The sequence below is a fragment of the Aliiroseovarius zhejiangensis genome (assembly GCF_014656375.1).
Classification (GTDB): domain Bacteria; phylum Pseudomonadota; class Alphaproteobacteria; order Rhodobacterales; family Rhodobacteraceae; genus Aliiroseovarius; species Aliiroseovarius zhejiangensis.
The window spans coordinates 115343-173013 of sequence record NZ_BNCH01000006.1; the positions used below are offsets into that span (position 1 = coordinate 115343).

Below are 57671 nucleotides of genomic sequence, written 5' to 3' on the forward strand. Positions count from 1 at the left end.
ACGAAAGGCACGTTGTGCACCGCATGCGCCCAGACAATCGCGCCCATGCCGGGTTCGATCCCCAGATAGCGGGCATAGATCCGGAACGCGATGGCCGAGATGATGCCCGGCACCAGGGCCGGCAACACCGTCATTCCGAACATGACCGAGCGGCCAAGAAACTTCCGCCCTTCCAGCAGCACCGCGATCCAAGTGCCGACGATGACCGAGATCAAGGTCGACAGCACCGCGATGGCGATGGAATAGCCGAAGGTCGACAAGACCTCGGTGTTGTCAAAGACGCCCTTGTACCAGTCCAGGGTCCAGGATCGGATCGGGAAGCCGATGAATTTCGAATCCTTGAACCCCATCAGGATCATCAGGATCAGAGGCACGAAAACATAAAGGACGAACGCCCAATAAATGCAGCTCAGGAATATCCGGTTGCCGCGGAACAGTTCGGGGCGATCATTCATTTGCTCTCTCCCTTGCGCAGCGCGTTCATCAGTTTCTGGAAGGTGGCCGTGATGACCAGCGCCGCCATGAACATGATCGTGGCAAAGGCCGCCCCCGTGGGCCATTCATCCCCCGCCACATGGAAGAAGCCCGCAATGGTTTCGGCAAACACCGTGGTGGACGGTCCGCCCAACAGAACCGGCGTGGCGTAAAACCCGGTCGAGATCAGGAAAACCAGCGTGCAGCCTGACGAGATGCCTTCGATGGTCAAAGGCAGCGACACGCGCCAGAACCGTGTCCAGGCACCTGCGCCCAGATCGGCGGCGGCTTCGTTCATGCTTTGCGGCAGCTTTTCCAGCGCGGAATACAAGGGCAACAGCATATAAAGCGCGGTCAGATAGACGATGCCGACGCCCATCGAGAAACTCGTGTACATGAAGGGTATCGGCCGGTCGATCAGTCCCACCCATTTCAACACAAGGTTCACCGCGCCCGTGTTGCCCAGCAGGATCATGATCGCATAGGTGCGCACGATTTCACCCACCCAGAACGGGATCAAAAGCAGCAGCAGAAACAGCATCTGGTTCTTGCGGCTGACATGGCGGGCCAGGAAGTAGGCGACCGGATAGGTGATGATCAGGGTGCAGAAGGTGAACACTGCGGCGAACGCCAGCGTTCGGAAAAACGGCATCCAGAAAATGCTGTCGCCAAAGAAGCGGGCATAGTTGTCCAGCGTGAAGTGCTGCTCGACCCCCGGCGCGACCGGATAGGCGTCCAACAGCGATACCCGCAACATCTGCAGCATCGGCCCCAGATGCTGGGTCAGCACCCACAGAACCGGAAAGGCCGCAAGGATCAGGAACTGACGACGCGGCGACGCCGTCGCCAGCCGCATCAGCGTGTGATACGGCCCCCAGGCGGCCAGACGTCCCCAGAAGGTCCGGTCCGTTGCCACGGTCGCAACAGCCTTGCTGGACGGATGAGAATGGTCGGTCATGCAGCTTTCTTTCGCGTGGGTCTGCCCCCCTGCCCCACGCGCGGCGGGACAGGGCATTGGCGTTCAGGGAAAAGACGGATCAGGCGGCCTTGATCGCCTCGACCGCCGGGTCGACAAGCCCGTATTTCATCTCGTTCGCTTCGGCGCGGAAGAATTGCAGGTTCGCCAGCTGCTCTTCCGGGAACGAGGTCGACTTCTTCTCAAGGTCGCTCAGATATTGCGAGGCATCCTTGTAGGTCGAGATGAAGCCCGACGCCTTGGTCATTGCCGCCCCGATCTCGGGCGAGGCAAGGATCGCGTCAAGGAACGTATAGGCGTTATCTGCATTGGGCGCGTTGTTGGCGATGTTGTAGGTATAGACGAAGCCATAGGACCCTTCGCGCGGGATCGACATGGCCAGCGGGAAGCCGTCATTGATCAAGGCCGCCGCCGGGCCGTTCCACGAATGACCCAGCACGATGTCCTGGTTGACCATCATCTGCTGGAACTCGGCGCCGCCTTCGTAATACTTGCGCACCAGCGGCTTCTTCTCGATCAGGAATTGCTTGGCTTCCTCGACGATCTGGGCAGCCTTATCGGGGTCGTCCATATATTCGACCATATTGCCGTCATACCCCATCTTCAGCATGATGATCGACATCATGTCCTGAATGATATAGGCGGTCTGACCGCTGTATTTGTCGCTGAACAGGGTGTCCCAGGTCTGGGCCTCTTCTTCGCTGACCACCTCGGTGTTATAGGACAGAACCTCCATCCCCGACAGGATCGGCGCGCCCCACTTGTTGCCATTGATCGTTGACCAATCGCTTTCCGAAAAGGTCGGGTTGATGTTGCCCCAGTTGGTCAGCCGGTCGGTGTCCAGCGGTGCCAGCAGATCGCTGTCGATGAATTGCAGGAACCGGTGGCCCGCGACGGTCATGATGTCGACGGTCGGGATTGGCTGTTCCGCGGCCAGCAGGTTGAACTGCTTGCCCTGGTCATCGACCAGACGGATGTTGACCTTGATGCCGGTTTCGGCCTCGAACTGCTCTTTGAAGGCAGCGGGCACGAAATCGTTATAGGTCCATATGTTCACCTCTCCCCCCGACTGGGCTGCAGCGCGACGCAGATAGAAGGGGGATGCCAGCGCCGCGCCGGTGGCGGCGGCTGTGCCCAGAAAACGGCGGCGATTGTAAATCAGTTTCGACATGTCAGGTCTCCTTGTTGGGTTGGTGGTCTTTTTCTTGGTTGTTATCTTTTTGGTCATTCAGACTTTGGCGGGTTGATGAAGCACTCCGGTCTTTGCAGCCCGTTTCAGATCATCAAGGCTGAAGCGGTGAAGGTCCAGCGCCCTCAGAATTTCATTCTCGGCCTCGAAATCCCGGCCATACATGGCGGAAAAAATCCGGATGCCCGCCTCGTGCAGCTTTGCGGGCTGGCCAGTCAGCCGCCCAAGTGCTGCGGTCAGGACCAGCCCGTAAGGCACATCCTCGGTCACATAGCGGCTGTCTGCCGTGGCCGGACCGACACCGCCATTGCCCTGTTCATGCATCTTCTGGTTCATCTCGGAGATCGAGGCGACGGGCACGTGGAACGACAGGTGGAAATGCTCAAAGATCGTCTTGACCTCCAGACCCAAAGCCTTTGCGATGGCCAGCCGCTCAAGGTCCAGTTCTTCCAGCAAGCGCCCCACTTTGGGGGTGACGTTCTGGCCCTGGCTCCAGGTCTCGCCGCGTTCCATCCGGGTGATGTTGCCCAAGGCGATCCCCATATGGTTTTGCGGGTTCAGGTTCGACAGCGAAATGGCCAAAAGCCCGTCACGCGGCTGAAACCGGTCGCCGAACAGGGTCTGGCACAGGCTCAACCCCTCGGCAGAGCGATCATCCGGCACGGTGCACAGATCAACCCGGCTGCGCACCGTGTTCACCTTCACCTCGGTGCCTGATTGCCGCCGCCCGGTGCAAATCGTGGTGCCCCACGCGGTGATCGGCACGGTTACGCCGCGCGCTGCCAAAAGCTGCATCAGATACACCGCGCCAAGCGACGCATGGGACGAGATGATCACCTGATGGCGCGGCTCAATATGCGGGGCGAGCGCATCAAACACCGCTTTGTGACCATAACCGGGCAGCGCAATGATCAACACCTCATTGTCGCGCGCCAACTGTGCTGCATCCGTGGCAATCCGCGGGGCAAGCGTGGCGTCAACCGCGCCGTGCGCGTGCAATTCCGCCCCCTTGGCAAGCGCAGCCGTCCCATCGCCCGACGGGGACCACAGCATGGGATCATGTCCCGCCTCGTGCAGAACCGCCGCCGTGCCGAACGCGATCGACCCCGCGCCGGCCAGCCCGACCTTTATGCCCATCTGTTCACCCATCGCATTGCTTCCAAACCTGCTTGCATCCTATGCCACATCCTCGGACACCCGCACCGGGTCGCCCAGCACATGCATCAACCGATTGGCCCAGCCAAACAACGCCGCCGACAGGATCAGATCCAGCACCTCGGCCGCGTCCAGCCCGGCCGCTTTCAGCGCCGCCATATGCTCCGGCCCCGCCTGCGACGGCGCTTCGGACAGCGCCACGGCGAAATCGAAAATCGCCCGGTCGCGCGCGTCCAGCTCCGCCTTGGCCCCGTCACGAAACAGCCTGTCCGTCACCTCGGTCGATTTCTCAAGCTGTGCATGGCGCGCGGCGTGAACGGCGGCGCAATAGATGCAATGATTGACCATTGACGCCCCAAGCGCGCCCAGTTCCCGCTCGGCCCGTCTCATGCCCCCTTTGTCATACATGATCGCATTGAACAGGGGCGAGCGCACTTTCAGGCTTTCCACGTCATGCGCCAGTGTCAGAACGTAGTCCGACACCTTGGTGTTCGACGGCGTGACCTTCAGCGCGTCCAGCTGCTCCTCGGTCGCCTCCTGCAGGTTCACCGGGGTCACGCGGGGCTGCCAATGCGGCACGTTGCGGGTGAATTTGGTGATCACCCTGGTCATGCAAATGCCCCTTTCATCAGACGCAACCCGGCAATCACCCGGATCTGATAGGCCAGAAACGCGTTCAGTTCGGCCAACCGCACGATGTCGGCATCCGCCACACCGGCCGCTTGCAGGCCCGAAATATCCGCCGCCGCAACATTACGTGTGTCCGCCGCCACCTTGTCCATGAACGCCACGACCTCGGTCAAACCCTGCGCAGCCCCGTCATTGGCGGGGTCCGCCAGATCGGCAAACGCCCCTGCCCCTTCGGCATACTGCAGGGCCAGATCGGCTTCGGCGTTCAACCGCGCAATTCGCGCCGCCAGCGCCGCCCGCAACTCATGCGACCACGGGCCTTGGTCCTTGGGGCGCAGCACGGCGTCCTCTGCCGCCTGCGTCATCTCAAATATGCTTGCCCGCCCGGCGGTCGCCTCGGACAGCGCCCCATCCGCCGCAATCCCTACCTGTTTCAACGCGGTGCTGTCCAGCGCCATCAGGCCACCTCGCCTTTTGCGTCTTCGCAGATCAGCTCGGACGGCTCCCATTCGCTGCCATCCAGTTCGGGCTTGTCATAATCCAGCATGTCCTGCCAGTGGGTGCCCACATCCTCGACATACAGCTTCGCCGCAATCTCACGCGCCATCCAGTTCGCCCCCTCCGAGATCCCCGGAATGTCGCCCGACACCTTGCCCAGGCTGGCCGACGCGCCATAGTTGAAGCAATAGACGTTGGCCAGCCACGGCGCGGTGCCCGGCACCTTCTCGCGGAAGGTGAAATCGTCGTTCAGATACGGGAACCGCCCCAGATCGCGCGACGGCTCGTCCGCAGGTGGCGTGTAAACATCCTGCCACAACAGGATATTCGAGGCCGCGTCCCCGAACTCGGTCCGCGACAGGGGGTCAATGGTGAACCCGGTGCCCAGGATCACGAAATCCGCCTCGTAGCGCGTGCCGTCGGCAAACCCCACCTGAACCGCCCCGTTCTGTTCAACCGTCGTTTGCACCGCCTTGCCAAAGTGGAAATAGGCATTGGGATGGCGACTGACCCGGTTGGTCGAGCCATGCGGCGGCGGTGTCTGCGTGGCAAAGGAATACTGCATGAACCGCCAGCGCCATTCATCGGGCAGACGGGCATAGCCCGCAGTGAACCCGAACGAGCCGATTCCCATCATCTTGTTGATCGTCGGCATTTCCTTGCGGCGGATCAGGTGGCGCACTTCGGCCGCGCCATGTTCCAGCGCCTCGGCGGCGTTGTCCACGGCGGATGCGCCCACACCGACCACGGCGACCCGCTTGCCTTTCAGCGTGGCAAAGTCGATCTCGTCGGCACTATGCGCCCAGTATTTGCGGTCCAGACCCTGCACGAAACCGGGAATGTTGGGCTGCCCGGTGCCATCGCGGCCCGTCGCAAAGACCAGCTTGCGGCACAGGATTGATTTCTCGCCCGCCCCCGACAGATGCAGGCGCAGCAGGTCGCCCTCTGGCTCGACCAAATCGACGGACACGCCGTTTTCGGTCGGGATGTCAAAGACCCGGCGATACCATTTCAGATAGTCCATCCACATCGGACGCGGGATCTTGTCCAGCGCGTCCCATTCCTTGGTGCCGAACTGTGCGCGATACCACGCCTGAAAACTCAGCGCCCCATGCCCAAAGGCCGGACCCGTCAGTTCCTTGGGCGAGCGCAGCGTCTCCATCCGTGCATAGGTCAGCCACGGCCCTTCCAGCCCCTCGGGGCTGCGATCCAGCACCCGCATGTTGTGAATGCCGCCGGTCTTCAACGCCAGCCACGCCACCATGCCGCACATGCCACCACCGATGATCACCACATCGCTGACACCGTCACGGGCAGGGACCCAATCCTTGCCCGGCCAGCACAGAAATTTCAGATCCTCGCGTAAGCGCGCCTCCAATACTGGCAGCCCTTGGCCGTCGATCGGGGAAGCGGAATCTGTGGTCATGTCATCTGTCCTTTATGGTCATCTTCAGTCACCTTCGGTCCTGTCCGCACAGATGCGGATCAGCCGGTGATGTGTCACGAGGCAAGCGTATCCTTGGGCAAGGCCTGGGCTTTGAAACGGGCGGTACTCGTATCGACGCAATAGCGTCCTGCATGATCTTGAGCGATCCGCGCCAGATCGTCCACCGCCTGAATGACGAAATCTGCCTTTTCGTCCGTCATCAGGGCAGAAAGATTCAGGCGCACCCAGCCGGGCTTGGCGGTTTCCTCGCCCCGCTCCAGCGCCGCCATGGTGGCATCGGAATCAGCCTTGCCCAACCCCAGCAAGCGGTGCCCATACGGCCCCGCACAGGCACAGCCGCCGCGCGCCTGCACCCCGGTCAGATCGCTGAGCAGCCGGGTGAAAAACTGGTGATGTATCTGCGCGCCCTGCCCGTCCGGCACCCGAAAGGAAAAGATCGGCAATGCGTCGGCGTCGGGTTTGCCCAGCACCTGAATGCGGTCATTCGCGGCCCAGACCTTCAACGCCCGCGCCCTCAGCGCGGCTTGCCGCTTGTCCAACCAATCCTGCCCCAACGCCTCTTTCACCAGCATGGCCAAGGCTGCGCGAATATCGCCGGTCACGTTCGGCGTGCCGCCTTCTTCGCGTGCGGCAAGGCTGTCGGAATAGACATGCCCCCAGGGCGACACAAAACTGACCGTGCCCCCGCCGGGGAGAGTCGGCGTGGCACGGCGGGCGATCGCGTCACGGATCACGGCGACGCCGCTGGACCCCGGACCGCCGGGAAACTTGTGGACCGAGAACACGATGGCATCTTTCTGGGCATCGCTGCCCTGTTTCATGTCCATCGCGCAATAGGGACCGGCGCAGCCATAATCCCAGATGGCCAGAGCATCGTGCGACCGCAGCATCCGCGTCACCGCGTCCACATCGGTCAGAATGCCGGTCACGTTGGACGCCGCCGAGAACGTGCCAACAATCCGCGCCGCCCCCTTGGCCGCCCACAAAGCGCGGGCCAGATCGTTCATGTCGACGCCGCCACCCTGTGCCTCGGCAACTTCGATCACCTCGGCCCCGGTTTCACGCCACGGCAAGATGTTGGAATGATGCTCGTACGGACCAGTCAGAACCACCACGCGCTGACCCTCTGCCACCAACGCGGCCAAATCCAGCAGGCCAACGATCCGGTTGATCCCGGCGGTTGACCCGGCCCCGGTGAACACCACGCTCATCCCCTGCCCCGCGCCGGTCAGGCGGGCGATCTCGGCCCGCGCCGCTTCGCGCAGTTTGGTCATGTATTCGCCGCAAAACGATGCCTGCGTGTGGGTGTTGGCATAATAGGGCAACACACGGTCACGAATGAAATCCTCGACCTGCGCCAAAGCCCGCCCGGATGCCACATAGTCGGCATAGACCAGCGGCTTCGGCCCGAACGGCCCGTCAATCTGCGCATCCTCGCCAATCAGCCCTTTGCGGATCCGGTCGTGAACGTCGGCACCCGTCAGCGCGGCTTTGAAATCATCGAGAGCGGTCATGTTATCTCCACGGTTTACACCAACCATCATGACGCAATATTCGCAAAAATCTTCACAGTTTTTCGCCGTTGTAATTAGATTTTTGGGTCATATAATCGGTATATGCCTGATAAATTCGATCATTTTGATTATCGCATCCTTGAAGAGCTGCAACGCGACGCCGCACAATCGCAACGTGCGCTGGCGGAAAAGGTTGGCTTGTCGCAGAACGCCTGCTGGCGGCGTCTGAAAACGCTCGAGGCGAAGGGCGCGATCCGCAACCGCACCGTGGTGATCGACCGCGAAAAACTGGGCGGCGGTTTCGTCGTGTTTTCGCTGATCAAGACGCGGCACCATTCCGCCGAATGGCTGCGGCAGTTCCGCAACCACGTCTCGGCGATCCCCGAGGTGATCGACTTCTTCCGCATCGGTGGCGAATACGATTACCTGTTGAAAATCGTCGTCGGCAACATGGCCGATTATGATGATGTCTATAAGCGCCTGATCGGCAATATCGAGCTTGAGACCGTTACATCCTATTTCGCGATGGAGGCGATCGAGGAACAGCGGCCCATTCCGCTTAGGTAAGGCTCAACCGATCTTCTCGCAATATTGAACAACGCAAGGGTGGACCCTGACCGCGGGTGGGGGTGAAGCCCCCGCCCATGGGGGCGGTCGGGGGCTGCCCGGCATGGCCGGGCGGGGAACATCACAGACCCTATCGCCAGTTCAGAACCACCTTGCCCGACTGGCCGGATTTCATCGCGGCAAAGCCCTCTTTGAAGTCATCCACATGCATGCGATGGGTGATCACCCGGCTGACATCCAGCCCGTTTTGCAGCATCGCGATCATCTTGTACCAGGTCTCGAACATCTCGCGGCCGTAGACGCCTTTGATGGTGATTGCCTTGAACACGATGCGCGACCAGTCGACCGGGGACTTGCCGGGCGGAATGCCCAACAGCGCGATCTTGCCGCCCATGATCAGGCTTTCCACCATCTGATCCAGCGCCTGCTGATTGCCTGACATTTCCAGCCCCACATCGAAGCCCTGCTTCATGCCCAGCTCGTGGATCACGTCCCGCAGATCCTCCTTGGTCACATCCACCGTGCGGATGTTGGGGCAGACATGCTGCGCCAGCGTCAAACGATCCGGGTTGATGTCGGTGATCACCACATGCCGCGCACCGGCATGTCGCGCGACCGCCGCGGCCATGATGCCAATCGGCCCGGCCCCGGTGATCAACACATCCTCGCCCAGCAAATCAAAACTCAGCGCCGTGTGCACCGCATTGCCCAACGGATCGAGGATCGCGCCGATCTCGTCCGGTATATCATCGGGCAGCGGCACCACGTTGAACGCAGGCAGCCGCAGATATTCCGCAAACGCCCCCTGCACATTCACGCCGATGCCCCGCGTGCCGGGGTCCAGATGGAACTTGCCCGACCGGCTTTGGCGGCTTTCCGTGCCGACCACGTGCCCCTCGCCCGAACACCGTTGCCCGATTTCAAGCCCGGTGACATTGCGGCCAAGCTCGACGATCTCGCCCGCAAACTCGTGCCCGGTGATCATCGGCACCGGAACGGTGGCCTCGGCCCACTCATCCCAGTTCCAGATATGGATGTCGGTGCCGCAAATGCCGGTGGCGTTGATGCGGATCAACACCTCATCGGGGCCAATCTCGGGCACCGGCGCCTGCACCATCCACAGCCCTTCTTCGGGCTTGGACTTCTCCAGCGCCTTCATCGTGTTGGGCAAGCTCATTTGATCACTCCCAGTTCGCGACCCACTTTGCCGAACGCAGCCAACGCGCGGTCAAGCTGTTCGGTGGTCAGGGCAGCGCTCATCTGGGTGCGGATCCGCGCCTTGCCATGCGGCACCACCGGGAAAAAGAAGCCGGAGACATAGACGCCTTCGTCAAACAACCCGGCCGCCATTTTCTGCGCCAGCGGGGCCTCTCCCAGCATCACGGGGATGATCGGATGCTCACCCTCTAACAGGTCAAAGCCAAGCTTGCTCAGCCCCGCGCGCCAATAGCGCGCATTCTCAAACAGCCTGGCGCGCAGGTCGGTGCCCTCTTCCACCAGCCGGATCGCCTCCAACCCCGCTGCGACAATCGATGGCGGCAAGGCGTTAGAAAACAGGTAAGGCCGCGCCCGCTGGCGAAGCAGGTCAATCACCGGCTGTGGCCCGGCGATATAGCCGCCAAGTGCCCCGCCCAAAGCCTTGCCCAACGTGCCGGTCAGAATGTCCACATCGACCCCGAAATGATCCGGTGTCCCCGCCCCGCGCGGCCCCATGAAGCCGGTGGCATGGCAATCATCCACCATCACCACAGCATCATATTCCCGCGCCAACCGCGTGATTTCCGGCAGGTTGGCAAGATACCCATCCATCGAAAAGACGCCATCAGTGGCGATCATCACATGCCGCGCCCCGCCCGCGCGCGCCTCTTTCAGCTTCGCCTCAAGATCACCCATGTCGTTGTTCGCGTATCGGAAACGCCGCGCCTTGCACAGCCGTATCCCGTCGATGATCGAGGCATGATTCAGCGCGTCCGAGACAATCGCATCCTCTGGCCCCAGCAGCGGTTCAAACAACCCGCCATTCGCATCGAAACACGCCGCAAACAGGATCGAATCGTCCTTGCCCAGAAACGCCGCCAGCTTCTGTTCCAGCTCGCGGTGCAAATCCTGCGTGCCACAGATGAACCGGACCGAGGCCATGCCGAACCCCTTGTCCTTCATCACGTCACAGGCGGCGCGGATCAGGTCGGGATGGTCCGCCAGCCCCAGATAGTTGTTGGCGCAGAGGTTGATCACCTCGCGATCCCCCACCGAAATCTCGGCCCCTTGCGGCGAGGTGATCAGGCGTTCACGCTTCATCAACCCGTCGGCCTCGATCCCCGCCAGCGTGTCGTTCAGATCTGCAATGAAACGGTCGGACATTGGATGCTCCTGTCATGTGCCTGTCGGACAGGCGGTGTCGAGACTTCCGAAGGTAAGCCCGACGCGACCGGCCTGCCAGCGGAAAATTCCGGCCACTGGTCAGGTCAGGCGCAGCCCCTCACCGCCGATCCCCGCATCCGCCAATTGCTCGCGATCCGGCAGGTCGCGCAGGCTTTCCAGCCCGAAGGCCACCAGAAACTGATCCGTGGTGACGAAAGTATAGGGGGCACCGCGTCGGGGCGCGCGCGGGCCGGTGGCAATCAGGGTGCGGTCATGCAGACGCCCGATCAGGTCGCGGCTGATCTCTTTGCCGAAGATGTCCTTCAACCCGTCGCGGGTGACAGGTTGATGATAGGCGATGGCGGCCAGAACCGCGATGTCGAACGGGTTCAGGTCCAGAAGCTGATCGCCGACATCTGCTGCCGCCCGGATTGCCGGCGCATAGGCGGCGCGGGTGCGCAGCATCCAGCCATCGCCAAGTCTTGCGACCTCGAACGCCCGCCCGGCCAGATCGGCGGACAGATCCTCCACCAGCAGGTCGACCGACACGCCCTCGCCCACGATCCGGGCCAGATCCTCGCGCGCGACGGGGGTGCGGCTGGCGAACAACACCGCCTCGACCCGGCGGATCCATTCCCGCCACCGCAGGTCAGGCGGCAGGTCGGACAGTTCGCGGTCCAGGTCGGGTGTGGGGGGATGCTCGGCCTTGCCCATGGCTAAACCCCGTAAATCCGGAAGGTATCGCGCCCCGTCAGCTCGCGCACCCCGCCCAGATCGACCAGCCGGTCGCAAAGCCGCCGCGCCGCGCGGTCCGACATGAGCGGTTTCAGCGCCGCAGGGGCCAACGCGTCGCGGGTCAGGAACATTTCGACTGCAGCGCCCGCCCCCTTGGCGCGCAACTTCGGGGCAATCTCTGCCAGCCGGTCGGCGGCGCGGGTCAGGTCCGCCATCAACGGCAAGGTGGTAATGGTCGCCCGGATCAGGGCGGCGTGGCAGGCTTCGGTCAGCTCTTCCCCCCGTAGGCGCAGGGCGCGCGGTTTGATCCCTGTCGCCAGCAAAGGCACAGGATGGGTCCACCCCATGCCACGCGCCAACGCCGCATCGGCCAGGATCAGCGCCGTCGCCTCCTGCCCCGGATGATCGGCAAGCACCGCGTCCAGCACCGCCGCCGCCCGCCGCACAGGCCCCCCCTGCGCCGCCGCCAGCCAGACCGGCAAATGCGACGCAAGCGCCTCCGGCACGGCCCGGCGCAGCGCGGGAACCGAAACAGGCCGCGCCACGGCCCGTTGCCATTGCTGAAAGATCAGCCCCGCCGGCCCCGGATGATCGCCCGGACGCAGCAGAACCACCGCATCGCGCAGCTCGGCCCGTCGCTCCGGTCGTCCGGTCAGGACCACGCAGGCTTCGGCAGCGGTCAGGGCAAGGCGCGCGCGCACAAGCTGAAGCGGCACATCGTCCTGTGACATCGCAACATGAAGATGCGCCAACGCCGCACCGGAAGAAAACACCAGGTCTTCATCCGTCGCGTGACGCCCCGCCACCGCCCAGGACGGCAGCGCCGAAAAGGTGTCGACCGAAAGATCACGTGGGGGCCTTGCGTGTGTCATGCGCGGATACTACGCATGGGCGGCGGTTTTATCCAGCGGCTTCCATTGAAACCGCCGCCGGGCCGCAAAGTCAGTCGGCCTCAGAACAGCCGGTCCGGCAACCAGGTCGCCAGCACCGGCAACAGCCAGATCAAGGCGATCCCCACAATCTGAAGGCCGATGAACGGCAACACACCGGCATAGATCTGCCCGGTCGTCACCTCTTTCGGGGCCGCCCCGCGCAGATAGAACAGCGAAAACCCGAAGGGCGGCGTCAGGAACGAGGTCTGCAGGTTCACCGCAATCAACACGCCCAGCCAGATCGGGTCATGGCCCAACAGGATCAGCGTCGGCGTCACCAGAGGCAGCACGATCACCGAGATTTCGACGAAATCCAGAAAGAACCCCAGAATGAAGATCACGACCATGCAAAAGACCAGCGCGCCATTGGCCCCGCCCGGCATTTCCGACAGGATGCCCGCGACGCGCTCTTCCCCGCCCAAGCCGATGAACACAAGGCTGAAGAATCCAGCCGCGATGATCGTCGCAAAGATCATCGAGGTCATGGTCATGGTGGATTTCACCGCCTCCTGCACGACCCTTTTTTTCAGCGCGGCGCGCAAGGCCAGAAGCACCGACACCCCGCCCACGACCGCCAAAGCGGCATAAAAAATACCAAGCACATACGCGCCCGAGGTCAGATCGCTGCGCTGAAACCGCACCGGAAACGCGCCTGCCAGGATACCCAGTGCAATCAGGGCCACCGTGCCCAGCAGGATCATGCGCGGCGCGATGCCAATACGATAGCCGGTCATCAACAGCGCCCCGACGGCGCCCACCGATGCGGCTTCGGTCGGGGTGGCAATGCCGCCCAGAATGGCCCCCAGCACGGCCACGATCAGAAGGACGGGCGGTATCACCGCGCCTACAACCTCGCGCCAGTCAGGCTTGGCCAGATCCAGGGGGGCGGGCGGCATATCCTGCGGGCGCAACCAGCCGCGCGCCACGATATAGATCAGATACAGGCACACCAACACCAGACCGGGGATCACGGCGGCGGCGAAGAACTGGCCGACCGACAGCGCCTCGACCGAGAACTTGCCTTGCTCATATTGCGCCTGCTGGAACGAGGTGGACATCACGTCGGCCAGAATGATCAGCAGGGTCGAGGGCGGAATGATCTGCCCAAGCGTCCCTGCTGTGCAGACGATGCCCGACGCCACCCGCGCGTCATATCCGGCGCGCAGCATGGTGGGCAGGGCGATCATGCCCATCGCCACCACGGTTGCCCCGACAATCCCCGTCGAGGCCGCCAGAAGCGTGCCAACCAGCACAACGGAAATCCCCAAACCCCCGCGCAACTGCCCGAACAGGCGCCCCATCGTGTCCAGAAGCCCCTCGGCAATGCGGCTTTTCTCAAGCAGCGCGCCCATCAGCACGAACAGCGGAATGGCGATCAGCACCGGGTTGGTCAGAACGCCATACACCCGCTGGCCCAACGCGCCCAGCAAGCCGATATCCATCTGCCCCAGCATCCAGCCCAGATAGGCAAAGATCACGGCAACCCCCGCGATGCTGAACGACACCGGGAACCCCAGAAGGATCGCACCCATCAGGGCGGCAAACATGATCAGGTCGAGATATTCGATCATCAGGTCTCTTTCCCGGCCAGAAGGCGGATCAACAGGGCAAGCGATTGCAGCATCACGAGGACGCAAAAGGCGGGTATCAGCGATTTCAACAGAAACACCGCCTCGATCCCGCCGACGGAAATCGGGCCTTCAAGGATTGCCCATGAATTGCGCACCGATGGCCAGGACCAGTAGATCAGCGCGATCATCGACGGCATCAACAAGAACAGGTGGCCGAAAATGTCGATCCGGCGGCGCACCTCCGGGGTCGCCTTGGCATAGAACACATCGACCCGCACATGCTTGTCGACCAGCAGCGTATAGCCCGCCGCCAGCATGAACAGGGATGCGTGCATGTAAAGCACACTCTCCTGAACGGCGATCGAGTTCACCCCGAACGCATAGCGCCCGACGACGATGCCGAACTGCACCAGCATCATCGCCAGCGCCAGCCAGCGCACCACATGGGCCACGCCGATGTTCACCTTGTCCAAGGCGTTCGCCAGTTGCTCCATCGTCGGCCCCCGTCGCAAAACTCACGAAGGGCGCAGCCATCGCCGCGCCCTTGTGCGGAAGGTCTCAGTAGCCCATGACCAGGTTACGGGCGTTCATCTGACCGTTGTCAGCATAGACCATGTATTGGCCGACCGAGTCGCGATAGGCGACAAAGCTCTCGGTGATCCGTTTCACCAGCTCGTCATCGTCATTGCGCAGATCGTCGATGACTTCGCCCGCAGCCTTGCCCATGGCGGTGATCACATCCTCGGGGAACATTTTCACCTGCACGCCGTGCTCGGCGACCATCGCCTGCAAGGCCTGCGCGTGCTTGGTGGTGTATTCGGTCCAGACCTGATTATACAGGCTGTCACACGCCGCTTGCACAACCTGCTTCAGGTCGTCGGGCAGTTCGTTGAACACGTCCATGTTCACGCCACATTCCTCGGCCGAGGACGGCTCGCCCACGCCGGGCCAGTAATAGTTCTGCGCCACCTGGTAATAGCCAAGCGCGCTGTCGGTCCACGGGCCGATGAACTCGCCCGCGTCCAAGGCGCCGGTTTGCAACGCCTGGAACATGTCCGGGCCGCTCATCGCTTCCGCCGCCATGCCCATCTTTGCCGCCATTTCCGAGGCCAGCCCGGTGGTGCGGAACTTCATGCCCTTCAGGTCTTCGGCCGAGTTCACTTCGTTGCGGAACCAACCGCCCCATTGCGGGCCAGAGTTGCCACACAGGAAGGGTTTGATGCCGAACCGGCCATACATTTCGTCGTAAAGCGCCTGACCGCCGCCATGCACCATCCAGCCGACCTGTTCATCCGCGCGCAGCCCAAATGGTTGCGAGCCGAACAGAAGGATGCCCTTAGACTTCGACCCCCAATAGGCGGGGACGGCGTGATACAACTCGGCGGTGCCTTCGCTGACCGCGTCAAAGACGCCGCGACCGGGCACAAGCTCTCCGGCAGGGAACAGTTTCACCTCGATCCGGCCCCCTGACAGGGTGGTGATCCGGTCGGCCAGTTGTTGTGCGGCCACGCCCGGCCCGGGCAGGTTCTTGGGCCACGCGGTGACCATCTTCCACTGGCGCTTGTCCTGCGCGATGGCAGGGGTTGCGAGCGCCGTGGCAGCAGTGCCGATGGCCCCGGTTGTCAGAAATGTCCGTCTTTGCATATGCCTCTCCTCCACTCGGCAGTTGCGACCAAAGGGCAGGCAGCGCGCGCCCTTGGTCAAATCCGTGCATAAAGCTATTATGTAAATACATAATAGAGTCAATCTTTCCGGCGCAAAAAGCGGGTTATGCCAGCAGCCCTCGCGCAATGATTGTGCGCTGGATCTCGGACGACCCTTCATAGATGCGGAAAATCCGAAGATCGCGCAGATAGCGTTCCAGCGGGAAGTCGCGGGTGTAACCGTAACCTCCGTGAATTTGCAGTGCCCGATCGGCAATCCGCCACGCTGCCTCACTGGCGTAAAGCTTGGCAAAGGCGGATTCGCTGGAATAGCGCACGCCGGTCCCGCGCAGGGTCGCCGCCTGCATCGCCAGCGCGCGGGCGGCTGCCAATTCGGTGGCGCTGTCGGCCAGCATCCATTGCAGCCCCTGAAAATCGGCAATCGGATGACCGCTTACCTGACGTTCCTTGGCATAGGATATCGCGGCGTTCAGCGCAGCTTCGGCGATGCCCGTGGCCTGCGCCGCAACCTCGATCCGGCCGTTGTCCAGCACTTTCATCGCGGTGCGAAAGCCCGTGCCCTCGTCGCCCAGACAGTTTTCTTCCGGCACCCAGCAATCAAAGCTGATGCCAAACACATGCCCGCCTTTCAGGCCCATCGTCTTTTCATGCGGCGCGATCGCCACGCCGTCGATCTTCTTCGGCTCGACGATAAAGGCGCTGACACCACGCGCACCGGCATCGGGGTCGGTCTTGGCATAGACCACCATGAAATCCGCCGCCCCCGCGTTCGAGATAAAGCACTTGGACCCCTTGATCCGGTATCCATCACCTTCGCGCTTCGCCGTCGTGCGCATGTCGGCGGGGTTCGACCCGGCCTGCGGTTCGGTCAGGGCAAACGCACCCAGTGACGTGCCCGCCGCCGCACCCGGCAAAATGCGCGCCTGCAAGTCGGCATCTGCCCCCAGCAGCAGCGAATCCGTCGCCAGAAAATGCGCGGTCAGCATGGATGCGGTCGACCCACAGGCCCCCGCAATCGCCTCGACCGCCGCATACAGCGCGGGGCCGGACAGGCCGATACCGTCGTGCTCTTCCGGCAGGTTCAGGCCAAACAAGCCCAATTCCGCCATCGCGTCCCGATGGACGGTGGCAAACAGGGATTCCTCGTCGATCTGCGCCGCTTTCGGGGCCAAAACCTCGGTCGCGAACCGTTCGATCTGCGCGACCAGCGCGCGTTCGTCGTCGCTCATGGGATAGGTGGTCATGCGCCTTGCTCCTTGTTCAAAGTGTTCAGAATGTCGCCTGCATCTGCGTTCAGGGCCGGGGCCGGTTTGCGCCCGCCGCGTCCCACACCGCTGAAATGCACCGGCTGTTCGGGGACGTTCAAAACGCCCAAACCGGGGTGCGTGACCGTGGACGCCAACCCGCGCTCCACCGCTTGAGGCGAGGCCCAAGCCTCGGCCACCGATTGAATGGAGGATGCCGGAATGCCCGCCGCCGACAGGTGGTCCACCACCTGATCCACAGGCAACGTGCCTGCCCACTGGTCGATATACTCCGCCAAGGCAGGTTCGTTTTCGCGGCGCAAAGGATCGCTGGCAAACCGCGCATCCTGCACCAGTGCGGGCTGGCCGATCACCTCGCAGAAGGTCGCAAACAGCCGGTCATTCAGAACTGCCAGTGCGAAATGCCCGTCCGCCGCCGGATAGGTGCCAAAAGGCGCGGACAGCGGGTGGCGGTTGCCGGTGCGTATGGGTTCCTCGCCCCCCATCAATGTGCGGCAGGCCAGAATGGGCATCATCGACACCAACCCGTCAAACAGCGCCACATCCACATGACGTCCCAGCCCCGTGCGACTGCGATCAAACAGGGCAACCATCGTGCCCCATGCGGCAAACAGGCCACCGGCCACGTCACCCAACGCCTCGCCCACCATCGTCGGCGCGCCATCAGGTTCTCCGGTCGCGTCCATCAACCCGCTCATCGCCTGTACGATGATGTCATAGGCGGGTTTTTTGGTGTTCGGCCCGGTCTGCCCGAAACCGGAAACAGACACATAAACCAGATGGGGAAAGCCCTCGGCCAGCGCGTCATAGCTTAGCCCCAGTTTCTCCATCACGCCGGGGCGGAAGTTTTCGATCAGCACGTCGCAATCGGCCAGCAGCACCTTGACCGTCGCAATCGCGTCGGGCGATTTCAGGTCCAGCGCAATGGACCGCTTGCCCCGGTTGATCGCCTGAAACAACAGGCTTTCGCCATCCTTGAACGGGCCGATATGGCGGTAATCGTCGCCATGCGCGGCTTCGACCTTGATCACATCCGCACCCAGATCGGCCATCATTGCGGTGCAGTATGGACCCGCCAGAACGCGGGTGAAATCAAGCACGCGCACCCCGCTCAGGGGCTGGGACGTTTGGGAATTGGGGGGCTGCGTTGGCATATGATCCTCCGATTTTGATCGGTTGAGCATACAGGCCAACATGCTATAACTAGAAATACACATTGCTGATAGAGCGATTAATGCAAACTATACCCATCAGCCTGCGCCAGATCGACTATGTCATCGCCGCCGCGGACACCGGCAGCACCGCCGCCGCCGCGCGGGTGTTGAACGTGTCGCAACCGTCGGTGTCGCTGGCAATTACCAAGGTCGAGGATCATTTTGGCCGCCCGCTGTTCGCGCGCAGCGCGGGTCAGGGCATCGCGCCCACCGCGTTCGGGTTGCGTAAGTTGGGCGCCTTGCGCAGCCTGCGCGCACAGGCGCAATCGGTGCTTGATCACAAAGACAGCGGGGCGGAGGTCCTGAACCTTGGCGTCTTCTCGACCCTTGGCCCCCGTTACGCACCTGCGCTGGTCAACGGCTTTCAAAAGACCAATCCCAACCCGGCAATCAAGCTGCACGAAGGCGACCTTGACCGGCTGACCCGATGGCTGGAAAACGGCCGCATCGACCTTGCCCTGATCTATGATTTCGGTCTGCCCTCGACGCTGGAGATCACACCGCTGGCCGATATCCGCCCCTATGGTCTGGTCGCGGGCACGCATCCGCTGGCCGGACGGGGGACGGTTGCAATGGCGGAACTTCTGACCGATCCGCTGATCTTGATGAGCCTGCCACACAGTCGCGATTATTTCCTGACGCTGGCGCAGATGAACGGTATCCGGCCGCGCATCGCGCATGAAACCGGCTCGGTCGAGATGTTGCGCGCCATGGTCGCCAACAATATGGGCGTGGGGCTGGTCGCCACCGACATCGCGCAGGACACCGCCTGTGACGGCCAGCCCGTCACACGGCTGGAACTGTCAGACCCGCTTGTGCCCCACCGCATCGCGCTGGCCCGTGCATCACATCCGCATACCGCGCCGCTGGTCGCCGCCTTTCAGGATCATGTGGCCAGCGCCTTCAACGCCTGACACGCTATGTCTGGCCTTTTACGCCTTATGTCTATATCTTTTGAAAAAATCCGCCGGGATCATCCAAAACCGCAAGGTCGAAAGGCACATCATGTCCATAACCTATCGCGAGGTGAAAGCCGATATCCTGCGCCAGATCACCCAAGGCACGCTTGCCCCCGGCAGCGCCATGCCGAACGAGGTCGACCTGGCCGCAAGCTATGGCTGTGCGCGAGCCACTGTCAATCGGGCGATGCGCGAACTGGCCGATGATGGCATCATCGAACGCCGCCGCAAGGCCGGCACGCGGGTGCGGCAAAATCCAATCCGGCAGGTCCGCCTGAACATCCCCATCGTCGGGCAGGAGATCGAGGAGCTGGGCGCCACCTATCGCTATGCGCTGGTGCACGGTCAGGCCGAACCCGCCCCCAACTGGCTGCGTGCCCGCATGGCGTTGCAGCGTGACGACCGGGTGTTGCACCTGACCTGTATGCATTACGCCGATGGCGCGCCGTATCAGCACGAGGATCGTTGGATCAACCTCTCGGCCCTGCCGGAAGCCGAGCAGCATGATTTCTCGGAAGTAGGTCCCAACGAATGGCTGGTCTCGACCGTGCCGTTCACCGACGCGCAGATCAGCTTTCACGCGGTTCAGGCCGACGCGACCATCGCGGATTATCTGGATTGCACCGAAGGCGACGCCCTGTTCCAGACGGAACGCACCACGTGGCTTGAGGGGCGGACGATCACCTTTGTGCAACTGACCTATCGCCGCGGCCACCGCGTGACGATGCAATATTAGACGCCCATGAAAAACGACCCGCGCAGAGTGATCTGCACGGGCCTTTCCAAGGGTTTGGTCAGCTATACGCCGCATCCACGATGATCTCGACCTTCAATTCGGGTCGCGCCAGTTTGGCTTCGCCACAGGCGCGGGCAGGCGCATGGCCCTCGGGCACCCAGGCGTTCCAGACCTCGTTCAGCCCGTCGAAATCGCTCATGTCAGCCAGCCAGATGGTGGCGCGCAGCATGTGTTCGCGCGACGATCCCGCCTGCGTCAGCAACGCATCGACGCGGCGCAGGCACTCGGCGGTTTGGTCCTGAATGGTGTCGCCTTCCCCGACCTGTCCGGTCAGGTAAGCCACGCCATTGTGTTTCACGATCTTTGACGACCGGATGCCGGTGTCGATACGTTCGATCATATCTGGGTCTCCTGCATTGGAATGGGGGGCGATTGTCGCCCCCCTGATCTTTACAGAATACCCGGCAGGTTCAAGCCGTTCTCGCGCGCGCACTCCTTGGCGATCTCATAGCCTGCATCGGCGTGGCGCATGACGCCGGTGGCCGGGTCGTTCCACAAGACACGCTCGATCCGGCGGTCTGCGTCCTCGGTCCCGTCACAGCAGATCACCATGCCCGAGTGCTGGCTGAAGCCCATGCCAACCCCGCCACCGTGGTGCAGAGACACCCAGGTTGCGCCCGACGCGGTGTTCAGCAGCGCGTTCAGAAGCGGCCAGTCCGATACGGCATCCGAGCCGTCCATCATTGCCTCGGTTTCGCGGTTGGGCGAGGCAACGGACCCGCTGTCTAGATGGTCGCGGCCAATCACGATCGGCGCTTTCAATTCGCCATTGCGCACCATTTCGTTGAACGCCAGACCCAGCTTGTGACGCACGCCCAGACCAACCCAGCAGATCCGCGCGGGCAGACCCTGGAACGCGATCCGCTCGCGGGCCATGTCCAGCCAGTTGTGCAGGTGGCTGTCTTCGGCCAGAATTTCCTTCACCTTGGCGTCGGTCTTGTAGATGTCTTCCGGATCGCCCGACAGGGCTGCCCAACGGAACGGGCCGATGCCGCGGCAGAACAGCGGGCGGATATAGGCGGGCACGAAGCCGGGGAAATCAAAGGCGTTCTCAAGCCCTTCCTCCAGCGCCATCTGGCGGATGTTGTTGCCGTAATCGACGGTCGGGATGCCGGCGGCGTGGAAATCGACCATCGCCTTGACCTGCACCTTCATCGACGCGCGAGCAGCCTTCTCGACCGCTTTCGGGTCGCTTTCGCGCTTCTCGCGCCATTCCGCCATGGTCCAGCCCTGCGGCAGATAGCCGTTCACGGGGTCATGGGCGCTGGTCTGGTCGGTGACGATGTCGGGGCGGATGCCGCGTTTTACCAGTTCGGGGAACACATCGGCAGCATTGCCCAGAAGCGCGACCGACTTGGCTTCACCGGCAGCGGTCCAGCGTTCGATCATCTCAAGCGCCTCGTCCAGACTGTCGGTTTTTTCGTCCACGTAACGGGTGCGCAGGCGAAAGTCGATGCTGTCGGGGTTGCACTCAACCGCCAGACAGCAGGCCCCGGCCATCACGGCAGCCAACGGCTGAGCACCGCCCATGCCGCCCAGACCACCGGTCAGAATCCACTTGCCGGTCAGGTCGCCACCGTAATGCTGACGCCCGGCTTCGACAAAGGTTTCATAGGTGCCCTGCACGATGCCCTGCGAACCGATATAGATCCACGAGCCGGCGGTCATCTGGCCATACATCGCCAGACCCTTCTTATCCAACTCGTTGAAATGATCCCACGTCGCCCAATGCGGCACGAGGTTCGAGTTCGCAATGAGCACGCGCGGCGCGTCCTTGTGCGTCGGGAAAACGCCCACGGGCTTGCCCGATTGCACCAGCAACGTCTGATCGTCGTCCAGATCACGTAAAGTGGCGACGATTTTGTCGAAATCGTCCCAAGTGCGCGCGGCGCGGCCTATGCCGCCATAGACGACCAGCTCGTGCGGGTTTTCGGCCACATCCGGGTGAAGGTTGTTCATCAACATCCGCAGGGGCGCTTCGGTCGTCCAGTGCTTGGCCGTCATCTCGGTGCCGGTTGCGGGATAGATGTCGCGGGTGTTCTTGCGCGGATCGCTCATGATGTTCCTTTCAGGTCAGGTGCCATGTCGGCCAAGGTTGTCAGAATGGTTTTCAGATGCCCGCGCAGCCGCGCGGATTTTTCGGTGTCATAGGTCCAGGGCGCGGCCTCGTCCGTCAGATAGGTGCTTTGCGCCAGTTCCATCTGAATCGCGTGCAGCCCCTCGGCCGGGCGGCCATAATGGCGCGTGGTCCAGCCGCCCTTGAAGCGCCCGTTGGTGACGGTGGAATATCCATCCGCCATCTGGCACAGGCTTTGCACGGCGGCCTCAATCTGCGCCGCGCAGGTGGTGCCCAGATTTGTGCCGATGTTGAAATCGGGCAGGGTGCCGTCGAACAGAAACGGGATGTGGGACCGGATCGAGTGGCAATCATACAGGATCGCGATACCGTTTCGGTCGCGCACTCGCTCAAGCTCGGCCTGCAATGCGGCGTGATAGGGCGCGTGGAAGGCTTGGCGCCGCGCCTCGACCTCGGCGTCCGTGGGCGGAGTGTCCCAAATGTCCTGCCCGTCGAAATCGGTCAGCGGCACCAGCCCGGTGGTGTTCTGGCCGGGGTAAAGCGACACGCCCGACGGGTCGCGGTTGGCGTCGATCACATAGCGATGGAAGGTCGCGCGCACCGTAGTCGCGCCGGGCAGCAATCCGTCATAGAGCGTGTGGATATGCCAATCCGTGTCGTCCAGCCCCTGCCCGCGCGCATTCAGTCGCGCCTTGATATCTTCGGGAACATACGTCCCCGTATGGGGAAGCCCCAGCACGATGGGGCTGTCGCCCCGGTGAATTTCAACAGGGGTCATGGGTGAAGCTCCGGCATGTGGGTTTTCGTGGCAGCGACAACCGCGTTCGACGCAATCAGCGCCGCCGCTTTTTCCAAGTCAGGCGCAAGGTAACGATCATCCCCCAGCGTTTCGACCTGCCCGCGCACGGCGGCGATCACGGATACCAGCGGCGCACTTGTCGCCAGTGGCGCGCGGAACTCGACCCCTTGCGCGGCGCACAGAAGTTCGACCCCAAGGATGCGTTCCAGATTGGCGACCATGCGCGACAGACGCACCGCGCCATGGGCGGCCATGCTGACGTGGTCTTCCTGATTGGCCGAGGTCGGCGTTGAGTCGGTCACGCAAGGGTTCGCCAGATGCTTGTTCTCGCTCATCAACGCAGCCGTGGTCACTTCGGCAATCATATAGCCCGAGTTCAGCCCCGGATCGGGCGTCAGGAACGGCGGCAGATCATGGCTCAGCACCGGATCAACGATCAGGGCAATGCGGCGTTGCGCAATCGCGCCGATCTCGGCAATCGCCAATGCGATCATGTCAGCGGCAAAGCCCACGGGTTCGGCATGAAAGTTGCCGCCCGACACGATCAGCCCCGCCTCGCTCAGCACCAGCGGGTTGTCGGTGGCGGCGTTCGCCTCGATCTCCAACGTGCGGGCGGCCATGCGCAGCATGTCCATCGCGGCACCTGTCACCTGCGGCTGACACCGGATGCAATAGGGGTCTTGCACGCGGGTATCCCCTTCGCGGTGGCTTTCGCGAATGACCGATCCGTCCAGCAACGCACGCATGGTTGCGGCGGCCTCGATCTGGCCCGCATGACCGCGCAAGGAATGAATTTCGGGTTGCAAGGGCGCGGTCGATCCCATGATCGCGTCCGTGGACATCGCCGATGTGACCAAAGCCGAGCACATCGCCCGCCACGCGCCAAACAGGCCGATCAGTGCATAGGCGGTGGTGAATTGCGTGCCGTTGATCAGGGCCAGCCCCTCTTTCGCGCCCAGCACGATGGGGGTCAGGCCTGCGCGGCGCAACGCCTCGGCCCCCGGCAGAACTTTGCCTTCGAACGTCGCTTCGCCGTGGCCAATCATTGCCGCTGCCATATGCGCCAGCGGGGCCAGATCGCCGGACGCGCCGACCGATCCCTGCACCGGGATCACCGGCGTGACGCCGCGCGCCAGCATCCCTTCCAGCAGCTCGACCAGCTCCATCCGCACGCCGGACGCACCGCGCCCCAGCGACAGCAGTTTCAGCGCCATCATCAGGCGGGCGTGGGGTTCGGGGATCGCCTCGCCCACGCCGCAGCAATGGGACAGGATCAGGTTGCGTTGCAGGGTGGCAGTGTCGGACGGGTCGATTTTGACCGAGGCCAGTTTGCCAAAGCCGGTGTTCACGCCGTAAACCGCGTCCGTCCCATTGGCCGCGTCAGCAATCTGTGCCTGCGCCGCACGGATGCCGTCATGGCAGGCCGGATCAAGGCGCACGGCAAGCCCGTCGCGCCAGATCATTTCCAGATCGGCCAGAGTGGTGGCGCCGGGTGTCAGGGTCAGTGTGGTCATGCGATTTCTCCAGTGATACGAAACGCCAACGGATTGAAGCCGATGCGATAGGACAGTTCCGCAGGTTCCGCGATGTCCCAAACGGCCAGATCGGCCACCTGCCCCGGCGCAATCGTGCCCAAATCCGCCAGCCCCAGCGCGGCAGCGGCGTGTTGCGTGACGCCGCGCAGCGCTTCTTCGGGTGTCATGCGAAACAGGGTGCAGCCCATGTTCATCGTCAGCAGGATCGAGTTCAAAGGAGAGGTGCCGGGATTCAAATCCGTCGCGAGCGCAATCGGCACATTATGCTTGCGCAGAAGATCAAGCGGGGGCTGCTGGGTTTCACGCAGGGTGTAGAACGCACCGGGCAGGATCACGCCCACGGTGCCAGCGTCCGCCATCGCGCATACGCCGTCTTCGTCCAGATACTCGATATGATCGGCCGACAGTGCGCCATAGCTGGCCGCCAGCTTCGCGCCGCCCAGATTGGACAATTGTTCGGCGTGCAGTTTGACCGGCAAGCCCAGTTCCTGTGCCACGTCAAAGACGCGGGCGATCTGGGCGGGTTGGAACGCAATGCCCTCACAGAACCCGTCCACTGCATCCACCAACGCTTCGGCGTGGGCCGCACGCAGGGCTGGGATGCACACTTCGTCAATGTACGCGTCGTCGCGGCCCGTGTATTCCGGCGGGGTGGCATGGGCGCCGAGGAAGGTGGTTATCACGCGAAGGGGGCGCTGGTCCGCGATCTGGCGCGCCACGCGCAGCATCCGAAGTTCGGTGTCCAGGTCCAGACCATAGCCGGACTTGACCTCGATCGTGGTCACGCCTTCGGAGATCAGCACATCGACGCGGCGCAGTGCCTGCGCAAGCAGGTCTTCTTCACGGGCCGCGCGGGTGGCCTTCACGGTCGACACGATCCCCCCGCCGGCGCGGGCAACTTCCTCATAGCTGGCCCCGTTCAGGCGCATTTCAAATTCCACTGCGCGGTCGCCGCCATGCACGATATGCGTATGACAGTCGATCAGCCCCGGCGTCACCACGCGCCCACCCAGCGCACGCTGATCCAGCCCGGCAAATTCGGCTGGCACGTCCGCCCGCGGCCCGACCCAGGTGATTCTGCCATCCTGAATGGCAATCGCGGCGTCGCGGATCATCCCGTAAGGCGCGTCGCCATCCGCCATGGTTGCTACGTGCAGATCGGTCAAAAGCTGGGGCATAGCCGTCATAAGATCGGTCCTTTTCGCGAAGTTTCGTCTTTTCTGGTATAATTTTATGTGCAATATGTCTATACATAAAATGAAATACACAGGATAAAGACCATGATCCACGCCCGTCAGGCCCTGCTCGCGTCCGGTTGGGCGCAGGATGTTCGCATCACCCTTGAAGGTGGCCGCATTGATCAGATCGCGGCCAATATAGCCGCCCAACCGGGTGACGTGCGCGTCGATACCCTGCTGCCGGCCTTGGGCAACCTGCACTCGCACACATTCCAGCGCGCAATGGCTGGCATGACCGAGGTCCGCAAGGCCGGGCGCGACAGTTTCTGGACCTGGCGCGAGCTGATGTATCGCTTCATGGACCGCCTGACCCCGGATCAGATCGAGGCCATCGCGGCGCTGGTTTTCGTCGAAATGCAGGAGGCCGGATATTCCAGCGTAGGCGAGTTTCACTATGTCCACCACCAACGCGGCGGCGCGCCCTATGACACGCTGGCCGAATTGTCGCTGCGGGTGATGGCGGCGGCGGGCGAGACCGGCATTGGCCTGACCCATTTGCCGGTGCTCTATACCTATGGCGGGGCGGGCAAGGTGCCGCTGGCCGAAGGGCAGATGCGCTTTGGCAACGATGTTGACCGCTTTGCCGATCTTGTCGCGGACGCGCGCGCCGGGCTGTCAAACCTGCCCGATGACGCCCGCGTCGGCATTGCGCCCCATTCGCTGCGGGCCACGTCCCCCGACGATCTGGCCCGCGCGCTGGCGGACCATCAGGGCGGGCCAGTGCATATCCACATCTCGGAACAGCCGAAAGAAGTCGAGGATATTCACAATTGGCTGGGCGCGCGCCCGGTCGAGTGGCTGCTGGCCAATGCCCCGGTCGATAACGGCTGGTGCCTGATCCACGCCACCCACATGACCGAGGGTGAGACCCGCGCGATAGCGAAATCTGGTGCTGTTGCAGGCCTGTGCCCCATTACAGAAGCGAACCTTGGCGACGGCCCCTTCAACGGCCCCACCTTCCTTGAGGCCGGCGGCGCGTTCGGTGTCGGCTCGGACAGCAACGTCAATATTTCACTGACGGAAGAGTTGCGCACGCTGGAATACTCCCAACGCCTGCGCGACGTGGCGCGCAACGTGATGGTGGTCGGCGAAGGCTCGGTCGGGGCGACACTTTATACGGGCGCGGCAAGAGGTGGCGCGCAAGCCCTGGGCCGTGACGCGGGCGAGATTGCGCCGGGGCGTCTGGCGGATCTGGTCGCCATCGACAGCACCGATCCGACCCTGTGCGCCCTGACGCCGGACCAGATCCTTGACGGTCTGTGCTTCGCCGCGAAAGACAGCGTCATCACCGACCTGTGGTCAGCCGGGCGGCATAACGTAACTGGTGGACGGCATATCGCGCGGGATGCGGTGGTCGCGCGGTATCGCAACGCGGTCGCGGACCTGCTGGCTTCGCTTTGACCTTTCAGGGGTCGTTTACGGTAGGGGGCGAAATGACACTCTAAGCGTTTTCGCGATGCCGTTTGACGATGCTAAGCACGGTATTCTTGCTGATGCAGAGGTAGCGCGCGATCCAGCGATAGCTACGTCCTTCCTCAACGGCGGCAAGAACGTCCGGTGCAAGTTTGTCTGATTTTGGACGCTGCTCCGGCTGGCGCCCTAGTTTTTTCCCGCGCGCGCATGCTGCCGCCAGGCCAGATTTTACGCGCTCACTAATCAGGTCCCGTTCAAATTGCGCGATCCCTGTCAGCATCGTTGCCATCATGCGTCCATGCGGCGTGTCCAATTCAAAAGTCATACCTGACATTGCGACGATCGAAACTTTCCAGCCTGAGAGCTTGTTAAGGGTGTCGAGCAAGTCTTGAGTGGAGCGCCCCCAACGCGAAAGCTCGGTGACCAACACCGCGTCGACTTTGCGGGCTTGGGTCAGTTCCAAGACTTTTGATCGCTCTGCGCGGTTAGACTTGGTGCCTGATGCAGTTTCCTTGAAAATACTAGTGACTTCATAACCGCCGCGCTCTGCAAATTCGGCCAGTTCACGCAGTTGGCGTTCGCAAGACTGATCGGAAGTCGAAACCCGCGCATAGATCGCCGCTTTCTGTCCCATTTGACCCCTTCAGATTTTCGCCTTGCAAGCCATTGATTTTGCTGGCGTGACTATCGTCATAAACAGACACTTGTTCAATAGGTACATATTTCATGCCCCGCCGCAGCATTCTGACCGACCGACAGCGCGCAGCGTTATTTGATCTTCCCTCCGATGAACCCTCGCTACTGCGGCACTACACTTTGTCCGACGAAGATCTGGACCACATCAATCAACGCCGCCGTCCGGAAAACAGACTGGGTTTTGCGCTTCAGCATTGCGCACTGAGATATCCCGGCCGAGCGCTGACACCAGGCGAACTGATCCCGCACGATGTGCTTGCCTCCACAGGAGCTCAGTTGGGCCTCACCGATGAGGCCTTGCTTTCATATGCCGCACGACGGCAAACCCGACAGGAGCATATGGAAGCGCTACGACACCTATTATGGTTATCGGGCGTTTTCCGGTCGCGGTGCCCGCGATCTGAAAAACTGGCTGGAACAGGAGGCAGAACTTGCGACCTCGAATGAAGATATCGCGCGGCGGTTTATCGATGAAGGTCGGAGGGCGCAGACGATCCTTCCAGCGATGACGACAGTCGAGCTGTTATGCGCAGATGCTTTGGTGGCTGCAGAACGACGGATCGAAACTCGGATCGCACAACGTTTGTCCGATGAACTATGCGGCCAACTTGACACTTTATTATCTGAGCACATTGATGACCGGCTCACGCGGTTCGTGTGGTTACGCCAATTCGAAGTTGGCAACAATTCGGCAGGAGCAAACCGGCTGCTAGATCGGCTGGAATTTCTGAAGGGCATCAATCTACCGCCGAATTTGGTTCAAGGCGTACCAGAACACCGTGTCACTCGCCTCCGTCGTCACGCTCGGCGATTTTCTTGGAGGTCAAGTTTCGTTCCAGAATACCGAGTCCGCAGGCCATCACGCCAATGGCTCCCGGCAAGAACGCGCCGTGATACTTGACTGAACAGATGTCGACGCCGTCCGCTAACCCATTACAACGATGTACATTATCCTCCGAAAAATGACGCCCGACGCGCCCTGAAGTAGTACCGGAAAACTGGACAGTCAGCTAACGTGTATCCCAAACCTTTGAAGAGATACGAGAATGGCGAAGCGCCGGAAGTCTACAGACCAGTTTAAGGCCAAGGTGGCGTTGGAAGCGCTGCGAGGCGACAAGACGATCCAGGAGATTGCGGCAAGGCATCAGGTTCACCCGAACCAGGTGAGTACATGGAAACGTCAGGCTGTCGAAGGCATGGCCGATTTGTTTGCCCGTGGCGGCAAACCGGAAGGTCTGACAGAAGCAGAAGTTAAGGAACTTCATGCCAAGATCGGGAGGCTGGCTGTCGAGAATGATTTTTTTGTCCGAAGGGCTGAAGCGGTAAGCCCCGAGAAGAAACGCGCGATGATTAAGCGGGACCATCCCGAGTTGAGCATCAGCCAGCAATGCAAACTGGTGCGGCTGTCGCGGTCGGCGTTATACTACACGCCGGTCGGGATCGACGCGAACACGCTGGCGATGATGAAAGAGGTCGACCGGGTCTTCACCAGATACCCGTTCTTCGGCAGCCGCCAGATCGCCGCCTATCTGTGCCGGGACGGGATCGTTGTCGGGCGCCATCGCGTAAGAAGGCTGATGGCGAAGATGGGGCTGGAGGCGATCTCCAAACAGCCCCGCACCAGCCAGCCGCATCCCAAGCATCCGGTCTATCCCTACCTGCTTCGATGCATGCAGATCGAGAGGCCAAACCAGGTCTGGTGCGCCGAGATAACCTTCGTCCCGGTGCGAAACGGATTCCTCTATCTCGTGGCGATAATGGATTGGGCATCGCGCAAGGTCCTGAGCTGGCGGCTGTCGAATACGATGCATGCCGACTTCTGCCCCTCCCGGCAGATTTGCTTTGCAAATCGCCTGCCGGGCAATGGTCGATGCCCTGAACGAAGCCATCGCCAAACACGGCCCTCCCGAGGTCATGAACACGGATCAAGGGTCGCAGTTCACGGGATCGGCTTGGATCTCGACGCTGACCGAGGCAAGCGTGCGCATCTCAATGGATGGACGCGGGCGTTATCTGGACAACATCTTTAACGAACGGCTGTGGCGCAGCCTGATGCGATCTATCTCTAAGAGATCAATCACGGCTTCCAGGCCCGCTGCGTCGTCAAAAACTGGATCGCATTCTACAACGCCGAGCAACCCCATTCCGCGCTTGATCGGCGAACGCCCGACGAGGCATATTGGGCGGGCTTGGAAGAGCAGAAAGCAGCATGAAACCTAAACACGATTCACCTTAGAAAAGCTGCGAAACTGTCCGAAAATCTGGGACAACTTCAGTGGAATCCTTCATCGCGGGAATGAAACCCCGCTTGATCAATAGTGGAGGACTTGATTTCTCGACCGTCCGCAACGAAAAGACCTGATAATGAGCCAACACTCCTTCACGTCCCGATACTGTACGGGACTCGCAAATCCAAAAGACGAATAAACTGAGACCCGAAATTAAACTATATATTACTCATATATTATACACCTTGATCTGGGTTCTGTTGTTTCCATTTGCTCTTGGATATTTGTTCCTGCGCGGCAGCAAGGACCGGGAATATAGAGAGCATCTGGCCGAGCGTTTTGGTTCATATCAGGATCTCGGCATGTCCTCATCAGTTTGGATTCATGCCGTGTCTATGGGCGAGACCATTGCAGTAACACCCTTGGTACGGGCGCTGCTTGCACAGGGGGAAAGGGTGATCCTAACCCACTTCACTCCTGCAGGGCGGCGCACCTCCCAGTCAATGTTTGCAGAAGATATGGCAGCGGGACGGTTGAAAGCTGTTTATGTACCCTTCGAGTTTGATTGGGTGTACTCACGGTTTTTCAGAACTTTTGCCCCGAAATACGGGCTTATCGTCGAGGCCGACATCTGGCCACGCATGATTTCAGCAAGCCGCAGGCGGAGGGTGCCTCTTTTTCTATGCAATGGCCTGTTTTCAAGCCGGAGCGTTGAATTGGACCGAAAGCTTTTTGGCATACGTTCCGGCGTCATGCGTGAGCTTTCCGGCATGATGGTGAAATCGAGCCTTCACAAGGATCGCTTTCATGCAGTGGGCATCAAGAACATCGCCGTCACCGGCGAGCTTCGTTTTGACCAACCCGTGCCAAAACATCATCTGGCAGCAGCCAATGAGCTTAAGGCGTCGGCCGGATTTGCCAATCGCAAAGCCATTGCACTGTCCAGCGCGGTCGCGGAAGAAGAGGAACTTCACTTCAGCTATATGAAACATATGCTGGAGCGCGTTGAGGATACTGAAACCAGACCTCTTTTCATCTATGTCCCGCGCGAACCCGAGCGTTTTTCTGGACTGACCCAAAGCTTGAATAGCTACGGCCTGCGGGCCTGTGCGCGAAGCGATTGGCTGGATGCAGACCTTTCAGAGAAAGAAAGTCTGGCGCTTGACGATATCGATGTGATTGTCGGCAACTCACTTGGTGAAATGTTCTTCTATCTTGCCCTATCAGATATGGTTGTCGTTGGCAGAAGCTTCCATCCGCGCGGATCCCACAATGTGATTGAGCCACTGCTGCTGGGCAAACCAGTGGTCGTGGGCCCCTATACCTGGAACATCGAATATCCATCGGTGGAAGCGATCGAAGCTGGTATTCTGACGCAATGCGAAACAATTGAAGAGTTGGAGACCTTCACCCTCGATTTTCTTGCCGACCGTTGGGATGCGCGGAAGTTCTCGTACGCCACACGCGATTTCTTGCAGACGCATGCCGGAGCGACTGAAAAATGCATCGCGGCCCTACCAATCCTGTTGAATAATGTGGCGCCGGAGGGAACGTCATGATTTGCATCTGGGATTTTGACGGAGTCTTGTGCAACTCGCTGTATGAGTGTGCAACCGTCAGTCATTTTGCCATGCAATTGCTTGAAGGAACCCTTCCAGCGCTTTCTCGGCATGTTGTGGAAACAACGCTGGAAAGTGGCGAAGTCGAAGCGCTTACTGAAGCATTGCGACCGTACCGTCCCTATGTCGTGGACGGAAAGGATTACCTCTATCAGATTGAATATTTCGTGCGCTCAAATCGCCAGTTTTCTTCGTCCAAGGCGTATTGGAAAGCCTTTGATGCCTTGGTGGATGAAGCTAAATCCCGCAAGTTCGACACCATATTTTATGGCACACGCCGCGACCTGCAATACCTGCTCGAAAATCGCTATGATACGTTGTTTACCGCCTATAACGAAGCGGTCGAGGCGCTGCGGGATTCCACAGAATTGTTCGACACCTATATTTGCACAGCCCGGGACAAGGCCGCTGTGATCTCTTTCCTGAAAATGGCCAACCTTCCCTTTGACGAGCAGAAAATTTACTCTCGTGATTTCAACGGAATGTATGACAATGTCGGGCTTGGAAAGTCGCAACAGATTGGTCGCATCCTGAAAGCCAATGGTGGCTTGCAGCAGAAGTTCGTCTTGATCGAGGATCAAGCGAAAGCCCCGCTGGAGCTATGTGAAACTTGCACGGCAATGACCGTGTTGCGTGCAGCCTATGGGTATGGCGACGCAGAGCAATGGGCGAAACTGCCTGAGGACCGGCATCAAACAATACAGGAACCTAAGCATCTGGGCGAAAGCCTTCGCCAGTTCAAGTAAAATCAGCCGTACAACATGCCCCGGAAACAGGTCATGATGCGATTGAGAAAAGACAGGAGAAAACGATGATTGTTGGACTTTTGACTGGACGCGGGGGAAGTGTTTCCATTCCCGACAAAAATGTCATCGAAGTCTTGGGACGCCCCTTGATGAGTTACGCGGCCTTGATGGCAAATCAATCGAAATTGATTGACGAAGTCTACCTGTCCACCGATGGCGAGAAGCTGAAAGACGTTGGGCGTGAGATGGGGTTGAAGATCATCGACCGCCCCGAAGAACTTGCGCTGCCAACCTCTCAGCACAAAGATGCCCTCACGCATGCACTGTCGGTGCTGGAAGCGGAAGGGAAAAAGCCCGAGATTCTGGTCGTGTTTCTTTGCAACGTCGGCACACATCGCCCGGGTCTGGTGGATCATTGCATCCAGCAACTTATCGACAACCCCGAACTCGATTCCGTGGTCACGGTCGAAGAACGAAATGAGTATCACCCCCTGCGCACCAAGAAGGTTGGCCCGGATGGAAATCTGGTGCCGTTTTTGGAAACCGAAGGTCCAATCTCGACAAACCGGCAAGATCTCGAACCGGCGCTGTTTATCGACCACACGTTTTGGGTGCTCAGGGTTTCAACCTGTTTCGGTCCCGATGCACAAGGTCAGCAACCTTGGGACTTCATGGGGCAAAGGATCAAGGGCGTTCCAAATTCCGGCAGCATCGACATCCACACGCACGAAGATATTGCCTATACCGAGGCTTGGTTGCGCAAATATGGCTGGACGTCAGATGAAACCCCGTCCGGTGATGATATGTGACGCTTAGGTATTGGAGTGTATGCCCTGTTCATTCGGCAGCACTGGCACACATCCGCCGTTTGCATCGTTAGTGCCAGAAGAAGGCAATACTGCGAACTTTCACCAAAACTTTGCAGCATGCTGCCATTCATACATGGTGCAGCATCAGTAACTCTGGGCTCTTTCGTTGAATCCGCCGCACTATGCGCGAACGGCGGCTTTATCGAAAACTCTTAGAGTGTCATTTCGCCCCGTCCCGCAATGGACCCCTTTCAAGCGCAGGGTGATGGTCAACGCGACCGCATCCTGCGCCAGATCGAAGCGCAAAGGGGCGTCATTGCTGATCGCCGTGTCGCCCACGCCCAAATCCGCGCCCTCCACCGAGGCCACCCCGGCAATCACATGCACCACACAGGTCTGCCCCGCCTGCCCGACCGCGTGTGCACCCGCCGCTCGCACGATCTGCGCATCCCCCGCACAACGCGCGGTGTCGAACATCAGGTTGAAATCGCGGATCGGCCCTTGGGTCAGCGTGGCCCTGACCGGCGCCCCACCGTCGAACCGAACAGGCTGCGCGTAATCCGCCTGCATGTCGCCATCCGGCCCGTGCAGCACCATACCGTCGCCCTTGATCACCGTTAGAATACGCGTCAGACCCGGAAAGCTGGAAAACGCCCCGTCGCCATCCACATCCGCCATGCTCAGCCGCCACAAGGGGCCGCCTGCATCCCGCTCCTCGGCAATGTTACGCGTGATGCCACCGCCGTTCTTCCACGGTGTTTCCACCAAGTCGCATTGCCGGATAATCTGCATCGCTGCCCCCAATATTCACTCAACCTCTTATGACCCAACCCTGCACGGGATAGAACTGCGTTCTGATCAAGTTTATCAGCCTGCTGTTCGCTTTTGAAAACGAACCGGCCCATCCGCAGAAAGCCCTCGCAAAATACTGGAAAACGCCCAGCAGAATGCCCTTACGACAGCAGGATCGGGTTCATGCGACACGTTTTCGAGACTTGGGAAAGCCAGATCCGGCAGTTAAAGCGATTTGTTCCGCAGACGCCATCCCATCCTACGCGCAAACCAAGCGCGCCCTAAAGGCCAGCCAAATCCTGAACGACGACGACCGGTCAGGTGCGGCGGCGGAACCGGCGGGCGGCGACGTGGCGGCTGCGGCGGATCAGCATGGCCAGGTTGTTGCGGTTGAGCTGGGCCAGCGTCACCGGATCGCGGGTGGAACTGACAATGGCGACCAGAAGCTCGTCATCCAGACCCAACGCATTGGTCACCGGATGGGTCAGGTCGGCGGTAAACTCGACCGCGCGGGGCACGCGGGCCTCGACCGGTCCGGACAGGTTGCGCCGCGCAGCCCCCGGCTCGGCCAGCGCCCAGCCTGCGGGCGGCGTGGTTGACGACCCGTCCAGCAGCGCCAACACCGCCTGCCGCCACGGCGTATCAATGGCCACGGTGGTCAGATCGGTCGGCGCGTCGGCCAAGCGCAGCAGGACCACCGTTACCTGATTGCCCTCAAGGGCATCCGTGTCGCGGTGATGCACCATCACATAGGTGGGATAGGTGCCGGCAGGACGGCGCAGCCGCATCATCGCGGGACGCCGCATCAGCTCGGTCCGCTGGTAAAGCTGAGCCTCGTTCGGCAGGGCGCCCATGCCCCACGGGGGCGGCACGGGCGAGCCATGCACATAGACGTCCGGACTCATGTCCAGCGTGAACGTCTCGGGCGGGTCGGCGATGCTCAGCGGATCGACCGGGTCTGCGTCAATCTCAGCCTGCCGCGTGTCCAGGTTCGTGACCCGTAGATAGGTGTTGCCGACCGAGGTCGGCGTGTCCGAGATGTTCAGCTCCCACATGCCCCGGCTTTCAAGCGCGGCGCGCAGAAGCCTCAGATCGCCTTCGCGAAATATCGCAAGATCCTGCACCACCGCCTGCGGCAACCCGTTGATCTCGCCCGTCCAGGTCCAGCCTGGCGTGTCGCCCGAAAAGCTCAGCACCCCGCGCCAGACGCCCGCGCTGCCACCGACAAACACGATGTTGGGGTCATCGGGATGAACAACGACCGCGAACTGAGGCGCCTTGGTCCCTGAAGTGCCCGCCACCGGATCAAGCCCCTGATTGCGCAGCCCGGTCGGGTGCCAGGTCTCGTCCCCATCAAACCACCAAAGCGTGTCCATCCGGTCGGCTTCCCCCACCGCGCCTGTATCCGTCATTTTCGATTTGGACGTTGTGGTCACATAGAACGAGCCATGGCTGCCGCGCGTCCGGTCATGGGGAAACACATCGGTCCATTTGCCGATATAAGGCAGTTTCTCTGACGGTCCCGGTTCGATGTCCTCGTTCTTGCGGATCCGGTTCTTCATCTTCTTCTCGGTGAAGCGATGGCGGGACCATTCATCCTCGCCCGCGTCATAGCTGTATTGAAAGATGTTCCTGTTGGTCAGAACCAGCAGCCGCGCACCGTCAAAATCGTTCGTGACATCACCGCGTTGCGCCCAGCGAAGCGTCACCGCCACTTCTCCGTCACCAAACGTGTCCTGCCCGTCATGTTCCGACCCCGGCGTGCGGGCGTCTTCGCCTTTGGGCAGGGTCATCCAGGTGTTGTCGGCATTCGCCGGGTTCCAGTCGGGCGAAAACCACACCCGTGTGGTGCCGATGGCAATGCGGGTTTCATCCACCTCGCCCGCCACCGCCGCGATCCCGCTGTAAAACAGCGAGGCATCGTTTTCCTTGGTTTCGCTTTCGGGCGGCGAGGCCCCCGCCGCCACGGTGGTGCGAAAGACAGGCCGCGTGAACCGCCCGCCGTTCTCGCGCCACGAGGCTTCGGTGTATTGGCCAAGGTAGTAGGCCGGATTGGTGGTGTGATAGGCCACGCCGCCACCATCACCCTTGCGCCACAGCCGCCACAGCGACCCGCCCACCCGTTCGATCCGCCCGTTGTCCTGCGTGCCGGCAATCAACGCGCCCGGCACGCTGGGATGGCAGGCCACGAAACCGGGTTCCGAGATCGCAAGCCCATAGTTCAGCGCCACCATCCCCAGCCCGCGGTCGACGAAAACGCCGCCGTCGCAGCCGATCCAGACCTCGCCTGCAATTGGCCGGATCGCGTGCACATCGGCATGGGCCATGTCGCCGAAGAACGTGGGGTCGGTTTGGGCCGCAAGGTTGTTCGCGGTGTTGAAATCCGTGCTGTAGTCATTCGCCGCATGGGTGCCGCTGATCGTCAGCCGGTGCATGTTGGCGTTCGACACGTCACTGACCCGGATCGTCGACCCGGCCACATAGACGATGTTTTCATTCGCCGGGTCGACCGCGACCGAGTTGTTGTAATGCGATGAATTGCCGTCCACCTTCAGCGTGGAGCCATCCATCTTCGGCTTGCCAAACAGGCCCGGCGGCACGTCATCGACCACGCGGGCAGGCCCGGTGCCTTCGATCCGCCACAGCCGTGCCCGGTTATGGGCGCCCGTGCCCAGCACATAGACCACATCCGGGTTCGACGGTGCGACCGCCAGGCTCAGCCGTGCGGTGCGCCTGACGCCGTTCAGGTTGATCTTGCTGTAATTGCTGTCCGGCCCGCCTTCGGTCACGTAAACGGCGGTCTTGCCGGTGTCATTGTGGGTCAGCGCGGCATAGATGCGCTTCGGCGTCGCATTGGTCCACAGCACGTCCGAGACATGCGGCCAGGTGTCGGCGTCGAAATTGAACGGCGCACGCTCGATTCGGGTCCAGGCGGCATCCGCCACGAAGGGGCCATCGCGAAAATAAAGCCCGGACGAGGCCGCCGCGATCATCACATTCGCACCCTTAGGGTCAAAGGACAGCGGCACGCCGGGCTCGTGGGTCAGCCGGAAAATCCCCGCGCCCCGCATCGCGGTGCCTTCGCGCAGCCACGGGATCGACCCGACGCTTGCCAGCGCGCTGGACAGGGTGCCATCCAGCCGCAAGATCCCGATGCCCGCATGATCGTCGGCATGGGTGCGTCCGGCGATGGCCTTCAACTCGCCGGTCGCCGCATAGACGACATCGTCATCGGGCGTCGCGCCGAACTCGACATCCAGCGCGCCGATGGTCAGCGATTGCACCCGCCCGCCGGTGCCCGAGGCTGCACTGGGGTTCACCCCCCAACTGCCCAGCGGGGACCAGCTTTGCCCGGCATCCAGCGTCACCCAGACCCCGCCATTGGCCGCCCCCGCATAGGCGCGGCTGCCGTCGGGCGCGATCTTCAGGTCACGCACCCGCCCCGCCACCACCGGATTGCCGGTGGCCTGCCCGTTGATCATGCCGGTCGGCCCAAGGGGGATCCATCGGTTGGCGTCGGTAAAGGCCCCCAGGTCTTCCAGAACGCGCAGGTAATCCGCGCGATTGCCGAAAATCTCATCAAACAGCCCTTCGGGCGCGTGAATATCGGTGAACGCGTTGAAATCATGGCGCCGGGCGGCAAAGTCAATGCCCGCGCGTCCGTGACCTGGCCAGGTGTATCGCATCAGCCCCCCTCCCCTTCCGTGCCGGGGATGGGTGCGGTGGCAATGCGCACATATCCCTCTTCGATGGCGGCAGGTGCGTCCGGCAGAAGCGCGGCCTGGGTGGCGGCCAGGATGGGGTCGTCCTTCCACGAAAACGGCGTGTCGCGCCGGGTCCAGATCTGGTCTTCTCCGAAACTGGCGATCTTGGGCAGGCGCACCTTGTCGGGGTCGATCAACACCGGACCGATCCGGGCCGAGGGCGCCATCCGCCCAAGCCCCGCATCCACCCAGTCGCGCGCCAGCTGCAACGACTTGCGCGGCAGCAGGCCGGTGGTCAGATGCACCTTGCCCGCCGGGTGCATCAGGATCGTCAGGCGGATCACCTCGCCCAGATGAATGGGAAACTCGTCCTCGCCCACCAGATAGGGATGGTCGATCGGGTCCGGCTGCGGAATGCGCGCCCCCCCAAGGGCCGCGAAATGACCGCGCCGCCGCCCGCTTTCCAAGGCGCGGGTCTTGACGATCTTGTCGACCACGTGAAAGCGCCGATAGTCGTCGTTGATGAAATAGCCATAGACCCCGTCATCGTCGCGGGTGAACTCGCCCAGACGCGCACGGAACGCCCGGTCGGCCAGGTCGTCATAAACCGCCTTGCGCGCGTCACGCGCACCGGGCGCGGACAGGTCCAGAAGGTCAAGGTCATCATAGATCTGCAACCGGATCGTTGCCCGCACCATCGCCATCGGACGGCCCACCAGCCCCGCAATATGCGGTGTGCCGAGCGAGGCGAAGGTGTCAATCGACCAAAGCGTCGTGTCCACCGCGCGTAGAAAGGCCGACAACGCCGTTTCGCGCTTGGCGCTCAAGGCCGTGCCGCCCCGGGTGCGGGCGTCGGCTTCGATCATCGCGGCGGCGAACCGGCCCAAGGGCTGCGCCGATGCGGGAAGATCATAAAGCGGCCCGGCATCGGCTGGCCCCTCGCGCCCCGGCGCGATTTCCCACACGACGCCGCCGCCGATGGGTTCATGCTGCAATTGGCCCAACGGGTTGCCGGCAACGTCAAAGACCTCAAGCGCCTCGTCGATCAGGTCAGGCAGAAGGAATCCGGCCACAGGATTGACCATCAAATCGGGTCGTTCCTGGTTGATCGTCGCCTCGCGCGGCAGCGCCGCCCCGTCGGCGGGGTCGGCCAGCCGGAACGCGATGCGCGCGGGCCGCGCCAGCCGGGGCGGCAGTTCCAGCCCGTCGCCCGGTGCGACAAGGGCCGCAGGGTGCACCACCGCGTCGGGATCCAGATCCAGCACCCGGCCAAAGGCATCGACCAACCGCGCCGCCCGGATCCGCATCCGGCCCGAAAACAGAAGCTGCGGCAGGTCCACCGGCGCGATCTTTTCATCCGTTGCTTCAAGCTGCCCGTCGGGCGCGTCCGGCAGACCCAGCAACGCCTCATGCACCCCGCTCAGCGTCGCCGAGATCACATCTGCATTCGTCAGGTGCTTATAGACTGCCCGGACCTCTTTCTCGCCGTCTTCGTCAAGCTGCCCTTCGTCCTCGGCATCGCGCAAATCCTCGGCGGTCATCCAGTTCGTCACGGTCGCGGTCAGGCTTTCGGCTGCGCCATTGTTGACCGGACTGCGACCCGAGATAACCCGAACACCGCCACCCGGCGGCGGTGTCGCGTCATAGTCGACCTGCCCCAGCGCCCAGCCGGTCAGCCGGTCGGTCAGGTCAAGCTCGACCTCCCATTCCAGCCAGATCGGCGACCAGGGTTGCGCCCAGACCGTCACGCCCAATGGGGCCGCATCCACCCCGTCCAGCAGCGAATGGCGGCGCAACTGGTCGCCCAAGGCGGCCTCCATCGGGCCGGGCACCGATGCCGCGCCGCCCTCGCTGCGTAGGGCAAAGCCCGGCACGGTGCCGTCATAGACCCCATCGCGCGAGAAGCGCAGCGCCACCTCGCCCCTGAGCCGCGCGGCCAGAACGCTTTGCGGAAACGGGCTGGTGGGGGCCGCCTGCTGCGCCAGCCAGGGCGTGGTGAACGGATCGGTGATCACCGCGTTCTGCGCCAGTCGCACCACCTCGTCGGGCAGCGCACCATGGGGGAACGGCCCAAGATGCTGACGCCCGGATATGCCGCCCGGAATGACGATCGGGATCTGGCTGGGCCAACGGCAGGTCAGCGTTCCATCGGGCGAGGCCACGCCGTCCTCCTGATGGCGGCGCCCGCGTTTGGCATCGCGGATCGCCACGACCGGTTCCAGCGCCCGGAAATAACGCGGGCCGGGGCGGCGCACGCGGCGCACTTTCGGTTCGGCCTGCGGGCGGCCCTCGCGTTCAAAATGGTTCGCGGCAAAGCCAAGATGCTCGGGCACCACGCCGACCACGCCGGGCTTGGTCGCCGACCATGTCAGCGTGGTCGCCAATGTGCGCTCGGTGTCCTCGCGCGCCGAACTTCCCGCCCGGTTGCGCGCCGCGCGTCCGGCGATCAGGTTTTCCGGCCCGCCGCGATCTATGATCTTCTCGATCGAGTAATCCCGCCCGCGCTCGGCCTCGAACCGGGCGGCGTGTTCACGCTCCTCGATCTCGACCGCGCCATTGCGTTCGCCCAATTTGGCGACCTGATCATTGGCCAGTGCGGCAATCAGCCGTTCGGTTTCGGCGCGGGCGTCCATGTCATCGCCCTCCATCGCGGCAGCGGTCAGCGCGGCGATGCTGTCTTCGACCTGCGGGCCAAGGGCCGCGCGCGCCCGGCGCGGATCGGGGCGCTGATCGGCGGGCACCGGCCCGGCCACGGGCACGCCGTGGACGATCCCGTTGAGCAGGGTCGAATAGATATGCTTGGGCTCGACCGCCACGAACCGGCCGCCTTCGGGCAGGAACACCTCGGCCCCCTGCGCGCCCGACAACGCAGTCGAACCCGCCAGCGACCCCGCTTCGACAAGGGTGAACCGGCTGGCGCTTTCCACCCCGAGATCGGCCAACTGCCCCTGATAGGCCATCGCCTGTTCTGTCGCCGCGGTCTGCCCGCTGGTGTCGGCATTGACCCGCCAACCCAGATCCTCGGTCACGCTGGCAAAACCCGACGCGGTGCGCGCGGCGTCCAGGGGGTCTTCCGCCGCGCGGCTCCACCATCCGGCGATCAGATAGGTCGCCACGTCACTGAAAACGCCGTTCGGCGCGGCCTCGTCGATATCCTCAAGCGGGTCGTGAAACGCAAACCGGTTGAGCGTGGCGTCATAGCTTGCCGTCCAGGCCAGACTGCCCCCGGCGCCCGCGTTCAGATCGCGCCCCTTCAACGTCTTGCCCGTGGGGACACTGCCGTCGGTGGTGTCTTCTTTCCAATCCTTCAGGGGAATGACCCGCGTCGTGTCGGCTTCGATCACCCAGCCAGTGACCGCCATCCGCACGGCCCCCTCCGGCGCCAGCAGACGCAGCACCAGCCACCGGTTCGGAAGGGCGGCAAGGCCCAGCCCATCGCCGTCGACATCCTGCATTTCGCCGTTCATCACCGCATCGGGCATTGCCCAATGCAAATGCACACCCGCTGCGCGCGGCGCTCCGGGATCAAGCGGCGCGGGCGTCGGCGCGGGCGGATCACCATCGGGGGTCGAGACCGCCCCGGGCAGACGCACGAAGGCTTCGATCGAGCCCCGTTCCACATACAGCGCCTGCACATCAATCGGCACGATCAGGCGCGGCTTGCGAATGATCTTGGGATCCCAGGTGGCGAAATCGTCCACCCCGAACCCGGTGCGCGTGATCACCGACCAACGCGGCGAGCTGATCGCCGTGTTCAGAAGTTGCGGATCAAGCTCAATCGGCATCGAACACCCTTTCAAAATCAGCCGCCAGCGTCGTGACCTGTTTGGACAGCGTTGGGCGGAACACGGCGGCAATGTCGAAATCCGCCGTCACCCCCGGATCGCCAAACACCTGCCGATAGGGGAACCGGATCATCTGAAGCGCGAACTCTGCCCCGTCCAGCTCGGACCCCATGTTAAGATCGTCATCCTCAAGAAACGCGCGACCAGTATTGGCAAGATCCAGCACACCGGGGCTTCCGGGCCGAAAGCGCACCGGCAGCCGCTTGGCTTCGGCCATCGTTTCAACCTCGGAGCCATCTTCGCCCACGTAACTGGCGGTCTGCACATCGCGCGCGGGGATCGACGCGGAGTAGGTATTTGACGCGGTCTCGGTCAGCGTAACCCCGAATTGCAGCCCGCGCTTGGGTTCCTCGATATGCACGACCTCGGGCATCCCATCGAACAGCGCCAGCATTACCGCGGGCGCCAGCCGTTCCAGCCGCAAGAGCTTCAACCGATCGGGATGGCTTTCGGGCAATATCTCTTCGTCATTGCCGTCCGGCTCACGCGCATAGGCTCGCACATGCAGGCCCGGCCAGCCCGACACGGCGCGTGACCGCAGCACGAACCCGGTCATCAGCCCGGCGGGGCCGGCCTGACGCTCTTCCCCGCCGGGCAGGCGCACCAGTCGTTCCTCGCTGTCGATCTCGTCCTCGATGGCCCCGTACAGCCGGTCAAGCTGCGCCCGGTCGCCGGTGTTGACCGTGCCCACCGACAACGCCCCTTGGGTCAGCGCGTCGGTCCAGCCCCGGTCGACATAAAAGAACCGGATGGATTCGATGGGCAGAAGCGCACTATCGGCGACGATGTTGGAAAACGGCACACCTTCCAGCAGCCGCAGACGGGCCAGAAACTGCCGCACCTCGCGCGGGGTGATCTTGTCGTCATCGGTGAAATCGTCGACATCCGTCGCCACCAGAGAGCCTTCGATGGCGGCCACGGCTTCGTTCATCACGATCTCGGCAGTCAGGGTAGCCTGGGCCATCACTCCATCTCCTTCTTGCGGCGCTCGGTCTGGCGCCGGATCAGCGCGTCCAGCGCGTCTTCATCGGGTCTCGCCGACCGCCGCAGGTCGCGGTCAGACGTGACACCGCCCTGGGTCAGCACATTGCGCAACGCCTCGTCCAATCCGGCATCCAGCACGCGCAAAGTTTCGGGGTCGAGCGTATCTGCCGCCGCCCCCCGTGCCACCCCCACATCGTCCAGCGCCGCCGGATCGCGCCGCCGTTGTGCCTCGACCAGAACCTGCCGGTCGATGCCCAGCCCGTTGGCCAGATCGGTGATCGGATTGGCGGACAGGTGTTCAATCGGGCGGCCGGGGTCGGCGATCGGACGGGCATCGCCGAAATTTGCCACCAGATCGGCCGCCGCGACGTTCAGAAAACGCCGACCTACCTCGCGGGCGACACCCTGCCCTAGGGTCAGATCAAGCGTCCCCGCAAATTGACCCACCTGGCTCAGAACGCCATTCAGACGCCGCGCCCTTTCCGCCCCGAACTGTTCGCGCCGCCAGCGCATCAGGGCAGCCACGAAAGACGGTTGCGACAGCGCCAGAAGCCGCCCGATCTCGAACGCGACGGCCAGCGACAGGTCTTCGCGCCCATCGGGAATGGTCAGCCGCAACTGGTCCGAGACATGGGCCAGAACCGGCAAATCGCCCTCCTGATGCCGCCTGCGCGTGGCAAAGGGCACGAAGGGGCCACGGAACCAGGCGCGCCGATCCTCGCCTTCGCGGGTCTTGTGTGCCAAACCGACATGGCCGGTGCCGGTCACTTCGGGCGGCACACGGGGCTTGTCGGCAGGCGGCGGGGCATCGCCCCCGACCGGCGGCAGGCATTCGGGCCGGGGCGGCTCGGCGTCTGGGCCGGGCAAGGTGCCCAGAAGCCCCACGTCCAGTTCCTGCATGATCGTGTCCAGCGACCCGGCCCCGTTGCAGGTGAAACTCCAATGCGCCAATACCGGGAAACGATAGGTCTTTTCCAGAATGTAGGCCTCAAACGGGATGCGGAACCCGGCCCGCATCGCATCGCGCACGACAAAGCCCACATCCTCGGAACTGGCCGATGTCGCAAGGTCGGAAATGCGCGCGGTCGTGGCCGCAGACGCCCATTCGCCCGCCCGCGCCGACAAAGTGGCGGTGGCGTGCGTGGGCGACGGCGCGCGCGCCTGTGCGGTCGTACCGCTGAGCACCGCGCGGGTGCCCGGCCCGCTGCGCGGCAGGTTGCCCCCCCCGACCCCCGGTGCGAACACATGATCCACCTTGGCCCCCATGAAGCGCAGGTCGGGATCAACCGGGTGATCCTGAGCCACAGCAGCGGCGTTGAACACAAACTGCGTCGCCAGAAACGTGTTGATCGGCGGGGTCGGTGCGGGCAAGACGTCCAACTGGCCTTCAAGGTTCAATAGGCAGGCCATATAGCGCACCGGTTTACAGGCCACCCGATCAAACTGCGGCAGCCGATTGGCCAGCACCACCGCCATGAACCCGTCATCATCCCCCAGCGCGTTTTCCGTGTCGGCCAGGCTGACCTCGCGCACATGGGCCAGCAGGCGCAGATCCTCGACCGTGGGAAAGACCTTGCGCACAACCGTTTCCGGCACCGCCAGATACAGCCCCTTCACCACGTCCGACGGCCCGTTCATCGGAACACCCGGCGTCACGCAATCGGCAATCGGAGTCTCGACCGAAATCTCGCCCTCGCCCTCCGCGATCACGACCAGCGCCAGCCACGGGGTGTTGCGATCGGCGGCCTCGTCGGGGGCGTGGGGCACATCCGGATCGCCGGGGCGCAGCGGGCGGCGTTCCCACGGCATCGTGCGACGCTTGATCACGATCTGCGGCAGGCGGCTTTCATAAGCCCCTTCGGAATTGGCGGGCGGGAAGGTCGACAATATCTGATCGGGCGGCAGCTTGAAGCGGGGCGACGTGATGCGCACCCGGCTGGACTGCGTTTCCACATTCAGCCCCGACACATCGGGCGAGGTCAGCTTGTGCCGCGCCACCAGGTCATAGTCGCCCGCCTCCAGCGGGGGCACGAACCCGTCATAAAGCACGAATTTTCCAACCGCGACCATGTCAGCAGGCCTCCTCTTTCTTCTTCGCCTTCGGCTTCGTCCATTTGATGCTCACAGGCTTGCCACCCGCCGCGCGGGGGCGATCCAGCAGGTCTTCGACGCTGCGACTGTCCAGAAGCGCGGCGAACCGGTCCGCGTCGCCATCGGCCAGCATCACCCCGGCCAACCGGCCCGGCGCCTTGCTTTCGACGCCGACACTGACGGGGCCACCGTCCTCGGTCGGCGCAAGGCTCAGGATCAACGCGGACCGCGCGCCCAGATGGGCCACCACGGGGGCCGCGCCGGTTTCCTTGGCACCGGTCAGGGCCAGCGCGAAATCGCGGGCGCCGTCCGGGTCCACAGGCCCTTCCAGCTGCAGGACCAGCAACGGCTGGAACGTATCGAACCGGGTGGTGATCCGGCCCTGCCGGGTCAGCTTCGCGGCCTTGATCCAGCCCAGACCCGCGACCTCGTCACGCCGTCCGATCCGCGCGCCCGCGGTATGGACCGACCCGCCGGGGAACAAGGCGCGGCTCCAGCCGACAAAGGCCAGTTCCTGCTCGGCCATCCAGCCGGTGACACCGCTTTTCGCGCCACCATCACCCAATGCTTCGACGATGATCCGCGACGTGCGGCCGGGCAGGCTGACCCGCCCGCGCACCGGCGTGCCGGTCTCAAGCACCGCACCGCCAAGCCCGATCGCCGTCACCCGCACCGCCCCGCCCGAGGTCGCGATGGTGCCGGCCCCAAGGCGTGGGTCCGAGCGACGGGCGGCGGGCATGTCAAAGATCGCGATCTCGCCGGGTGCCAGCCGCGCGTCGTCTGATGCGGCGCGGCGCGCGGGCCCGGTGGCCACCCGGTCGAACGCTGCCAGCCGTTCGGCGGCCGCGCCGTCCTGACCCAGACCGGCGACGAAACTCGTATTGGCACGGGCCGATTGCGTCACCGGCGCGTGGGTGCCCGCGATCACCGTCTTGTCGCCCCGCGCCGCCGTGTCGACACGGGTCAGAACCGCCGGCATTTGCCGCGGCAGCCTTGCCTGCATCGCGGCAAGGCTGGGCGCGGCGACACGGACGGTCTGCTCCGCCCCCTTGATCGTCGTGATCCGCGCCGCCGCCTCCGCCCGGATTTCCGGGCTGAGGATTGCCGCCGCACGTGGTGGTTTCACCGACAGGTCCAATTCCTTCACCGGCGCGGCGGTCAGGACGCTGCCCCGCGTGACCGGCTCGGGTTCCACCAGCCGTTCGCCCAGCGATCCGATCCGCCCCGGCGCAACCCGCGCATTCGCACGCCCCGCCAGCGCCGCCTTGCCCATGCCGTTGTCCGCCAGGATGGTCTGCTCCAATGCGAACACCTGACTGGGGTCCAGCCCACCGGGCACCGTCGCGACCAGCCCGCCAATATCGGCCAGGAAACCGGGGCGCACCGTGGCCTCGGTGACGAACGGCAGGGGTTTGCGCGGCCCGGCCTCGACCTGATTGAACGCGATCTCGGGCGGCAGCCGCCCCACGCGCGAGGGCTTCACCGTCATATGCGCACCTTCCAGCGCGTCCAGCACCTCGCCCTTGGGCATGGACTTGTTGTCCATCTCCTGCGGCGGTCCCCAGACGGCCACCGGGAATTTGCCGGTGTAACGGCCCAGCACGGTGACGCCGGTTTCATTAATCCGCTCGGCCTGCGTATCGACCCGGATCAGCGACAGCGACAGCTCCGCCTCGTCCAGCGAGGCATTGATCGGCGGAAGTCCCAGTGGCAGGGTCGAGAAATTTTGCGGGCTGGCATTGCCCACCACCAAACGGTCGGCGGGCAAGGTGGTCGTCACTGTCATCTCGAACTCGCTCAACACCTCGAACGGGTGCGCGACGGACCCGTCCGCCGTGCCTTCCTCGCCGCCCGGCGGCAAGGCTCCGTTGCCCGCGATGGCCGACACGGCGCGCGCGGTGCCGGGTGTTGCCTCTTCAAGATATTTGACGACGAAATCGGTCCAGGAGATGTAGTTGGGCGACGACTGCTGCTTGGCGCCGAACTTCACCTTCAGCTTGACCGGCCCCACCTTGAACTTCGCCTCGCCCCGGAACTCCGGCCCTTCCACATAGATGCTGGCGCCCAGGCTGATCTTGATGGTGATCTTGCCGATCCAGACATCAATCGTGACGCCGGCCGAGATTCTTGCATAGGCCTCGGCCTCGTATCGGAACGGATCGAAATAGATGATCACATCGCAGCCATAGGCCAAATGCGCCCAGGCCGGTCCCAGCGTGGCTGACGCTTCCAGCCCGCCGCCCGCCATGATCGCCTCAGACGTCAGGGCGAAATAGTTGCCGCCCTTTATGACGATGTTGCTGACCGGCTGCCAATGGAAGCCAAGTCGCGGCACGACGGGATAGCCATCGCGGTGGAATTTCGGGTGATAGCCGCCGAAGGTCAGCACGAACTCGCCCTTCTTCGGCCCGCCAAACCACGAGACATAGGCAAACCCCCCGGTCAGCCGCACGCTTTCATGCAGCAGCCAGGAATTGTCTGTCAATTGGGCCTGTATCCAGATCACGCCCTCTTCGGTCGAGAAGCGGGCGACGAGCGCAATCTCGATCGACACCAGCCGGAACTGTGGGCGCGGCAGGGCCATCCGGGCCAGGCCAAAGATGTTCAACTCGAACCCGTTTCCGAATTCGACCGCGACGACCGCCACGCCATCGACGATCATGAAACTGGTGAAGCTGATCCCGGCGGCAAACCAGAACGTGCCCTTGCGGGGCGGGAAGGTGACGCGCACACTGTCCATTTCCGCCATCGGGTCCGACGGGGCCGAGGCGCTGGGATCCAGCGCCCGGATCATCACGAATTCATCGAACTTTGACAGATCGTCGGGCACGATGATCTCGCGGTTGATGCCGAAGCCGCCGCCGATCCCGGTCAGGAAGAACGCAGGCGGCCCGCCGATGGGACCAACCACCGCGCCATAGGCGAAAAAGGCGGTGTAACGCCCCTCGTCCCCTTCCTCGATCGACGCATAGCCGCCATAGATCGACAGCCCATAGGCCGCGAACCGCGCCAGCAACATGCCGACATATTCGACATTCTCGGGGTTGCCGGGGTCCGAATATTTCCGCAGCCCGCCGGCCAGTTGCACGCCTGACAGATCCGCACTGACCGCCAGACCGGCCAGATCGACGCTCCAACTGCCGGGGTCATAGACGGGCCCGGCATCCAGCGAATAGGTCAGTTGCAGATCATCCACCGCCGCCGTCAGCCCGGCAATCGAGATATTGCCGTCAAACAGAAGCGAAATCTTCTCAAGCTCTTCGCCGGTCTGCGTGACACCCAGCCCGACCTGATCGACATAAAGCGGCCCAAAGCCCTTCTTGATCGACAGCCACCACGGCCCGTCGCCTTCGCCCGCCGACAGGCGCACCATCACCGGGTCGGACCCGTGCTTCTGGATCGCCAGCGCCGGACTGAACATCGGTGCCAACGCCTGCCCACTGTCCGAGCTTTCGTCCATGATCCCCTGCGCCACCGGGTTGCCGCCCGTCCCGTCCGAGCCACTGACCGCAAGGTCGGACAGTTGCACCTGCACCCCGCCCGCCGCCGGGCCGTTGCCGATCCGGCCAAACAGGTGCAGCGCAATGGAGCCGAGCGACAGGCCGAAATCCACCAGCGGCCCACCATCCTTGCCGATCCTGACACCCAACCCATTGGCGGCTATCGACGGCGCAAAGCCCAGCGTCGGGCTTGTCTCGACCAGCCCGATCACGATCCCCGCAGGCGGCGCGTCCTTGATCCAGCGGCTGTCATTCTCGATCGACACGACCACGTCGCCCGTGGTCAAGGGCAGGCGCGAGGTCAGCCCGACATTTACCCCGATGGCGTTTCCGTCGCGCGCAAGACCAATGGTCAGGATGCTGTCAATCGTGACCGATGGCCCCGCGTCGGCAAAGTTTTCGATCAGCCGGATCATCCGCGCGATGAAACTGTCGCGAATATCCTCGGCGCTCTGCCCCGGTGTGGGGATCAGTTGGAACAGCGCCAGATCAAGCTGGCTGGTGTCGCCATCCAGCAGGATCACACCTTCCAGCAGATCCTCGATATCGCTTGAGCCGCTGCCGGGAATCTGGGTCTCCAACAGGTCTTGCACGGGGTCGGTCTGGCGCAGGAAATCGACCACCAGACCCAGCGTCAACGTCAACAGGCCCGAGGCGACGCTGGCCGGGTCCGACACAGGCCCGTCGCCATCGTCGAACACGACCTCGAACCCCAAGGGCGCAAGGATCGTGCGCAGCGTCAGCACCTGCACCCCGTCGCCAGCAATCGCCAGACCAAGCCCGACGAAGGGCACCGCGATGCCCTCGCCCACCTCGAACGAGACCACGGGGAACAGGCTGGCACCGCCCGCGTCAATCGACGCGGGCCCGATGCTGCCGGTAAATTCGTCCAGTCCGGCTGCATCAAATGCCATCGCCGTAGTGATCGTGTCGACAAACGGCACCCCGGTGTCAGAATAGCCAACGGCGAACCGGAACGGCCCGGTCTCAAGCGACAGGGTGATCGGGCCTGCGGCGAGGTCCAGCCCGGTCGCATTCGCGCTTGCCGTCACCCCAACCGGCAGAACCGGCGCAAGCGCGCTGGCCAGCGCGTTCAAGGCGCCGGTGGTGATCGCGGGCCACCGCGCGGCAAGCTCGCCTTCCGGGTCATTTGCCCAGGCCGACAGGCGCGGGCCGGTAAATTCCGGCGGCGTGCCTTCGCGCAAGACCAGCGCATCACCCACCGCCGCCACCACATCGCCCGCCGTGCCGCCCGCATCCACAATCGCGTTCAGTGCAAGCGGCAGCGCGGTTTCAACCGCCGTACTGGCCAGTGCCGCAAGGCCGGGTGTGTTGGGATAGAGCGGCAGGTCGGTGCCGCTGGCGTTGCGCAGAAACAGGCTGACATCGGGGGCGATCTCCAGATGCACGGCGCTGCGCCCCTCGATGGCGCTTGGCAGCCCGGCGAAAATGGCGATGTTGGGCACGACCGGCCCGGTATCGGCGATCAGCAGCCCGAACCGACCCCCGAAGGCCAGTTGCTCGGCCCCGCCACCAATGGCGTCACTGTCCAGCGCCAGCGCCAGATCCAGCACCCCGCCCGCACCGCTGAGTTCGATTGCGACGCCATCGGCCACATCCCAGCGCCCCGGCGCGCCCGGCAGGCCAAGGAACGGGCGAAGCGCATCGAAGGCCGCGCCCACGCGACCCGCGTCATAGCCCCCGGCAAGGCCGAACACCGCATCGCTTTTCAGCCAACCGACCGGATCGCGGAACAGCCTGATTGGGGTGATCATCGCTCGCTTGCCCTCAGGGTCCGGGTCGGCCAACAGTCCGAGCAGTTCAAGCAATCCGTCGATGACCAGCCTCGCGCCATCATCCTGATCGCGCATGTACTCCACGCCGAACTTGACGGCGCTGGCGATGGTCAGTGGTGCGCCCTCACGTATCAGGACGTCGGCATCGCCATTGGGCCAGATTGGCAGGCTGACCGACGCAGAACCAGACGGGGACCAGTCCAGCCGAATTTCCAACGGATCGAGCGAGGCCGTCAGCGCACCTGAGGCCCCGCCGATACTCAAATCCGCAGTGACCGGCCCGGCCGCAGCAGCGCTTGCCGAGATGGCCCAACCGGGCAGCCCCAGCGCCGGGGCCGACCCGGCCAACGAAAAGCTGACAGACCGTGCGGCGATATTAATGTCCAGCCCCGGAATACCCGCGAAAATCGTGTCGGCGGCATCTTGCAGGTCCAAAACGCGCGCGGCACTGAGCAACGCATCGCGCACCTGTGCATCGGGTTCATGCAGCACCCGGTCCAGCGCCGTGGCCACCAGCCCGCCCAGATCGTCCACGACGCCAATGGCGCGCAGCAGGTCAGCCAGCGCGCCCATCTCGGGGCTGGGATCGGCCAAAATCTCGGTGATGACCGATGACAGAAGCACCCGCACCTCGGGCAACGCGGTGGTGACGACGCCCTCGGCGGCGGCAGCCCCTGCTTCGCGCAAGGTCCAGACATCGCGGGCTAAACCAAAGACCGCCGCGTCATGCAACCTGATTTCCGCCTCGACCGGTCCCGAAGCGCCCAGTGGCACCGCGATGTCGGCGGCAATCCAGCGCAATTCCTGCGCCGCCCCCGCGCCGGACCCCGGCCCGCCGATCAGCCAGCCACCGTCACGGCGGATTTCCAGATGCAGCCTGACGCTGCGTTCGTCTGTCAGCGATGGCAGCGGATCCAGCGCGATGGCGCCAAGTTCGACCGTCACATGACCCGACACGGACAAGCCGCCGCTGGTGGGCGTGATTGGCAACACAAGCCCGAACCCCGCGCCGGTCACAGCCGCCCCAGCGTCGAAGGCGGCTTGTTCGACCGCGCGTTCGCTCAGCCCCGCAGCGGCGGCAGCCGTCAAACCGGCGCGAATGGCGGACCGGTCAAACGCGCCATAGGCGCAATGCAGATCCAGCCCCACCCCCGCCCCGGTCGGCAGGTTGGCGGGCGGGCTGAGCTCTGCCGCCGGATCGGCAAAACGCGACAGCCCCGACAGCGCCCCCAGCGCCGCGCGGGCAACCGCAAGTGCATTGTCATCCGGTATGGCGGGATCTTCGGGAGGCATAAGGCCCAGGAAGGTCCGCAGGGCTTCCGCGCCGGGATTGAGGTCAAAGATCGAAAACGCCACCGGGGACAAGGCCATTCCAAGGGTCAGCAGCCGGTTGACCGACCCCGCCCCCACGCTTTCTGCGGCCAGCCACGCCGCATGAGACGCCGCCGCGTCGGCAACCACCGCCACATCGCCACCCGCGGTCGAAAACGCCGCAAAGATCCGCGCCAGCCGCTCGGCCTGCCCGCCGGTTCCGTCAGGGTCACCTAACACAAGCGCCACATCCGCGCGCGGCCCCAGTACGATGAACCAGTCGCCGGGTGCGGGCGTCGGGGCTTCGAACGTGTCGGGTGCGCGACCGGCGGGGCGCAGGTCGATCCGTCGATCCTCGGGCGCGGTCGCAAACGGGAAAGCGTCCGCCTCGCGCGCCACGGCCACGTGCAGGATGGTGCCCGGCAACACGCCAAAGACCGTGACCAGATCAACCGCATCGCGCAGCCCGGCGCTGGCGACATCGGGCAACTCGTGGCGTGTGGCACCTGTTGGAAGGCTCTCGGGCGGCGCGATCAGGCCATCGGTGCCCGACAGACGCGCCTCAAGCGCGGTGATCCCGGCGGCCAGCGCATCCGTGCGTGCACGAGAGTCCGCCAACCCCTCGCGCGTGGCAAGTTCGACCACAATGCCCGCAGCCAGGCTGGCGGCATCCAGCGGTGCATCACCCGGCCGCCACAGCCTCAGCGCCTCGGACTGCACCAGCCCGCCACCCGGCACCGCCCGTCCCGGCATCGTCCACAGCCCAAGCGCGGGGCCGCCCAGTTCCGGCACAAGGTCAAGCCGGAACGGATCGGTCGGCGCTCCCCGCCCGGACAGCGCGCCGAACCGGTCACGGCTGCCGGACAGCACGCGACCAAGGGGTTCAAGCAGCCTGCGCAGCGACCCGCCCGGATCGCTGATCAGCCGGCCCAGCCAGGCACGCAGCGCGGCATCGGGATCGGCGATCAGCTCGGACAACGCCAGTCGGTGGATCGTGGAGTTCTCGGCCAAAACACTCGCGCGCCGCCAGCCGATGGCGGTCAGGATATCCACCGCCCACGGCGTGGCGAACGAGGCACCGATCAGGCCGATCAACTCTTCGATGGCGTCCCATTGTTCGGGGCTCAGGGCGTCGAAGCCCTGATCGAAGTCGGGTATCTCCAGCGGGATCTCGATCTCGCTGACGATCATGGCCGGGTTGGGTGCGGCGAAGCTGACCGCCAGCCCGCCCGTTGCGCTCCAGCCAAAGCGGGCGCTGACCCGGTCTGCGGCAATCGCCAGCGGATCGTCCCCCAAGGCGGTGCGCCGCGTGCCACGCCCGCGCGCGTCGATGGCCAGCGTGACCTCGGCGGCAAAGGCGGCGTCCGGCGCGGCAAGATCCGCGCGCAGGATCTGGATCTCAAGACTCGTGTCCAGCACCGTGCAGCGTTCGCCCAGTTCCGATTGGGTCGCGGTGAGGCCCAACGCGACCTCGACCACGCCCGGATCGGGTTGACGTATCAGCAACGCCACCGGCCCGGAGATCCCGATGCGCCACGGGGCTTCGACACTGCCATCGCCGGTGACAGGATCGGCCGCCAGCGCCGCATCGGCCAGAAGCCCGCGCAGCGCGCCCAATACCTCGGGAATATCGCCGGCATGACTGCTGAGAAGTCCCAGCCAATGGTCACGCACCGCCGCCAGCGGATCGGCCAGAAAGGCCGACAGGTCCAATGTCGGCAAGCCGGGGGCGCCAGCGGGCGGCGCAATGCCCAACAGGACCGAGATCGCCGTGCCAGGCGGCCCAAGCTGCGCCAAAAGGTCGGCGATCACGTCACTAATCAGGGTGGTGCCCACCTCGGCAATGGCGTCGGGCGTGGACAGGTCCAGCACCTCATAGCTGTTGCCCGCGATCACCACCTGATCCAGTGCCAGCACCGCGATGGGCTGACGCAGAGGGCCAAGGGCAATGCCCGCCCGCAAGGCTTCGATGCCGGGATCGCCCGCAAGGATCGGCGCGCCGGGACTGCCCAGCCTGAGCTGCGCCGACAGCGCAGGCACGGCCATTGCCGCCCCGCTGCCCAGATCCAGCTTCAGAAGGTCCGCGACCACCTCAACCCGCGCATTGCCTTGCGTGATCCCGAAGGAAATCGACGGCGTGACCACCGGCCGCCCGGTTGGCCCCGTCACGACCGCAATCGCCAGATCAACACTGACCCCGCCGCCCAGGTCTATTTCCAACGTGTCACCCGACAGGTTGGCCGCGCCGCCGATCAGGTCTGCGGCCGCCTGCATCCAGGTCGCCTTGGCGGTGGTGTCGCCCATCAAGGCGGCAAACCAGTCCGCCAACACCTCCGGCCCCTGATTGACCAGCCCCTCGATGGGCAGGGGCGGCACCGTGCCGGCCAGCCCCAGAAGCTCGGCCAAGGCGGTGATCTGCGGCGTGGCCCCGCCATCGGCCATCGCCTGAATGATGCCCAGGATCAGTTCAAGCGCGGCCTCGTCCAGCGTATCTAGGTCCGACACCGACAGCACAAAGTCGCGCGGCGCGGCAAAGCCCGGCAGGAACAGACCACCAAGCGTCAGCGCGACCGAGGGGTCGCCATCGCCCGCCGCCGTCGGCGTGGTGAAGGCCAGACCAATGGCGCGCAACCCCGCCGCCCCGCCGGGCGGATTGGGATCAACGACAATCTCGCTGGCCAGAATGATCTTGCCACCCGGATGACCGATCAACACCGGGTCGGACACCGAATGGCCCTGTTTCGCCGCCCGAAACAGCGGCACGCAGAACGAGGTTGCAGTGTCGGGATCCGTCGTCTTCAACCGCACGCCAAGGCCGATGTGAACCTCGGTCTCGGGTGCGTCGTCAATCACGAAATAGAAGATTGCCGCGCCATCGTCGCTGACCACGATGGGCAGCCATTGATGGCCCTCGGCGTCGATCTCGGTCTCGCCCTCCAGCAGCCGGTCCATCACCGCCAGCAGCGCCTCGCGCTGGGTCTGATTGGCCAGCATCGTCTTCAGATAGGCAATCGGATCGGCCAGCCAGTCGTCGTTCAGCGCGCCGCTTTCACCTGCAAAGCCGAGCGCCTTCAGGACGTCTTCCAGATCACCGAAATCCGCAGCATCAAGGCTCATGGCGCCCTCCGGTCAAATCCGTGCCGCGCCATGGTGCCGATGGACAACCCCTCGGCCCCGGCGCGCAGGTTGAAGGCGATCAACCCCCGCCGGTCGGTATCCTGCCCGGCCCGGCTGGCCAGCACCTCGGTCAGGGTCAGTACGGCCCCCCAGGCAAAGGCGATCAGGGCATCCGCCCAGATCTCGACGATCGCTTCCGGGCCGATGGGGCGCATGGGCGTCGTGGCCATCAGCCCCGCGGGACGCTTTTCAGACCCGACGGCAAAGGGCACGACGATCAGCGCGTCATTCGTCTGATCCGTCTTGACGGGAATACGCACAAGGATGCGTCCCGGCTCGGTCACGAGCGACACACGGCGGGCAATCACCAGCATCTCGCTGTCCCCCAGCACCCAGACCGTCTGGCCGGCACCCGCCAGCTTGACCGCCGCGCCACGCACCAACGTCGCCACGGTTTTCGGAGCAAGATCAATCTGCGGTCCGAGCTTCCCGGTGTCGACCGGGGCGTCAGGCACCAGATGCGGACAGCGTTTCCTGAGCGTTGCGAACAGCTTGTCGCACATCTCATCGATGTCCTTGCCCGGCTTCTGTTCCTGATCCTTTCCCGGCTCCTTTCCCGGCGCGCGTTCAAGCAGCCGGTCTATCGCCTCGCGCAGCGCGCCGTGGCCAACCAACGTTTCGAGATCGTCAAGATAGGGTTCGGACAATTCGGGCCGGGGAGCCTTCGGTGGACGCACCACACCCGGTTTGCCCGGCTCTATCTTGCCCGGCGTCCTGCCCGGCTTGCGGTCGCGTCGTTTTCCGGGTGTTTTCGCCATACCTATCCCCTTCGCTTACCGGCAATTCCGGCAAGCGTGATCTGCGTTCACGTCGATAGGTACGCCGCGTCAGTCTTTGCCAGGTGCCGGCATCACGCGATCGGAAATAAAGCCCAGAACAGCCCACAGGACGACAAATCCCACAAGCTCCAGGCTAAAACTGCCCCATTTGAAGAAAAGCTGTGCCGTGATCAGCGCGATCACGAACGGCACGAATTCGGCGCGAAGCGCGCGTGCCAAACCGAAATTAGAGATAAGCGTAAACATATCACTCCATTTCGCACAACAAACTCATTGAATGGTTCCAGCCTGCGCCTCGGCAGGTCAGCCTGTCAACCTTAATGAGAAATCGCACCAAAAGGGACCGATTTCCGCCGACCTGACAATCCACCTGCCCTAAGTCATCCAACCCACCCCCCTGCCACGTATACCTGTCAATCGCGCCGAAAAAGGCTAACCTGCGGGCCGGACAGGAGAATGCAATGCTGCTTGAGTTGGACGACGTGCACAAATCTTTTCGCGACAGCGAAACCCGTGTGCCCGTCCTGCAAGGGGTCAGCTTCACGCTCGCGGCGGGCCAGACACTTGCCCTGACCGGCGAATCCGGCAGCGGCAAAAGCACCCTACTGCACATTGCCAGCGGGCTGGAGCAGCCAGATCAGGGCCGCGTGCTTCTGTCAGGCACGGACCTGACGCGGCTGAACGATCGCGCCCGCGCTTCCCTGCGCCGAAGCGAGATCGCGCTGGTCTTTCAGCAGTTCAACCTGATCCCCTCGCTGACCGTTGCGGCGAATATCGGGTTCCAGGCGCGGCTGGCGGGCCGTGCGGATCAGGACCATATCGGCCGGATCGTGACGGCGTTGGGCCTGTCCGACCAGATGACAAAATACCCCGAGGCGCTGTCGGGCGGGCAACAGCAGCGCGTCGCCATCGCCCGTGCGCTTGCCGCCAAGCCCAAGCTGTTGCTGGCCGATGAGCCCACCGGAAATCTGGACGAAGGCACAGCCGAGGGCGTTCTGGACCAGATGATGCACCTGGTCGCCGCAACCGGGGCCGCGCTTCTGATCGTCACCCATTCGCGGCTGATCGCGGGTCGGATGGACCGGCAACTGCACCTCAGCCGGGGGCGTCTGACATGACCCGCGCCTGTCTGTCGGCCCTGATGTCCCATTGGCGGCGCAATCCGGTGCAGATCTTCGCCTATCTGGCCGGGCTTGCGCTGGCCACCGCGCTGTGGTCCGGCGTGCAAGCCATCAACGCCGAGGCCCGCGCCAGCTATGACGCCGCCGAAACCACGCTGGGCGAGGCACAGTTCGACCGCCTGGTGTCACGACAGGGCGCGTCGATTGATCAAGACACCTATCTGGCGCTCAGGCGAGCGGGCTGGCAGGTTTCCCCTGTAATCGAAGGGCGTCTGGGCGCTGTGCGTGTCGTGGGGATCGACCCGATCACCTCGCCCACCGGGTTTGGCGCGCTCGACGCAGGCGGGCCCTTGCCGCTGGATTTCACCGGCCCCGCGCAGCTTTTCGCGAATGCTCAAACCGCGCGTGACCTGCCCGATGACGTCACGGTGACCCTGACCCCCGACATCGCCTCCGGCGTGGCGCTTGGCGACGTGGGCATCGTGCAGCGCCTTCTGGGCCGCGATGACCTGTCTTACCTGACCGTTGCGCCGATGCAGCCGATGGGCCGCCCCGACCTGGCCACGGTCGCGCCAACGCTGCGCCTGCAACCGGCGCAGCAAGGGGCCAGCGTCGCGCAGTTGACCGACAGCTTTCACCTGAACCTGACCGCCTTCGGGCTGCTCAGCTTCGCGGTGGGCCTGTTCATCGTTCACAGCACGATCGGGCTGGCGTTTGAACAGCGCCGCCCGATGATCCGCACCCTGCGCTCGCTGGGCGTGCCGCTCAACACCCTTGTCACCCTGATCACGGCCGAGATGCTGGGCCTTGCCGCCATCGGCGCCCTGATCGGGATCGTGCTGGGTTATCTGATCGCGGCGGTGCTTCTGCCCGATGTGGCCGCAACTCTGCGCGGTCTTTACGGGGCCGAGATATCGGGCACGCTGCAATTGCGCGCCGAATGGTGGCTGTCGGGGCTGGCGATTGCGGTGCTTGGCACGGCGGCTGCACTGGCCGGACGGCTCTGGCAGATCGCCCGAATGCCGCTTCTGGCCAGCGCGCGACCACGGGCCTGGGTCATGGCCTCCGGCGCGCGGCTTCGGGTGCAGGCGCTTGGGGCTACCGCATTGCTGATCGCCGCACTGGCGCTATCCCTGTTCGGCCAAGGGCTGATGGCAGGCTTTGCGCTGCTCGGCTGCCTGCTGATCGGGGCCGCCCTTTTGCTGCCCGTTCTGTTCAACTGGGCCCTTGCGCACCTGCAAACCCTTGCAAAAGGCCCGGTCTGGGGCTGGTTCTGGGCCGATACGCGCCAACAACTGCCCACCCTCAGCCTTGCCCTGATGGCGCTGCTTCTGGCGGTCTCGGCCAATATCGGGGTCTCGACCATGGTGTCGAGCTTCCGCACCACCTTCGTCGCGTTTCTGGATCAACGCCTGGCCCCCGAACTCTTCGTTCAGGTCGACGATGCCGCCCAAAGCGCCCGGC

Annotated in this window: 40 protein-coding genes and 2 pseudogenes (2 of these 42 running past the window's edge); 11 read left to right on the forward strand and 31 right to left on the reverse strand. The window is 63.4% G+C overall.

What is annotated here, in order from left to right; all coding sequences use genetic code 11:
- The 8 genes from IE188_RS13360 to IE188_RS13395 all read right to left on the reverse strand — a co-directional run.
- Window positions 1–437, reverse strand: partial view of an ABC transporter permease gene (locus IE188_RS13360; protein WP_191287068.1) — the 5' portion only. Its footprint begins 349 nt before the window's first position; the window shows 437 of its 786 coding nt (coding positions 1–437); the start codon lies at window positions 435–437; its stop codon lies off the left edge, out of view.
- A 14-nt stretch (window positions 438–451) separates the two neighbouring features.
- Window positions 452–1432: an ABC transporter permease gene (locus IE188_RS13365; RefSeq protein WP_191287015.1), complete on the reverse strand. Its 981-nt coding sequence runs from the start codon at window positions 1430–1432 to the stop codon at window positions 452–454.
- 79 nt (window positions 1433–1511) lie between these two features.
- Window positions 1512–2621 carry an ABC transporter substrate-binding protein gene (locus IE188_RS13370; RefSeq protein ID WP_191287016.1) on the reverse strand — a complete coding sequence of 370 codons (1110 nt, stop codon included), beginning with the start codon at window positions 2619–2621 and terminating at the stop codon, window positions 1512–1514.
- 57 nt (window positions 2622–2678) lie between these two features.
- Window positions 2679–3776 carry an NAD/NADP-dependent octopine/nopaline dehydrogenase family protein gene (locus IE188_RS13375; protein WP_191287069.1) on the reverse strand — a complete coding sequence of 366 codons (1098 nt, stop codon included), beginning with the start codon at window positions 3774–3776 and terminating at the stop codon, window positions 2679–2681.
- Between the two features lie 39 nt (window positions 3777–3815).
- Entirely contained in the window at window positions 3816–4406 is a 591-nt protein-coding gene (locus tag IE188_RS13380; RefSeq protein ID WP_191287018.1) for a peroxidase-related enzyme, read from the reverse strand.
- Window positions 4403–4882 carry a hypothetical protein gene (locus tag IE188_RS13385; RefSeq protein WP_191287019.1) on the reverse strand — a complete coding sequence of 160 codons (480 nt, stop codon included), beginning with the start codon at window positions 4880–4882 and terminating at the stop codon, window positions 4403–4405. Before IE188_RS13385 ends, IE188_RS13380 begins: the two co-directional genes overlap by 4 nt.
- Complete coding sequence (locus IE188_RS13390) at window positions 4882–6348, reverse strand: NAD(P)-binding domain-containing protein (RefSeq protein ID WP_191287020.1); 1467 nt, start codon at window positions 6346–6348, stop codon at window positions 4882–4884. The genes IE188_RS13385 and IE188_RS13390 overlap by 1 nt, the downstream gene beginning before the upstream one ends.
- Before the next feature lie 74 nt (window positions 6349–6422).
- Window positions 6423–7883 (reverse strand): aminotransferase class V-fold PLP-dependent enzyme, encoded by a 1461-nt coding sequence (locus tag IE188_RS13395; protein WP_191287021.1) that lies wholly within the window; start codon window positions 7881–7883, stop codon window positions 6423–6425.
- 102 nt (window positions 7884–7985) lie between these two features.
- Between IE188_RS13395 and IE188_RS13400 the strand changes: the two genes are divergently transcribed.
- Complete coding sequence (locus tag IE188_RS13400) at window positions 7986–8450, forward strand: Lrp/AsnC family transcriptional regulator (RefSeq protein ID WP_191287022.1); 465 nt, start codon at window positions 7986–7988, stop codon at window positions 8448–8450.
- A 130-nt stretch (window positions 8451–8580) separates the two neighbouring features.
- Here the strand turns inward: IE188_RS13400 and tdh are convergent, their stop codons facing one another.
- The 9 genes from tdh to IE188_RS13445 all read right to left on the reverse strand — a co-directional run bounded on the left by tdh (window position 8581) and on the right by IE188_RS13445 (window position 18132).
- On the reverse strand, window positions 8581–9609 hold the full coding sequence (gene tdh / locus IE188_RS13405) for an L-threonine 3-dehydrogenase (RefSeq protein WP_191287070.1): 1029 nt from the start codon (window positions 9607–9609) through the stop codon (window positions 8581–8583).
- A 14-nt stretch (window positions 9610–9623) separates the two neighbouring features.
- Window positions 9624–10811, reverse strand: coding sequence for a glycine C-acetyltransferase (locus IE188_RS13410; RefSeq protein WP_191287023.1), 1188 nt, complete (start codon window positions 10809–10811; stop codon window positions 9624–9626).
- A 99-nt stretch (window positions 10812–10910) separates the two neighbouring features.
- Entirely contained in the window at window positions 10911–11525 is a 615-nt protein-coding gene (gene scpB / locus IE188_RS13415; RefSeq protein WP_191287024.1) for an SMC-Scp complex subunit ScpB, read from the reverse strand.
- A 2-nt stretch (window positions 11526–11527) separates the two neighbouring features.
- Window positions 11528–12418 (reverse strand): DUF1403 family protein, encoded by an 891-nt coding sequence (locus tag IE188_RS13420; protein WP_191287025.1) that lies wholly within the window; start codon window positions 12416–12418, stop codon window positions 11528–11530.
- Between the two features lie 80 nt (window positions 12419–12498).
- Window positions 12499–14049, reverse strand: coding sequence for a TRAP transporter large permease (locus tag IE188_RS13425; protein WP_191287026.1), 1551 nt, complete (start codon window positions 14047–14049; stop codon window positions 12499–12501).
- Entirely contained in the window at window positions 14049–14543 is a 495-nt protein-coding gene (locus IE188_RS13430; protein ID WP_191287027.1) for a TRAP transporter small permease subunit, read from the reverse strand. The genes IE188_RS13425 and IE188_RS13430 overlap by 1 nt, the downstream gene beginning before the upstream one ends.
- 64 nt (window positions 14544–14607) lie before the next feature.
- On the reverse strand, window positions 14608–15693 hold the full coding sequence (locus tag IE188_RS13435; RefSeq protein WP_191287028.1) for a TRAP transporter substrate-binding protein: 1086 nt from the start codon (window positions 15691–15693) through the stop codon (window positions 14608–14610).
- Between the two features lie 124 nt (window positions 15694–15817).
- Window positions 15818–16957: an acyl-CoA dehydrogenase family protein gene (locus IE188_RS13440; protein WP_191287029.1), complete on the reverse strand. Its 1140-nt coding sequence runs from the start codon at window positions 16955–16957 to the stop codon at window positions 15818–15820.
- A complete protein-coding gene (locus IE188_RS13445) occupies window positions 16954–18132 on the reverse strand; it encodes a CaiB/BaiF CoA transferase family protein (RefSeq protein WP_191287030.1) in 1179 nt (392 codons plus the stop codon). Before IE188_RS13445 ends, IE188_RS13440 begins: the two co-directional genes overlap by 4 nt.
- Window positions 18133–18212: 80 nt before the next feature.
- Between IE188_RS13445 and IE188_RS13450 the strand changes: the two genes are divergently transcribed.
- Complete coding sequence (locus IE188_RS13450) at window positions 18213–19106, forward strand: LysR family transcriptional regulator (RefSeq protein WP_191287031.1); 894 nt, start codon at window positions 18213–18215, stop codon at window positions 19104–19106.
- A gap of 91 nt (window positions 19107–19197) precedes the next feature.
- The gene (locus tag IE188_RS13455; RefSeq protein WP_191287032.1) at window positions 19198–19887 is read left to right on the forward strand and encodes a GntR family transcriptional regulator; all 690 of its coding nucleotides are present in this window, start codon (window positions 19198–19200) and stop codon (window positions 19885–19887) included.
- Between the two features lie 58 nt (window positions 19888–19945).
- On the opposite strand, the gene IE188_RS13460 is transcribed toward IE188_RS13455, so the two are convergent.
- From IE188_RS13460 to hutI, 5 genes are read right to left on the reverse strand one after another with little or no spacing between them, the layout of a single operon-like run.
- Entirely contained in the window at window positions 19946–20287 is a 342-nt protein-coding gene (locus IE188_RS13460; RefSeq protein ID WP_191287033.1) for a RidA family protein, read from the reverse strand.
- Between the two features lie 50 nt (window positions 20288–20337).
- A complete protein-coding gene (gene hutU, locus IE188_RS13465) occupies window positions 20338–22005 on the reverse strand; it encodes a urocanate hydratase (protein ID WP_191287034.1) in 1668 nt (555 codons plus the stop codon).
- Window positions 22002–22802 carry an N-formylglutamate deformylase gene (gene hutG / locus IE188_RS13470; RefSeq protein ID WP_191287035.1) on the reverse strand — a complete coding sequence of 267 codons (801 nt, stop codon included), beginning with the start codon at window positions 22800–22802 and terminating at the stop codon, window positions 22002–22004. Before hutG ends, hutU begins: the two co-directional genes overlap by 4 nt.
- A complete protein-coding gene (gene hutH, locus IE188_RS13475; RefSeq protein WP_191287036.1) occupies window positions 22799–24337 on the reverse strand; it encodes a histidine ammonia-lyase in 1539 nt (512 codons plus the stop codon). The genes hutG and hutH overlap by 4 nt, the downstream gene beginning before the upstream one ends.
- Window positions 24334–25545 (reverse strand): imidazolonepropionase, encoded by a 1212-nt coding sequence (hutI, locus tag IE188_RS13480; protein ID WP_191287037.1) that lies wholly within the window; start codon window positions 25543–25545, stop codon window positions 24334–24336. The genes hutH and hutI overlap by 4 nt, the downstream gene beginning before the upstream one ends.
- A 93-nt stretch (window positions 25546–25638) precedes the next feature.
- On the opposite strand from hutI, the gene IE188_RS13485 reads away from it, so the two are divergent.
- A complete protein-coding gene (locus IE188_RS13485; protein ID WP_191287038.1) occupies window positions 25639–26997 on the forward strand; it encodes a formimidoylglutamate deiminase in 1359 nt (452 codons plus the stop codon).
- Between the two features lie 40 nt (window positions 26998–27037).
- Here the strand turns inward: IE188_RS13485 and IE188_RS13490 are convergent, their stop codons facing one another.
- A complete protein-coding gene (locus IE188_RS13490; protein ID WP_191287039.1) occupies window positions 27038–27643 on the reverse strand; it encodes a recombinase family protein in 606 nt (201 codons plus the stop codon).
- A 92-nt stretch (window positions 27644–27735) separates the two neighbouring features.
- Here IE188_RS13490 and IE188_RS13495 point away from each other — a divergent pair.
- From IE188_RS13495 to IE188_RS13515, 5 genes and pseudogenes are all read left to right on the forward strand, one after another.
- Window positions 27736–28519, forward strand: a pseudogene (locus tag IE188_RS13495) (DUF4158 domain-containing protein); the annotation flags it as partial.
- A 232-nt stretch (window positions 28520–28751) separates the two neighbouring features.
- Window positions 28752–29918 (forward strand): annotated as a pseudogene (locus IE188_RS13500) (IS3 family transposase).
- Between the two features lie 260 nt (window positions 29919–30178).
- Entirely contained in the window at window positions 30179–31492 is a 1314-nt protein-coding gene (locus IE188_RS13505; protein ID WP_191287040.1) for a 3-deoxy-D-manno-octulosonic acid transferase, read from the forward strand.
- A complete protein-coding gene (locus tag IE188_RS13510) occupies window positions 31489–32298 on the forward strand; it encodes a hypothetical protein (RefSeq protein WP_191287041.1) in 810 nt (269 codons plus the stop codon). Before IE188_RS13505 ends, IE188_RS13510 begins: the two co-directional genes overlap by 4 nt.
- Window positions 32299–32363: 65 nt before the next feature.
- Entirely contained in the window at window positions 32364–33107 is a 744-nt protein-coding gene (locus tag IE188_RS13515; RefSeq protein ID WP_191287042.1) for an acylneuraminate cytidylyltransferase family protein, read from the forward strand.
- Window positions 33108–33287: 180 nt separating this feature from the next.
- On the opposite strand, the gene IE188_RS13520 is transcribed toward IE188_RS13515, so the two are convergent.
- The 8 genes from IE188_RS13520 to IE188_RS13555 form a co-directional block, all read right to left on the reverse strand.
- Window positions 33288–33899: a HutD/Ves family protein gene (locus IE188_RS13520; RefSeq protein ID WP_191287043.1), complete on the reverse strand. Its 612-nt coding sequence runs from the start codon at window positions 33897–33899 to the stop codon at window positions 33288–33290.
- A gap of 317 nt (window positions 33900–34216) precedes the next feature.
- Window positions 34217–37585, reverse strand: coding sequence for a beta propeller repeat protein (locus IE188_RS13525; protein ID WP_191287044.1), 3369 nt, complete (start codon window positions 37583–37585; stop codon window positions 34217–34219).
- A complete protein-coding gene (locus IE188_RS13530) occupies window positions 37585–41388 on the reverse strand; it encodes a hypothetical protein (protein WP_191287045.1) in 3804 nt (1267 codons plus the stop codon). Before IE188_RS13530 ends, IE188_RS13525 begins: the two co-directional genes overlap by 1 nt.
- Window positions 41378–42412 (reverse strand): hypothetical protein, encoded by a 1035-nt coding sequence (locus IE188_RS13535; RefSeq protein WP_191287046.1) that lies wholly within the window; start codon window positions 42410–42412, stop codon window positions 41378–41380. The genes IE188_RS13530 and IE188_RS13535 overlap by 11 nt, the downstream gene beginning before the upstream one ends.
- Window positions 42412–44502 carry a hypothetical protein gene (locus IE188_RS13540; RefSeq protein ID WP_191287047.1) on the reverse strand — a complete coding sequence of 697 codons (2091 nt, stop codon included), beginning with the start codon at window positions 44500–44502 and terminating at the stop codon, window positions 42412–42414. The genes IE188_RS13535 and IE188_RS13540 overlap by 1 nt, the downstream gene beginning before the upstream one ends.
- 1 nt (window position 44503) lies before the next feature.
- A complete protein-coding gene (locus IE188_RS13545) occupies window positions 44504–54247 on the reverse strand; it encodes a DUF6603 domain-containing protein (protein WP_191287048.1) in 9744 nt (3247 codons plus the stop codon).
- The gene (locus IE188_RS13550; RefSeq protein WP_191287049.1) at window positions 54244–55065 is read right to left on the reverse strand and encodes a hypothetical protein; all 822 of its coding nucleotides are present in this window, start codon (window positions 55063–55065) and stop codon (window positions 54244–54246) included. The genes IE188_RS13545 and IE188_RS13550 overlap by 4 nt, the downstream gene beginning before the upstream one ends.
- 69 nt (window positions 55066–55134) lie before the next feature.
- Window positions 55135–55332, reverse strand: a complete 198-nt coding sequence (locus tag IE188_RS13555) for a hypothetical protein (protein WP_191287050.1) — start codon at window positions 55330–55332, stop codon at window positions 55135–55137.
- 215 nt (window positions 55333–55547) lie between these two features.
- Between IE188_RS13555 and IE188_RS13560 the strand changes: the two genes are divergently transcribed.
- Both IE188_RS13560 and IE188_RS13565 read left to right on the forward strand, forming a co-directional pair.
- Window positions 55548–56204, forward strand: a complete 657-nt coding sequence (locus tag IE188_RS13560) for an ABC transporter ATP-binding protein (protein ID WP_191287051.1) — start codon at window positions 55548–55550, stop codon at window positions 56202–56204.
- Window positions 56201–57671: the 5' portion of an ABC transporter permease gene (locus IE188_RS13565; protein ID WP_191287052.1), read on the forward strand. Its footprint extends 905 nt past the window's final position; 1471 of the gene's 2376 nt are visible here — the first part of the coding sequence; its start codon is at window positions 56201–56203; its stop codon lies off the right edge, out of view. Before IE188_RS13560 ends, IE188_RS13565 begins: the two co-directional genes overlap by 4 nt.

Coding starts and splice junctions, on each gene's coding strand:
- IE188_RS13450 (WP_191287031.1), top strand. CDS start 18,213: ATGCAAACTATACCCATCAGCCTGCGCCAGATCGACTATGTCATCGCC.
- IE188_RS13375 (WP_191287069.1), bottom strand. CDS start 3,776: ATGGGCATAAAGGTCGGGCTGGCCGGCGCGGGGTCGATCGCGTTCGGC.
- IE188_RS13460 (WP_191287033.1), bottom strand. CDS start 20,287: ATGATCGAACGTATCGACACCGGCATCCGGTCGTCAAAGATCGTGAAA.
- scpB (WP_191287024.1), bottom strand. CDS start 11,525: ATGGGCAAGGCCGAGCATCCCCCCACACCCGACCTGGACCGCGAACTG.
- IE188_RS13425 (WP_191287026.1), bottom strand. CDS start 14,049: ATGATCGAATATCTCGACCTGATCATGTTTGCCGCCCTGATGGGTGCG.
- IE188_RS13540 (WP_191287047.1), bottom strand. CDS start 44,502: ATGGTCGCGGTTGGAAAATTCGTGCTTTATGACGGGTTCGTGCCCCCG.
- IE188_RS13385 (WP_191287019.1), bottom strand. CDS start 4,882: ATGGCGCTGGACAGCACCGCGTTGAAACAGGTAGGGATTGCGGCGGAT.
- IE188_RS13365 (WP_191287015.1), bottom strand. CDS start 1,432: ATGACCGACCATTCTCATCCGTCCAGCAAGGCTGTTGCGACCGTGGCA.
- IE188_RS13400 (WP_191287022.1), top strand. CDS start 7,986: ATGCCTGATAAATTCGATCATTTTGATTATCGCATCCTTGAAGAGCTG.
- IE188_RS13560 (WP_191287051.1), top strand. CDS start 55,548: ATGCTGCTTGAGTTGGACGACGTGCACAAATCTTTTCGCGACAGCGAA.
- IE188_RS13555 (WP_191287050.1), bottom strand. CDS start 55,332: ATGTTTACGCTTATCTCTAATTTCGGTTTGGCACGCGCGCTTCGCGCC.
- IE188_RS13525 (WP_191287044.1), bottom strand. CDS start 37,585: ATGCGATACACCTGGCCAGGTCACGGACGCGCGGGCATTGACTTTGCC.
- IE188_RS13490 (WP_191287039.1), bottom strand. CDS start 27,643: ATGGGACAGAAAGCGGCGATCTATGCGCGGGTTTCGACTTCCGATCAG.
- IE188_RS13435 (WP_191287028.1), bottom strand. CDS start 15,693: ATGCAAAGACGGACATTTCTGACAACCGGGGCCATCGGCACTGCTGCC.
- IE188_RS13530 (WP_191287045.1), bottom strand. CDS start 41,388: ATGCCGATTGAGCTTGATCCGCAACTTCTGAACACGGCGATCAGCTCG.
- IE188_RS13445 (WP_191287030.1), bottom strand. CDS start 18,132: ATGCCAACGCAGCCCCCCAATTCCCAAACGTCCCAGCCCCTGAGCGGG.
- IE188_RS13380 (WP_191287018.1), bottom strand. CDS start 4,406: ATGACCAGGGTGATCACCAAATTCACCCGCAACGTGCCGCATTGGCAG.
- IE188_RS13485 (WP_191287038.1), top strand. CDS start 25,639: ATGATCCACGCCCGTCAGGCCCTGCTCGCGTCCGGTTGGGCGCAGGAT.
- IE188_RS13390 (WP_191287020.1), bottom strand. CDS start 6,348: ATGACCACAGATTCCGCTTCCCCGATCGACGGCCAAGGGCTGCCAGTA.
- IE188_RS13420 (WP_191287025.1), bottom strand. CDS start 12,418: ATGACACACGCAAGGCCCCCACGTGATCTTTCGGTCGACACCTTTTCG.
- hutG (WP_191287035.1), bottom strand. CDS start 22,802: ATGACCCCTGTTGAAATTCACCGGGGCGACAGCCCCATCGTGCTGGGG.
- IE188_RS13370 (WP_191287016.1), bottom strand. CDS start 2,621: ATGTCGAAACTGATTTACAATCGCCGCCGTTTTCTGGGCACAGCCGCC.
- hutH (WP_191287036.1), bottom strand. CDS start 24,337: ATGACCACACTGACCCTGACACCCGGCGCCACCACTCTGGCCGATCTG.
- IE188_RS13410 (WP_191287023.1), bottom strand. CDS start 10,811: ATGTCCGACCGTTTCATTGCAGATCTGAACGACACGCTGGCGGGGATC.
- IE188_RS13545 (WP_191287048.1), bottom strand. CDS start 54,247: ATGAGCCTTGATGCTGCGGATTTCGGTGATCTGGAAGACGTCCTGAAG.
- tdh (WP_191287070.1), bottom strand. CDS start 9,609: ATGAAGGCGCTGGAGAAGTCCAAGCCCGAAGAAGGGCTGTGGATGGTG.
- IE188_RS13455 (WP_191287032.1), top strand. CDS start 19,198: ATGTCCATAACCTATCGCGAGGTGAAAGCCGATATCCTGCGCCAGATC.
- IE188_RS13550 (WP_191287049.1), bottom strand. CDS start 55,065: ATGGCGAAAACACCCGGAAAACGACGCGACCGCAAGCCGGGCAGGACG.
- IE188_RS13510 (WP_191287041.1), top strand. CDS start 31,489: ATGATTTGCATCTGGGATTTTGACGGAGTCTTGTGCAACTCGCTGTAT.
- IE188_RS13520 (WP_191287043.1), bottom strand. CDS start 33,899: ATGCAGATTATCCGGCAATGCGACTTGGTGGAAACACCGTGGAAGAAC.
- IE188_RS13430 (WP_191287027.1), bottom strand. CDS start 14,543: ATGGAGCAACTGGCGAACGCCTTGGACAAGGTGAACATCGGCGTGGCC.
- hutU (WP_191287034.1), bottom strand. CDS start 22,005: ATGAGCGATCCGCGCAAGAACACCCGCGACATCTATCCCGCAACCGGC.
- IE188_RS13535 (WP_191287046.1), bottom strand. CDS start 42,412: ATGGCCCAGGCTACCCTGACTGCCGAGATCGTGATGAACGAAGCCGTG.
- IE188_RS13440 (WP_191287029.1), bottom strand. CDS start 16,957: ATGACCACCTATCCCATGAGCGACGACGAACGCGCGCTGGTCGCGCAG.
- IE188_RS13395 (WP_191287021.1), bottom strand. CDS start 7,883: ATGACCGCTCTCGATGATTTCAAAGCCGCGCTGACGGGTGCCGACGTT.
- IE188_RS13515 (WP_191287042.1), top strand. CDS start 32,364: ATGATTGTTGGACTTTTGACTGGACGCGGGGGAAGTGTTTCCATTCCC.
- hutI (WP_191287037.1), bottom strand. CDS start 25,545: ATGACGGCTATGCCCCAGCTTTTGACCGATCTGCACGTAGCAACCATG.